This window comes from Xanthomonas euvesicatoria pv. euvesicatoria (genome assembly GCF_020880415.1).
Classification (GTDB): Bacteria; Pseudomonadota; Gammaproteobacteria; order Xanthomonadales; family Xanthomonadaceae; genus Xanthomonas; species Xanthomonas euvesicatoria.
This window is the reverse complement of the sequence record NZ_JAJIUJ010000089.1, coordinates 1-48708: the sequence shown is the minus strand read 5'-3', so window position 1 is coordinate 48708 and position 48708 is coordinate 1. Positions and strand designations below refer to the sequence as shown.

The window sequence follows — 48708 nt, the reverse complement described above, 5'->3', positions numbered from 1 at the left end:
CCTCAAAGCTAAGAATATCTTAGTATGCAAGGCAGGGTACATCCGCCATCCTTATGGCGGTCTCCATGGGGTGCGCGCGTGACTTTGTCCGTCGACTCAACACCGACCTTCGCTCGACGCCTCAAACAAGCCCGCCTGCACACGGGTTTGTCGCAGAAGGAGTTGGGCATCCGGGCCGGTCTGGATCCTCACGTGGCCAGCCCCCGAATCAACCAGTACGAGCGTGGCAAGCACGAGCCCATGCTGGAGATTGCTGAGCGGTTGGCCCAAGCGTTGGGGATCCCCGCTGCCTTCCTTTACACCGACGATGATCTGCTGGCCAAGTTGCTCCTGCGCTGGGGCTCGCTAAGCAAGCAGCAGAAGCGCGAGTTGGTGAAGCTGATCGAGGCCACGCCCGAGAAGTAAACCGAACAAGCGCTCGCCCTATGGGCAACTCTTCGCCTCAACCCGCCCTTTGGGCGCTTCTGGAGGGAGCTGCAGTGTCCGCGGCTAGTGCGACTGACAAGTCGCGACATCTCAGGCTTACTTGAGATTTTGTTCACGACCGATACACACGCGCCTTGTCTAAAGTGATATACCATGTCGCCCGTGTCAGCCTCCTCACTTCTACTGCGACTGTTCCTGATCGCCATGCTCGTGCTTAACGGCGCGTGGTCGGCGTTTGCGTCCGTCAGTATGAACCCGGTCATGGAAGAGCAGGCCAGCGAAGTGGCTGCCGCGGTGCAAGTCGACGAAGACTGCTTCGCCCATCACAGTGCTGAGCATCATCCCGATGCCACATCGATTGAAAAGGCTGGCACTGGGCATGGCGACCATGCCGGTCCCGACTGTTGCAAGTCTTCTGCGTGCCGGTGCGCCTGCGTACACGCTTGCGCGAGCGCACTTCCTGCGCGCCTGCATGTTTCGGTGCAACTGGCCTTGGGCCTGGATGTCATGCCGCTGCCCCTAGGGCATGCGGCACCTGCCTTGCCTCATCTGATCCGACCACCGATCGGCTAAGCGTCCCTAGGCGCCGCAATGGCGCCGTTGGTGTGGCTTGCATGCCTGTTTAGGCCAGCCGCCCGCTCTGTACCACCGCCCGCCGGTGGCAACACGACGCTTGGAGCATTTTCATGTCGCATGATGATTTTCGTGGTCCACGCGGTGGACCGCTGCTGCCTTCGCGGCGGCGATTTGTCCAAGGCTTGGCCTTGGGAGGCGCAGTCGCAGGATTAGGTTTCTGGCCCAAAGCCAGTTGGGCGCTCAAGGGGCCGGGACAACCCAACGTACTATCGGGCACTGAGTTTGACCTGACCATTGGCGAGACGCCGATGAACTTCACCGGCAAGACCCGCACCGCGATCACGGTCAACGGGTCCGTTCCGGCGCCGTTGCTGCGGTGGCGGGAAGGCACCACGGTCAACTTGCGCGTCTCTAATGCATTGCCCGCTAACTCCATCCATGGCGCGGACACCTCCATCCATTGGCACGGCATCATTTTGCCGGCCAACATGGACGGCGTGCCGGGTCTGAGCTTTGACGGTATCGGACGTGGTGAGACCTACCACTACCGGTTCACCCTGCATCAGGGCGGAACCTACTGGTACCACAGCCACTCAGGGTTCCAGGAACAAGCCGGGCTCTATGGCCCGATCGTCATCGACCCATTGGAGCCGGAGCCCTTCAGTTTCGATCGCGACTACGTCGTGATGCTGAGCGATTGGACAGACCTGGACCCGACGGCCCTGTTCGATCGTTTGAAGAAGATGCCGGGCCATGACAATTACTACAAGCGCACGGTCGGCGATTTTGCGCGCGATGTGAAGCGCAACGGCCTGTCGGCCACGTTGGAAGATCGCAAGATGTGGGGCGTGATGCGGATGACGCCCACGGACCTGTCCGACGTCAACGCCAACACCTACACCTACCTGATGAACGGCACGACCTCACTGGGCAACTGGACCGGTTTGTTCCGCAGTGGCGAGAAGGTGCGCCTGCGTTTCATCAATGGCTCTGCCATGACGTACTTCGATGTGCGTATTCCGGGGCTGAAGATGACCGTGGTGGCGGCAGATGGCTTGTATGTCCATCCGGTTTCCGTCGACGAGTTCCGCATCGCGGTAGCAGAAACCTTCGATGTGATCGTGGAGCCCTCCGGGCAGGACGCATTCACCATCTTTGCCCAAGACTCCGGTCGCACCGGCTACATCAGCGGCACGCTCGCTGTGCGCGAAGGATTACGCGCGCCCGTTCCGTCTGTGGATCCCCGGCCGCTGCTGACGATGGCAGACATGGGCATGGATCATGGGTCGATGGATATGTCTGGCGGCAGCAAGGGCATGGAAGGCGGCTGTGGTGCGGCCATGGGCATGCCTGGCATGACCCCACCTGTCAGCGGTAACGCGACCTCGGCCCATGCAGGCCATGCGATGCCCGCCGCCGGCGATGGTGCCATGGCAGGCATGCAGCACGGGGGCATGCAATCACACCCTGCTAGCGAGACCAACAATCCCCTGTTGGACAACCAAGCCATGAGCGTGAGTTCGCGCTTGGATGATCCGGGCAATGGCCTGCGCGATAACGGCCGTCATGTGCTGACGTATTCCATGCTCAAGAGCACCTTTGAAGACCCTGACGGACGCGACCCCGGTCGCGAGATCGAGCTGCATCTGACCGGACACATGGAGAAATTCTCCTGGGGCTTCAACGGTCAGAAGTTTTCCGATGTCGAGCCGCTGCGGCTGAACTACGGCGAGCGTATGCGCATCGTATTGGTTAACGACACGATGATGACCCATCCCATCCATTTGCACGGCATGTGGAGTGACGTGGAGGACGACAACGGCAACTTCATGGTGCGCAAGCACACGGTGGATATGCCGCCAGGTAGCCGACGCACGTATCGCGTGCGTGCCGATGCGTTGGGCAGCTGGGCGTTCCATTGCCACCTGCTTTATCACATGGAAGCCGGAATGATGCGCACGGTGAGGGTCGACGAATGAACATCAATAGACGCGATACCACCCTGACTGCGCTGACGGCTATCTCGCTGGCCCTGGCCAATGCGGCCAGCGCCCAATCTATGCAGCACGGCTCCATGCAGATGGAGCAGGGCGCGCAGACCCAGACTCAGGATCACTCTGCACATCAGGCGCCGACATCAAAACCTGCGCCAGCCCAAAAGCCTGCAACACCGGCCAAGACGAGCGAAGCGACGATCGATCATGCGGCGATGGGCCACGCCGAGCCGCAGGCTAACGCAGCCGAGCCTGCCATGCAGGGCATGGACCATTCGCAGATGGGGCACGGCTCGCCCGCGAGCACACCTGCGGCGCCCACAGCGCAGGCGCAGTCGATGCAGGGCATGGACCACAGTCAGATGGGACACGGGCCTGCAGCGCCAACGCAGCCGCGCACCCCGATTCCCGCGGTGACGGACGCGGATCGCAAGGCGGCCATCGCGCCGGAACACGCGCATCCGGTGCATGACAACTCGATCAAGAGCTACGTGCTGCTCAATCGCCTGGAAACCTGGGATGCCGATCCGGGCACCGGGCTGGGCTGGGAGGGCCAGGGCTGGATCGGTACGGACCTCAATCGCGTCTGGCTCCGCAGTGAAGGCGAACGCACGGATGGTCAGACCGAGTCGGCTGATCTGGAAGTGCTTTACGGCCGCAGTATCTCCACGTGGTGGGATGTGGTGGCCGGTGTGCGTCATGACTTCAAGCCTGGGGCATCGCAGAACTTCGCCGCTATCGGTGTACAGGGCTTGGCGCCGATGAAGTTCGAAGTGTCCGCCACAGCCTATCTCGGCGAAGGGGGCCAGACTGCCGCCAATGTCGAGGCCGAGTACGAATTGCTGCTAACCAACCGGCTGATCTTGCAGCCGCTGGTGGAAGTCACCGCCTATGGCAAGAACGATCCATTGCGCGGGATAGGTTCGGGTCTGAGTGCCGCTGAGGCGGGGCTACGACTTCGCTATGAGTTCACCCGAAAGTTCGCTCCCTACATCGGCGTGGTGTACGAGCGCGCGTTTGGCAATACCGCAGACATGCGACGCGAGCATGGCGAGTCCTTTGAAGACACGCGCTTGGTCATCGGCCTTCGTACCTGGTTCTAAGGGGAACTGACAATGAGATCCAACAAAAAGATGTGGGTATGGCTCGGTGCCGGCGTGGCATTGGTTGCGGTGGTCGCAACCGCCACGGTCTCTCTGGGCGTGTACAACGTGGCCGCCGACGATCCGCATAGTCGCCCGGTGTATGCGCTACTTGAAACGGCGCGCGAGCGTTCCATTGAGGTGCGCGCCGCCAAGCTTCAGCTACCCACGAACCTTGATGATCCTGAGCGTATCCGCCAGGGTGCGGGCAACTACAACGCCATGTGCGTGACCTGCCATCTTTCACCAGACGCGGCGGCCACCGAGATGAGCAAGGGCCTGTACCCCGCGCCACCGAACCTAAGCAAACAGCCGGTCGCTCCAGCTGAGGCGTTCTGGGTGATCAAGCACGGCATCAAGGCCAGCGGCATGCCCGCTTGGGGCGGCAGCATGGACGATGAGTTCATATGGAACATGTCGGCCTTCCTGCAGAAGTTGCCCACGCTGGACGCGACTGCGTACAAGGAACTTGTCGACAGCAGCGAGGGCCATTCGCATGGCGGCGGCGAGACGCAAGGCCACCATGACGACGAAAAGGCCGAGGATCACCCTGCCTTATTCGAGCCGGGCAACAACTCCATGCCGCATGCGCACCCGCCGGGCGTGGACGACGATCACCACGGCCCGACACCCAGCGACACGGAAGTCGGGTTGGTGAGCCACGGCCATCCCGACGGCAAGGTGGAGTCGCACCCTGCACCACACACGCCCGTGGCCGATGACGGCCATGCGCACCCCCATTGATCTCCTTGGAGCCCACGCAATGAACGCAACAGCAATCTCGTTCACCCTCGCACTGGCACTGGCCGTCGTGTCCCCCGCAATGGCGCAGGCGACACAGCCGCACGCACATCACCCCGCTGCCGCGGCATCTGCGGACGTCGACGTCCCAGTCACTGCAGAGGCCGCGGTCGCCGTAGCGGAGCGTTTCAACAGGGCCCTGTCTAGCGGCGATCTGGCCACGGTCGAAGCCCTGCTCGCTGCCGACGTTCTCATCCTCGAGTCCGGGGGCGCCGAACGCAGCCGCGAGGAATACATGGGCCATCACGCAGTCAGCGATGCGGCATTCCTCAAGGGCGCCCATCGCCAGCTGCTCCGTCAGCGCGCACGAGCCGCTGGCGAGTTCGCGTGGGTCGGAACCGAAAGCGAGTTGCATGCCCAGAAGGACGGCCAGCCACTGACCGTCCAGAGCGCCGAGACGATGGTGCTGAAGGAGACCGCGGACGGCTGGCGGATCGTCCACATCCACTGGTCCTCGCGGACCAAGCGCTGAGTCGAGAGATTGAAATGACTACGCTCACATTGCACCGTCTGACTTTTGTGGTCCTTGCCGTGGCTGGTCTGGGTGCTTGCACCCAGGATGCTTCATCCGCGCAACCCACAACCTCGCCCTCCGCACAGGTTGTCGTCCAATCAGCCGACGCGACTCCAGCAGCCCTGCCACGCATGACCGTCCACAAGACCCCGACCTGCGGGTGCTGCGGTGTCTGGATCGACCACGTGCAGAAGGCGGGATTCACCGTGGATGTGCACGACATGGATGACCTGGGTCTGGTCAAGGAGCGGTTGGGTGTCCCCTATGCAAAGGGCTCCTGCCACACGGCCGAGATCGGCGGATACGTCATCGAAGGCCACGTTCCGGCCGCGGACATCAAGCGTCTCCTCGAAGAAGAGCCGAACGCACGCGGCCTGGTCCTCCCAGGGATGCCGCTTGGTTCTCCGGGCATGGAGGTCCCGGAGGGACGCCAGCAGCCGTTCACGGTCGAGCTGATCCATCGCGACGGAACCACTGAACCGTTCGCACAGCACTGATCCGTCGCAGCAACAGGGGACGGTGTTGCGGGCGCGCCGATTCTCGCCCGCGAGGAAGAAGGAGAACTACATGACTCACCATTCCGCAGCACACCGGCCCCAGGCCATGAACGAGTGCATCGACAACTGCACGCAATGCCATGCGATCTGCCTGGAGACCATCAACTACTGCCTGACCAAAGGAGGTGTTCACGCGGCCCCGGAGCACATCGCCCTGTTGGCGACGTGTGCCGATACCTGCGCAACCAGTGCCGACGCGATGCTGCGTGGTGCCAGCGTTCACGACGTGGTTTGCGGTGCCTGCGCGGAGATCTGCCGCCAGTGCGCCGATGCATGCGACGCCATGAACGACCCTGAGATGACGCGCTGCGCCGAAGTTTGTCGCCGCTGCGCGGAAAGCTGCAGCGCCATGGCAGCGTAATGCGTCGAGGATCCCGCCTGAGCCGGTGGGATCCTCGTCTCGCGAAAGCGGAAGTATCAAGAAAATCCGATAAATCGTGGTTTCAGTGACAGTCCGACATCTAACGCTTGTCGCATCGAACACAGCGCGGCCCCTCCCGAACGGGCTTTGCATCACATTCCAATGAGGATTTATCCATATGAAGTCGTCCAACGTCATTCGCTCCTTCGCGCTCGTCCTCGCAATCGCGGCCGGGCAGTTTTCGCTGCAGGTCGCGCACGCCCACGCCGCGCTGCAGCAGTCCACACCGGCGGCAAATGCGGTGGTGGCCTCGCCAGGCCAGATCGATCTCGTGTTCAACGAGACATTGATTCCGCGGGCGTCGCGTCTCAAGTTGCTCATGAAGCACGGCAGTTCCACCATGCCGATCGAGAATTTCACGACCGAGATCGTCAACAACGGCAAGACCCTGCGTGCCAAGTTGCCTGGACCGCTGGCTCCGGGCGTCTATACCGTGGATTACCGCGCCGTCGGTGGTGACAACCACCCCATGCCGGGCAGCTTCAGCTTCACGGTGCGCTGAGGAGTCGCGAATGTTCGACCTGTCGGCTTATGCACTGAGATTCTTGGAATACCTTGTCATCATGGTTCTTTTCGGGGTTCCACTCTTCGGTTGGTACGGGTCGCGTCGATCGGCACTCGCCGACGCCTTGGCCGGGTGGTCACTCATGGGCGTTCTATTGGCGGGTGCCGTAGCCGGTCTCGTGCTCACCGGGCTCGATGTCGTCTTCAAGACCGCGGGCATCATGGGAATGCCGCTTGCCGAGGTTGATCGCGCATCGCTTGGCTGGTATCTGCTCGAGACGTCCGCGGGCCGGGCAGCCATGGCGAGAGGCGCGCTGCTGGTCGCCCTGATGTTCGTGCTCGGATGGCATCGTCGCCGCGGGAAGGTGGAGACCGCCTTCCCGCTGGGGGCGATGCTGGCGGGCGGCGCACTCGCTTCGCTGGCATGGAACGGCCACGCCGCCGCTGGCGAGGGCTTGGCAGGCGCGGTCCGGCTTGCTGCAGGCATCGTCCATCTTCTCGCGGCAGGCGGCTGGATCGCAGCGGTCCTGATGTTCCTTGCCATGCTGCTGCGCGGCAAAGAGACGAACGGCAGCGGGCGTCTGCGATCAACGCATGACTTTCTGCATGGTTTTTCGACGCTGGGAACGATCTTCGTTGGTGCGCTCATCGTGTCCGGCATCGCGCACTACGGGGATCTCACCGCGTGGTCGTTTTCGGCCCTGTTCCAGAGCACCTACGGGAAGTTGCTGCTTTTCAAACTGGCCCTGTTCGCTGGAATGCTGGGTTTGGGAGCGCTGCACCGATGGACGCTGGTGCCGCGCTTGGAACGAGCGCTGACCAGCGGAGATCCCGCGCAGGAGGTGCGGGCTTTGCGGCAGAGTGTTACGGCTGAGGCCGCGCTGGCCATCTTGATCCTGATTGTTGTTTCAGTGCTCGGGACGCTCAGCCCCGAATAGCTGTGTAACCCGCAATGGCACACTGCCTTGGCAGTCCATCCCCACTAAAGCGAGCATCGGCATGAACTCACCGTCGTCCCATGACCATCACCATTCTGCAGGCGCAGCCCCTGTCGAGGCTGCGGATGGACGGGTCATCACCAATCCCGTCCGCTATACGGACGACGCTCCCCAGCAAGTTGAAGTGACCGCCCCAGCAGCGGTGGCCCAACCCAGCGGTACCCACGCCACGGTCTACACCTGCCCGATGCATCCGCAGATTCGTCAGCCAGGTCCCGGCACCTGTCCGATCTGCGGCATGGCGCTGGAGCCGGAGATGCCCTCGCTGGAGGAGGACGACAATCCAGAGTTACGCGATTTCACCCGAAGGTTCTGGTGGACGTTGCCTTTGACGTTGATCGTCCTGGTCTTGGCCATGCTGGGACACCGTCTGCCCGGCTTGTCCACGCAGGCGCGCACCTGGATTGAGCTCGTGCTGAGCGCCCCGGTGGTGCTCTGGGCGGGGTGGCCTTTCTTTGAGCGCTGCCTACAGTCCATCGGCAATCGCAGCCCCAACATGTGGACGCTGATCGGCATCGGCGTGGCCGCCGCGTTTGGCTACAGCGTGGTGGCCACCGTGGCACCGGACCTGTTTCCGGACTCTTTCCGCGAGCATGGACGGGTAGGGGTCTACTTCGAGGCGGCAGCGGTCATCGTCTCGCTCACCCTGCTCGGACAGCTGCTGGAACTGCGGGCGCGTTCCAAAACCTCGGCGGCCATCAAGTCCCTGCTGGGATTGGCGCCCAAGACGGCTCGCCGCGTCAAACCCGATGGGGGCGAAGAGGACGTTGCGCTGGATCACGTGCACGTGGGTGATCTGCTTCGCGTACGACCGGGCGAGAAGGTGCCGGTCGATGGGGAAGTCATCGAAGGCCGCGCCAGTGTCGATGAGTCGATGCTGACCGGTGAACCCATTCCGGTGGAGAAGGCTGTCGGTGATCACGTTATAGGCGCCACGCTCAACGGGACGGGCGCCTTAGTCATCCGGGCGGACAAAGTCGGATCCGGGACGGTACTGGCGCAGATTGTGCAGTTGGTAGCCCAAGCCCAGCGCTCCCGCGCGCCGATGCAGCGTATGGCGGACAAGGTGGCGTACTGGTTTGTCCTGGCCGTGCTGGCCACGGCGGTGCTCACGTTCTTCGGATGGGGTCTGTTTGGACCCGAACCGTCCTGGACCTTTGCCGTCCTCAATGCCGTATCGGTTCTGATCATTGCTTGCCCGTGTGCCTTGGGTTTGGCTACCCCCATGTCGATCATGGTCGCCACTGGCCGCGCTGCGCAGGTCGGGGTCCTGTTCCGCGATGCTCAGGCGATCGAGCAGCTACGTCTGATCGACACGTTGATCGTGGACAAGACCGGTACGTTGACCGAGGGGCGTCCAGCCTTTCGCGACACGCTCTCCAACGCCGGCTTCGACGCCGATCAGATCCTTTGTTTGGCCGGCAGCTTGGAGCAGGGCAGTGAGCACCCCTTGGCCGAGGCCATCGTGGCTGAAGCCCAGCGACGTGGCTTGAACCTGGTGGCCGCCCAAGATTTTGATTCGCTCACCGGCCAAGGCGTCCGCGGGCGCGTGTCCGATCAGGATGTCGTGCTCGGCAACCAAAGCCTGATGGCGTCGGTTGGCGCCGATGTAGCACCTTTGCAAAGCAGCGCCGAGCGTCTTCGGAAAGAAGGCGCTAGCGTGATGTTCCTGGCGGTCAATGGTCGGTTGGCCGGCGCCATTGCGGTGGCTGATCCCATCAAAGCCACGACCTTGCCTGCCTTGAACCTGCTACGTGCCGATGGCCTGCACGTGGTGATGGCCTCCGGTGACGCACAGGCGACGGCCGAGGCCGTGGGGCGCACGCTGGGCATCGAGGATGTGCGTGGTGGCGTCAAGCCGCAGGACAAGGCCGACCTGGTCCAGCAACTCAAAGCCCAGGGTCGTCGCGTGGCCATGGCTGGCGATGGCATCAACGATGCGCCGGCCCTGGCGGCAGCCGATGTGGGCATCGCGATGGGGACGGGCACGGATGTGGCCATGTCCAGCGCCCAGCTCACCCTGGTCAAGGGTGATTTGAGGCGCATCGTGCAAGCCCGTGCCATCTCGTCTTTGACGGTGGCCAATATGAAGCAGAACCTGGGCTTCGCCTTCGTCTACAACGCCATCGGCGTGCCTATCGCCGCCGGCTTGCTGTATCCCAGCTTCGGCCTTTTGCTCAGTCCGATGATGGCGGCCCTGGCCATGAGCCTGAGCTCGGTTTCGGTGGTCACCAATGCCCTGCGTTTGTCCGGCTCCACCGTTGTTGCCACCCCCCACCCTGACCGCGCCGATGAGCCTGCGCGCGGCCATTCCTGTCACTGATGGCTCATATCCCACAAGGAGTACTGCAATGAAGCGTTATGCCTCCCTCTCGATGATGGCCTTGTTCCTGATGGCGGGCGCGGCCTTCGCCGGCGGCCAGACCACCACGCCCACCACCGACCACGGTCAGCACAAGCCGGCGGCGGCCGATGCCGATTTCACCAAGCTCGATGCCAACAAGGACGGCTCGCTGTCCAAGGAAGAACTGGCCAAGCACAAGCTGGCGCCGCACTTTGGCATGCTCGATAGCAACAAAGATGGCAAGCTGAGCCCGCAGGAATTCGCTGCCGGCAAGGGTATGTAAGTGTTCTCAGCCCGGGAGCTGTTCCAACAGTTCCCGGGTTCTTCCGCCGTTCTGCCATTCCCACGGAGATTGTTATGTCCTCTTCGCACGGTACGCACGAAAACGCGCAAGACCCGCAGTCCCAGCACGCAAAACCGCACGCCTCACACCAACCTGCCCACCAGGCACAACAAGGGCATCAAGGCCATTACGGCCGCCTGTTGTTGATGATGGGCCTGTCTTTCGTGGCCATGTACGCATTGATGTACGCAATGGTCGATCAGTGGGCTAACGTCTATAACAACGTGAACCAGTTCTACATGGCGGGCCTGATGGCCGCTCCCATGCTGCTGATCGAGCTGTGGCTAATGTCCAGCATGTACCCCGATCGCCGACGCAATCTGATTCTGGCTGGTCTGACGGTGGCGTTCATGCTGTTCTGCTGGTGGGGCATTCGCACTCAAGCAGCGGTCACTGACAAGCAGTTCATCCGTTCGATGATTCCCCACCACGCTGGCGCCATCCTGATGTGTGAGGAGAATCGTCTGAAGGATCCTGAGTTGGTGAAGCTCTGCCAGGACATTATTACCTCGCAGACACAGGAGATCGCGCAAATGAAGCAGTTGCTGGCTGAGCGTTCCCGTTAGCTCACTGCCTTTTGCCAGCCGATATCACTTCACTGAGCCTGCGCACTGACCATTCGGTGGATCAAACGCGCGGCCACACGTGCGGTGGCTTGATCCGGATCCAGGGGCGGACACAGTTCCGCCACGTCGACCACACGTACCTTGCCCGAGGCCATGACCAGATCCAGCAGGGCTTCCAGGACCTCCAGACTCACCCCGCGTGGGTTGGGGGCGCTCACGCCCGGGGCCACCACCATTGAGTACGCCGGCAAGATCACCAGCGGCTTGGGTAGCTACACCCAGTGGCGTGGCTTGGGCTCACTGCGTATGGGCAAGAACCGTTGGACCGGCGTCTATTCGGCGCAGTACATCGGCAGCGCGGACGACATCATCGCCGTGCCCGACACGACCGGCTCGCATGTGTCCAGCGTGGTGTACCACAGCCTGCAACTGAGCTACGGCATCAAGAAGAAATGGGATATCTCCGCCGGCGTTGAAAAAGTGCTCGATAAGAAGGCGCCGTTCGTGAAGAACAACCCCAACACCGACACCGACACCATGACGTACGACTTGCTGGGTCGTCGCTGGAATGTCCGCTTTGGTTACCACTGGTAAGCCACGATCACGAGGAGCTACACATCATGAGAAACACGCAACTATCCGCCACACTACTGCTGTTCGCTGTGGCCGGCAGTGCCGGTGCGCACGACCTGTTTGTCGCTTTCTCCAAGCCTGGCACCGCAGCGGGCGAGGCGAACACCGCCTTGGTGAACAACGGCACCTTCGATGAAAGTGCTGGCGCAGTCACCCGAGCGCGTCTACAGGACGTTTCGCTGAGCCAGGACGGTGCCAAGGCCGCCCCGGACCTGGCCAGTTGGAAAGAGATCGGCAAGCAAAGCCAGCTCACCGTCCATCCGGCGGGCGAGGGCACCTATCTGCTGGGTGTCTCGACGATGGCTTCCACCAGCACACGTACGGCCAGCGAGTTCGGCAAGTACCTGGAGCTGGAAGACTTGCCCGATACGCTGGCCACCTATGACGCAAGCAAGTTCCCCAAAGGGGTCACCTATAGCTATACCAAGCATGCCCGTGCCATTGGACAGGTGGGCACGAAACTGACCGACGACTTCGCTGCCTCGCTGGGCTATCCGTTGGAGATCCGCTTGACCCGCAATCCTGGAAGCGTGAAGGTCGGCGATCAGCTGTCGTTCCAAGTGCTGCAGCAGGGCACGCCAGTGCCCAACCTACGCGTGTACGTCGGTCATCGTGCTGATGCACCGGTCAAGGGCGGGCACGGTAGCGCTACGCTCCTGCGCACCGATGCCCAAGGCCAAGCCAGTTTCCAGGTGACCACCGCCAAGACCTGGTACATCCACACCAATCACATGGTGCCCTCTACACAAAAGGCTTTGGATTTTGTGTCGGATCGGGCGTCGCTGAGCTTTGAGATTTCCCCGCACGCCGGGCACTGACAAGTAGGCACGTAGGCGGTACTCTCCCCTTTGACGCCAGTCATGACTTCTTCCATGACTCGCGTCTTTTTGTGGGGACGGACCTCAGGTGCTCAGTCTGTCTCTCATTGGTCGCCCCGCGCCGCGCGCAATCCACGTCGCCGCACCAGATAGAACGCTGCGGGAATCACCACCATAGAGAGCACCGGTGCGGTGAGCATGCCACCCAGCATCGGCGCGGCGATACGTTGCATGACCTCCGAGCCGGCACCGGCACCAACGAACAGCGGAAACAACCCGGCCAGGATGACGGCTACCGTCATCGCCTTCGGGCGCACCCGCTGCACGGCACCTTCGTAGATAGCCTCTTGCAGGGTAGACACATCTTCCGGCGCACCGCTGGCCAAGCGCTGCTCCCAAGCATGACGCAGGTACAGCAACATGATGACGCCGAACTCAGCCGCAACGCCACCCAGGGCGATGAATCCGATCATGCTGGCTACCGAAATCGCATGGCCCAGCCCCCAGATCAACCAGAAACCGCCCACCAACGCCAAGGGCAAGCTGAGCAGGATGATGGATACATCGCTGAGCCGGCGAAACACCATCCAGATGACCAGGAAGATGATCGCCAACGCCGCGGGCACCACCCATTGCAGGCGTGCCAATGCCCGTTGCAGATACTCGTACTGCCCCGACCAGGCCAGACCATAGCCGGCAGGCAAACTCACCTGGGTCTGCATCGCGGCTTGCAGGTCCTGGACCACCGATCCTAAGTCGCGATCGGCCACATCGACGTAGATGTAGCCCACCAACCGGCCGTTATCGCTCTTGAGCATCGGCGGGCCTGGGCTGATTGACAGCTCCGCCACCTGGCTCAAGGTCAGTTGCACACCGCCTGGCGCGATCAGCGGCAGATCCTGCAAGGCCTGCAATGAGTCGCGCTGGCCACGGGGGTAGCGCAAGACGATGGGATAGCGTTCGCGCCCCTCGATCGTTTCCCCGATTGGATCGCCGCCAACGACCGTGGCAATCAGTTGCTGGAGTTGGCCTTGAGTGAATCCATAACGCGCAGCGATTTCCGGGCGCACCTGTACATCGACATAGCGCCCGCCGGTGACGCGTTCGGCCAGTGCCGAACTCACGCCGGGCACAGTCTTGGCCACCTGCTCGATCTGCTGGCTCAGGCGCTCGATCTGCTCCACATCTGGTCCGGAGACCTTGATCCCAATCGGGCTTTTGATGCCGGTGGCCAACATATCGATGCGATTGCGAATGGGCGGTACCCATAGATTGGTTAGACCGGGAATCTTGACCGCGGCGTCCAACTCTTGGCGTAGCTTCTGAAGGGTCATGCCCGGGCGCCATTGATCCCGCGGTTTGAAGGTCACGGTGGTCTCAAACATTTCCATAGGTGCCGGATCGGTCGCACTTTCGGCACGGCCGGCCTTGCCGAACACGTGCTCGACCTCCGGTACGGTTTTGATCATCCGTCCTGAGAGCTGAAGCAACTGGCGCGCCTTGTCGGCTGACAGGCCTGGCAACGCAGTGGGCATGTACAGCAGGCTGCCTTCTTCCAAGGGTGGCATGAATTCACTGCCCAACCGGCTAAAGGGGATCAAGGTGAGCACCAGCAGCAGGCCACTGAGCAGCAAGGTGACACCGGGATGTTTGAGGACCCACAACAGAATGGGCCGGTATCCGGCGATCAGGATGCGATTTATGGGGTTCTGTTGTTCCGGCCGGATGTGGCCGCGGATCAGGTAGCCCATCAGCACGGGGATCAAGGTCACCGACAACCCTGCTGCGGCGGCCATCGCGTAGGTCTTGGTGTAGGCCAAGGGCGAGAATAAACGCCCTTCCTGCGCCTGCAGGGCAAAAACCGGCACGAAGGATAGGGTGATGACCAGCAAGCTCGCGAACAGGGCCGGTCCGACCTCGGCCGCCGAGCGGGCCATCAACTGCCAGCGCTCCTCACCCTGGGGTTCCCGACCGTGCTCCTCCCGCCAGTGCTCCAGATGCTTGTGTGCATTTTCGATCATCACCACCGCTGCATCGACCATCGCACCAATGGCAATGGCGATGCCTCCTAACGACAGCAAGTTGGCGGAGATCCCCTGGGCGTGCATCACGATGAAGGCCGCTAGGATACCCAAGGGTAGGGTGATGACGGCCACCAACGCCGAGCGTAGGTGCCACAGGAACAGCAGGCATACCAGCGCTACGACCAGGAACTCTTCACCAAGCTTATGGGTGAGGTTGCGTACCGCATCCTGGATTAGCTCGGAGCGGTCGTACACCGGCACCACTTCCACGCCTTCGGGCAAGCTGGATTGCAACGCCTGCAGTCGCGCTTTGACGTTCCGAATGGCCCCCAAGGCATCCTTGCCGGTCCGCAGGACGATCACGCCGCCGGCCACCTCACCTTGACCATCCAACTCTGCGATACCACGACGGAAGACCGGCCCGCGACTGATCGTGGCCACCTCGCCGAGCAAGACGGGGATGCCGTCGTTGCCGGTTACCGGCACCTGTTCGAACGCCTCCTGTGTGCGCAGGTAGCCTTCGCTACGCACCATCAGTTCGGCTTCGCCTTGTTCGATCACGGAGCCCCCGGTAGCGCCGTTGGCCGCATCCACCGCCTCGATGAGCTCGGCCACCGTCAGTCCACGGGCCGCCAACGCCTGCGGATCCGGCTGGATCTGCCAGGCGCGCACCGCACCGCCCACACTGGCTACTTCAGCCACGTCCGGCACGGTTTTTAGCTCATAACGAAGAAACCAGTCCTGCAACGCACGCAGCTGCCCCACATCACGTTGACCGGTCCGATCCACCAAGGCGTACTGGTAGATCCAGCCCAGCCCTGTCGCATCAGGACCCAGCGCCGGATTCACATTCGGCGGAAGTCGATCGCGCACCTGGCTCAAGTACTCGAGCACTCGAGAGCGAGCCCAGTACAGATCAGTGGCATCGTCAAACAGGATGTAGACGAACGAATCACCGAAGAAGGAGAAGCCGCGTACCGCTTTCACGCCCGGCACGGACAACATCGTGGTGGCCAACGGGTAGGTGACTTGGTCTTCGATGATACGCGGGGTTTGCCCAGCCCATTGCGTGCGGATGATGACTTGGGTATCCGACAGGTCCGGCAGCGCATCCAGCGGCGTGTTCTTTATCGACCAGATGCCGACCACCGCCAGCAGCGCGGCGGCAACCAGCACCAGCACGCGATTGGCGATGCAAGCATGGATCAGGCGCGCGATCATGGCGTGCCCTCCATCGCTTCGGACATGACGGCGCTTGCCTGGCAATCAGCGGCTGCGGCGGAGCCGAACTTGGGTACCAACTGCATATCCATGAACGGTGACTTGCCCGGCTTGTCGAAATGCTTCTCCGGCACCATCGGGTCATACCAGTACTGCACCGGGCAGCGTGGCGGCGTGGAGGTGGAGGTCTCTGGCGCGACAGGCGCTGGCTGTCTGGACGGTGACGGCACGACAGTGCGTGCGTCGTGCCCGGCGTCATGGCGCTCGTGTACACCTGATGCGCTGGCAGGGCTTGTAGGTTGTGCAGCGCCCAGGCGGTCCAACGCACCGGAGAGATTGGCTTCAGAGTCGAGCAGGAACTGACCCGAGACCACCACGCGTTCACCACCGGCCAAGCCTGCCACGATCTGCGTGCGCCCTTGCACGCTACGTCCGGCACTCACCCGCACTGGCCGGAAGCTCCCGTCCGGATCCTGCACGATGACCCGGCTGTCCCGCCCGGTGGCAATCAGCGCCTCCGTGGGAACGACTGGCAAGGCCTGCTCGGCATCGGGCTGCACCAGAACCTCGGCGAACATGCCCGGCACCAGCCGACGCTGCGGGTTGCGCAGCACAATTCGCGCCCGCTGCGTGCGACTAGCCATGTCGACCTGGGGAAGCAACGCCTGGATCTGTCCGCCAAAGCGCTCTGCCGGCCATGCATTGACCGTGGCCTGCACTGAGGTCCCCAGCCGCAAGGTGCCCAGCGCTGCCTGGGGCACCGAGGCCTCCAGCCACAGCGTGTCCAGCCCATTGATCTTGAACAGTGGCGTACCGGGCATCACCGTCTGCCCCTCGCGTGCCAGGATCTCGGTCACGACACCACTGTGGTCTGCGCCAAGCACGACGCCACTGCGGGCCGAGGCGCCAGAAGGGACGCCCAACGAACGCAACCGTTGTTGCGCCGCACCCTGTAGCTCACGCGCGCCCGCGGACTGAGCTTGGCTCAGGGCATGTGCTTCGGCGATGGCAGCGTTCCATGCCGGGGCCTGCACGGTGGCCAGCGCTTGACCACGACGAACCTCGGTAAACGGCGCCTTTACCTGCACGTGAGTGATCAAGCCCTCCATGCGCGCACTGACCACGGTTTCCTGGGTCAGATCCCACGTCAGCGTGCCCGGCACGCGTACGGCAGTCCCTAGTGACTCTACCGTCACTTCTTGCGTACGTATGCCCACGTTCTGCTGCAGGCGCGGATCGATCTGCGTTCCGCCCGCCATGGCCTCATCTGCGTACTTGGGCAGCAACTCCATATCCATGAACGGAGATTTGCCCGGCTTGTCGAATCGCTGCTCCGGCGCCATGGGGTCGTACCAGTACAGCACCTTGCGTGCTTGATCTGCGCCGCTCGTGCCGGTGGGCGGGGTGGTATCAGAGGTTCGAGTCATCCGGGCGTAGCCGCCGGCAAAGCCGAGCGCCAGCAACCCGAGGGCCACGGCGAGCTGTGTGAGACGCGTCTTGGTCGGGCTCATGGCGTGTTCTCCTCATGGGGCAGCAGATAGGCCAGTGCCGCCCAGGCACGGCCCTGTTCGCCCAGCAGACGGGCGTTCTCCAGTTGCAATTCGATCTCATCGCGCCGCGCTTCCAGCCACGGCTGCAGGTCGGCACCGGCGCCGTAGGCGGCCAACGCCGTGCGTGCGCGATCGCGCGCCAAAGGCAGGCTCTGCGTATTCTGACGCTCCAACTGGCCGGTTAACCCGCGCCATCGCGCCATCGCGCGTTGCACCGACTCGGCTTGGATGCGCCGGGCCTCATCGCGCTCTGCGGACACCGCCTCCAGCTCGGCCCGCCGTGCCGCGATGCCTCGTGCTTGGCGGTTCTTCCGGAACAGCGGCAGGCCCACGCCCACTTCCACCATGAGCATGTCGCTGCGCGCCATGCCGTCGGGTGCGCGCTCGCGACGTCCGTAGGTGAGCTCCACACTCCAATCCGGGCGGGTTTCGGCCACGGCCGCATCCACCTGGGCCTGGGCTAAGCTCTGGCGTGCCTCCCAGCCCAGTAGTGGCGTGTGCTGGTCCAGTTTGGCCAGCAGTTGGGTGGGCTCCAATGGCAACTGCGAAAAATCCGGTGCCGTACCACCGGCCAAGATCGCCTCTGGTGCAATACCCAACCACCGCGCCAGGCCGGCCTGCGCCGCGGCGTGCTCCGCATGTATCTGCTCCAGGCGATTGTCCAACTGCAGTAGGGAGGCCTGGGCGGCAAGCACGTCGCTGGCCCCGGCCGTGCCACCTGCCAAGCGAGCACGCGCCGCACGCTCGGCTATGCGCGCCGGCTCGCGCAAACCTTCCAACGCATCTACGGCTTGCTGCGTACTCCACAGCTCGATCCAGGCCTGCGCGGCCGCTTGGGCCACCATCTGCTGTTCGGCCATCGACAGTGAGCGCGCTTGCGCCAGCGTCGCTTGCGCCAGCGCATGCTCGGCACGTCTTTTCGCACGCGCAGGAAACTCCTGCATCAAACCGACTTGCTGGGTGGTCATCTCATCGGCCCGCAGGCTGAAGGCATCGGGTCCGCTGACGGGCCAGTTCGCCAGCCCCACGATCAAACGTGGGTCGGGCAGCGCGCCAGCACGCGCGGCTTCTTCGGTACTGGTATCGATCTGGGATCGGCGCACCTGCAGGGTTGGGGCGTTAGCAAGCGCCCGTTGTAGGGCTTCTGTGTAGCTGATCGGGATAGCGGGCGATGCCGCCACCACAGGACCACTGAGCGCCAGGGCAAACACGAACCCACACGCCATCCTGCGCCTTGCACGCAAGAAGAAAGACATCTCCATAAGACCTCCGGACAAACGACAACGAGCGCGCTGCAACGCATGCAGCACGAGCACGGGTCAATCCAGGAGGGGCTTAAATCAGCAGGCTACAGAAGCGCTGCAGGGGAGGCGGATCGGACACGCACACCGGAACATCCCGATAGAACTGCGCGTGTACCGGTGGCAACAGAGCCTGCACCAGCGCGAAGGCGACCAGCGCCGGCTGGTAAGGCACTTGAGGGGCCTTCGCATCGGCCGTGGCGATGTGATCGCGCTGGCAATGCTGGTCGCACAACGCCGGAGCATCGGGATCCGGGGCGGACATCTCTTCGCAACCGACCATCAGGATCGCTTGTCCAACTTCCACCGATTCCAGCGGACAGGCGTAGGCCACCAACGCCAGTTGCTGCAGCAGCAGCGCCCACAGTCCCAGCCATGCCAGTCGGGCACGAGAACGGGGTCGCCGCCATCGCCTCAGCAGCTTCACCATGACAGCTCCCGCACGCCCGAAGCAGCGCCTGCGGACGCTGGGCAGATCAGGGCAGGGGACGTGCGAGCTCTCATGATGGCCAGTCTAGCCCTCTTGGGGCCGACTGGCATTGATCAGGATCAAGCTCTCGCGCGGACTCAGCGGTGGCATCGGCCGCAGCAGGAGGATGCGGCCGGGGCGGCCGGCGTACCAGCCTCAGAAAGGAGCACGGCGGCGATCACATAGCCTTGCCGCTGGATGGCCTCAACCGCCTGTTCTACGGCAAGCAGGCCCTCGACCTTGACCACGCCACTGCCCAGATCGACGACCACCTGGGCGTGGGGGTCAAGGGCCTGAATGGCTTGGGTGACCGTTCGGACACAGTGACCACAGGTCATACCTTCAACAACGAGATTCATGGACAACCCTCCAAAAGCATCGGCGGTTTGCCGACGGTGTCACGATGAGCCTTCCCACGGTGGGAAGGTCAAACGACAGGCAAGTTGAGTGGTGATCCGTCCCGCGTTGTTGACCTTCCCATCATGGGAAGGCTCAGGCTACCTGCTCGTTCCTATTGGCCCTCACTCCATGGACATAACGCTCACTTATGCGAATTAAGTTATTGATTATATTACATTAATACAGGAATCGCAAGGTCTGTAGTTGCACCGTGCCCTGGCCGGCCACAAACGCGATAAGCTAAGCATTCCTTAGTGCTAGTCATTCTTGATGTCATGACGATGCCATCTGAGCGCACCCGCAATGTGCTGCAGGCGGGCGCGTTCCTCAGGCAGCTAGCGGCCAGCCAAGCCGTGCCTAAAGAGGTGCGGCAAGAGGCATATCGACTGCTGCGGCACTATCCAACCGTCAGCGACATCGAGGCGATTGCTGAGCACGAAGAGCGGCTGCGAGCGCTGACCCAGTCGGCCTTCGTACGACCCTACCTGAGCAGCGAGATCGAGGCGGATTGGTTCTCCGGGTACCCGCTTGGCCCTCATCGCATCTGACCATGAAGCAACCGAGCAGGCCGCGTGGAAGAGGGACTACGTCTGCGGAGACAGCGCTGGAGGCTTCCTTTGAACGGGCCCGCGACAGTGCAGCCGAGGAACGCGCATTCTTCAAGCGACTGATGGATGCGATCGTGTACGTGCATGCGCCCATCTCGGACGACGCGCAGACACTGCGGCTGGTCCAGTTCCGCCATCCTGACGGTTTCGATGCGATCCCTTTCTTTACCTCGCTCGACAAGGCGCAGGCGGCCAGCTCGTCTGCTGTCAGAATTCTGGGAGTTTCAGGCCGTGAGCTGCTAACCGGTACTCGCGGCGCGACGTTGATGCTCAATCCCAACTACGGCGGCGTTGTACTGTACCCGGAAGAGGTTGCGACATTGTTGGATACGGGCTTTCTGGCCAGGGTGGAACGTCTGGCGCCGGCGGAGTTCGCGGTGAGACCTGCCCAGGCCGCGCCGGCTTGGCTCGCTCCGGCCATCAGCGGCAGCCTTGAGCACGCCGACTTCGTCTCGTCGGCCTATCTCCTGGAAACTCACTCGTCAGGGGGCGTCGAACAGCCTCCCGGTCTGTTGATCTGGCTGGTGGTGGACCTGGCTTTCGCCGAGCGGGCGGCTCGTCTGGTGACCACCGCCATACAGCCCTTATGCTCAGATTTGGACGTCATCATCGACTTGGCGGTCCACGACGTATCGCTGCCTTTGCCGGCGGGCTTGGATGATCCCCAGATCCTGCCCATATTTTTTCACGAGAATCAAGCCAACTTGAGCACAGCTCATCGGCCTATGAGCCCTGAAGATAAGCTACTAGCACTCCTTCCGGGATTGACCGAGGAAGAGAAGGAACGGCGGACCCGCGAGGGTATGGCCGACGTCGACGCTGGACGTACGATCCCGCACGAGGAACTACTGCAATGGATCAGGCGACGGTCAGAGCCTTCTTGAAGGTTTCCGTTGGGTCAGGAGCGTGGAAACTCTTGAATCCAATATTCAAGAAGGGCACGCGTGCCTGAGCAGTACTCCAGGAATGCCTGTGTCACGCGGCTTCTGGTTCAATCAAGCCTAGGTCTGTAATCCACGAACTGCCTGACGTCGAGGGGTGTTTCCTCGTTGAATCATGGTGTTAGAGACGATTCGGCTGTTTTTCTCACGAATCCCTGCCGACCTTCTTGCTCAAAAGGACCGAACTCACGCAGCACAGCCAGAATCTCGGCCAAGTGGTCCACAGGCTGGCCGCTCGGGAGGAACTGCCATGTCGGGTAGCGGTAACTGGGCGACGGATTGGTGACGTAGACCCCCAGCAACTTGCCAGCGCGGCGCAACTGGCTGACCAAGCGGCCACCGTTCGGAGCATGAGAGCCAAGCCCCTGACTGACCTGTGCTGCAGTGAGCCATTGCTCAGCAAGTGTTTGGCGCGCGTCAGCCGCATCTCGGAGGATCCGTTGAGCGGGCGTAAAGGTGTCGAAGTGCATTCAGCCGCCTCGCACTATGGAGACCACACAGAACACGAGTCTAGCAAGTCGGAAGATTGTGGGCGATCTGTGGGGAAAACGTCCCAAGCCTCACGAATAGGGCACGCCCGCGGAGGGGAGCGGCATGCTCCCCATTTGGAATTCAAGCCTGGTCGTCAACTGGCGCAGTTGGCCCGTTGTTTTTAACAGCCTGAATTCCTGCCTCGCGGGCCTGGGTGGAAGAGTAGGTCTCACTGGTACCAATGCGCTCGCCATTAGCGGCCTTGAGGTTGAACATAGGCTGGCCGTTTGCCGCGTTCTTGCGCTCATAGCGCGAATCTTCAGGAGAGTTCGCCTTGACTGAAGCAATTCCAGTCAGTGCCCCTTGCTTGGAGGCATACAATTCACTGGTGAGGATGATCTCGTTGTTGCCGGCCTTAAGGACAAAGCGGTACTGCGTTCCCGAACGACTCAGAACATATCGAGCTGCCATGCAAGTTCCCCTAGCTGCGCCTGGATTGGCCAAGCGAATCTGTCAGAGGAAATCCTGAGTGTCTATCAGGGAAAGCCGCATCTCGACGAAAGATCGGCAGCATCCGGCAAAAACCGAAGCCATATAGACATTTACATCGCCCTGACAAACATAAGATGCGTTATGCGAGGTAACGCATTGATTTTATTGTGTTTTTTGAGTACGTCCCGATAGTACACCGAGTCGTCAACCTCATCAATACCTGGCGCAGCCCAGGACGCACGTAGCGCGAACGGCATGGGCATCATCACCAGCGCGGCCGGGCCACGCCTAGTGGCCGGCTGAAAGGCGAGCTAAAAGCGTGGGGGAAACGTCCCGAATTGCCTGGTCAAGGTTCAGCGCAAGGATCAGGGTTCACCAGCGGCCATCATCGCTAGAAGAGGAGAACTCTTGCTTGGCCACGGCCAGGACCAGATCCGGATCCAGAGCAAGTACCTCTGATGGCTTCGCGCCGGACAATAGAGCATGCGGAGCGACCAGCCACTCGATTTCCTCCCACCCAGACGTAGGTTCGCCGCTTGAAACGCCATATGGCCCACGCAGTAGCGCCAACACTGCAGAGAGGCCAGCCCAAGGTGTCCCAGCAGGGTCGAGCTGCCACTGTGGAAAGAGATAGAGCTTCCGTTCTGCGATCCACACGCCCAAAACGCTGTCAGATTGAAGGCATTGCTTCAGGGTCCGGCCTTGGAGGGCATCCGGGCTCAGCAACGCTTCGAAAGTGTCCGCATCGAGCCAATCTGTCGCGACATCCACCCTGGCTTGAGCAGACGCGGTCGTTTCCGATGGTGGATCCCAGTGCATAGGACGCCTGCTGCAGAAGCTGCTTGCCGCAAGAATGCCACGGCTCGCCACTCAGGTAACCTGTGGGGGAAACGTCTCAACCCATCTGACCAGTCAGGCCGAGGGCTGCCCACAAGCGCAGCTAGCCGTCGGCAGCGCGTGTTACGGTGCAGTACCGATACATCTGATCCACCATTGGGCGAGGTGACGACCATGAATCTGATGACTGCCATGCTCCGCGGATTCGTCCAGGGCGCGAGGGAAACCCCGGCCGGGTTCTTCTCTCCGATAACTGGCCTGTGGCGGATCATGTCTACTCAGACAGATCGGGCCATCGGCAGGCACCGGCGGAAAGCGCTTCGATGAGGACGGACAGGCCTTCGATGAAGTAAGAGGCTCCTTAAACTGCGAGCTCAACTGGTCCTGTAACGGTAGATGTGTGCAACGGGCCAATCTACAGCCAGAAATCTCTGCATGGATTCACGGCGAGCCAGTATTGTCTGCCTGAAGGGGCAGAATCTCTGCCTGATCAGGGCAGAATTGTCTGTCGACGAACAATGTGCAGCGCGCCCGCGACATCCTCCGGGCCGAAGGTAAGAACCCCTCGGTGGACGCCGTCCGCGTGGCGCTGGGCAACACTGGGTCCAAAACCACCATCCATCGCTACCTGAAGGAGCTGGAAGAGGAGGAAGGGCAAGGCCTACGCGCCAAGATCGCTGTCAGCGATGCCCTGCAGGACCTGGTCGCGCGGCTGGCCGAGCGACTGCACGGCGAGGCCGAGGCGCTGATCGCCCAAGCGCAAGAGCGCTTCCAGGCCGAGCTGCAAGCGGGCACCCAAGCCTTGGAACAGGCCCGGCAAGAGGCCGGAAGCCTCAGTGCGCAGCTTCAGCGCACCGAGGCGGCGCTGCAGACAGAGCGCGAGGCCGGCGAAGCGGCTAGGCGCGACTTGGCCAGCCGTACCACTGAACTGGCCCAGCTAGAGGAGCGCATCGCGGGCCTCACAGCGCGACTGACCGAGCACGAAAGCCATGCGCGCTCCCTGGAACAGAAGCACGAGCATGCCAGGGAAGCCCTTGAGCACTACCGCACCTCGGTCAAAGACCAGCGCGAGCAGGAGCAACGCCGGCATGAGCACCAGGTGCAGGAACTGCAGGTCGCCCTGCGCCAAGCCAACGAAGTGTTGACCACCAAAAACCACGACCTGGTGCAGCTCAACAGGGAAAACGGCCAATGGCTGGAACGCCACACTCGGCTGGAAAGGGAGTTAGCGCAGTTGCGCCAGACCATCCAGACACAACAAGGCGAGCTCGATACGCTGCGCCTCACAGCGGCCGAACACCAGGCGCTGCAGGTGCGCTGGAGCCAAGATACCCAGAGTTTGGAAGCAGTACGACAGGAGCTCACCCAAGCTCGGACCGAATTGACCCAGGAGCGCGAACGACGCGAGCACGCCGAGGCGGGGACCCTGCGCGCCACGGTGCGTCTGAGCACCTTGGAGCCGCTTTTGGCCCAGCTACAGCCGGCCAGTACCGGCGGTAAAGGCTCGAAGCGGATCTCATCGGAAGAGACGCCGGAGCCATAACCTAGGTTGAGAACACTAGGCGCAACGATCGCAAGGAGCTTTGCTATGACCGTGGTAACGACCACACCCCCGGAAATCACCCGTGCAGTGCGGCGCCTGACCGATTCCGTCGTGCGCGGCGCAGAGCCCGTCTATCTGCCTGTGCAGCCGGAAGCCGATGCGATCGTGCATGAGTGCTTTCCCAACGTGCAAGCGAAGATCACGCGGGACGGCGGCCAGATGCGGTGCGGTTGGCAGCTGTGGGAATGGCCGCACGTGCTGGTGGAGGCAGAATTCCATGCCGTGTGGGTCAGCCCCGAGGGTGAAATGGTCGACATCACGCCAAAGCCTGAAGGTGAGACACGCATTCTCTTTGTGCCCGATCCGCGCAGACGCTACGAGGGCTTGGCCATCGACAACGTCCGCATGCCGTTACGCGATGACATGCTCATCAAGCACTTCATCCAGATGTCTGAAGCGATAGTCCGGGTGATGAACCGCGGCGAGCGAGCATCCCAATATGGAGAGGTGAGCGTTCCCGCCAATGAAATCCAGCCCCTTCTACAGGCCAGGGATTTCTTGGGCCAGTCACTCGGTGCGGGACTGCGTGAACATACGCCGTGCCTGTGTGGCAGCGGCAGCAAGTACAAGCGCTGCCATGGCGCGCAAGTAGAAGCATTCTTCCGTCATTGACGGTGGTGCCCCCGGTCGGAATCGAACCGACGTGTACGCGCTTATCTGGCGCGTGCTCTCACCGGGGTATAAGGCCGGCGCTCTGACCAACATGAGCAACAGGGGCGTGATCGATCAATGCGATCACGCCGGTATTCGGTGGCCGAGCTGGCAGATGTGACTCATGGCGCAAGCATACCCAATTCGCTCAATGCATCAAAGCCAGCAGAGCTTCTATACCCTGAGTCGCCGGTACGACTTGGCCCATGCTGGCGGCGGCAGGCGATCGGTAGCGACCAGCCACGCCATCCGCAACGCCTGCGCATCCGCCAGCGCGTGATGGCGCTTGGCGTTTTGCTCCGGATGTGCGGCGAACCAATCTTCTACCAGCATTCCCGTGAGGCCGTCCTTCAGCATGCGCGTCAGGATGGGGGTGGGAATTGGGCCGCAGGCTGCAGCCTGCTCGTCAGGCAGTTCAAAGCCATCCAAGGCGTACTGCAAGAGGTGCAAGTCGTTTGGGTAGTCCGCCATCACCGCTGGCGTCGCAACCGACCCCAGAAAGGCACGAAGCGCCGTGGTCAAAGCCGCATCCGACATGGCCGCATTTCCGCGGGTCAGCAGCGGGTATACGGCCTGGCGAACAAAGTCGGTCGGCGTTTCGGAAAGATCGGCACGTTCGGCGTAAAAGTCCTGCTCCCCATCCTCCCGGACCAGCGCGAGGCTGACCAACTCAGCGCCCAATACATCGGACCACTCGGTATCAAGAAAGTAATATGTCACCGCCATCACTCCATGGTGCCACAACACCATGCGATAAATAACCCGTTGCATGGTGCAACGTGAAATCTGGGGAAGGAGGTAGTCCCGTCGTCACAAAACGGCTCTCCGACCTCGTCGCCGTTGGGCGCAGCGGCCCAATATGCAGGGATAGTGGGTTTGTTAGCTGTTGCCGAGGTTGTCACTTCCCGCCCTGGGCAGGGTGCTTTCATCCATCTTGGGGCGTTTGCCGATGGGTAACGCTCCGCTGACCATGTATACGACGTCCTCGGCTATGTTGGTTGCGTGGTCACCAACCCGCTCGATATTTTTGACGACGAACAGCAGGTGAGCTAAGTCAAATGCGGAGGCGCGGTCGTCGGCCATGCATTGGACGATATCCTTGAACAAGATCGTGTGCATCGCGTCAATTACTGCATCTTCCTCCCAAACGCGATAAGCCGAATGAATGTCCATCGTGGCAAAGGACTCCCGCGCTGATTTCAGCTGCAATAGCGTGAGCTCGGCCATACGCTGCATAGGCTCCGCAAGCTCTGCTGGTATCGGAGCCTCGCTCATTGCCATCGAGCGTTTGGCAATGTTGTAAGCAAGATCGCCCACGCGCTCCAGGTTTGAACTAATTCGGATTGCCGCCATCACATGGCGAAGGTCGATCGCTAGCGGCTGTCTACGCGCGATCATGCTCACAGCGTCGCTATCAATCTGCGCCGCAAGCCGGTTCAGTCGCTCCTCACGCTCTGCCACTTCCTTGGCCATTTGCTCGTTGCCACGCCGTAGCGACCAGACGGCATCCGTAAGCTGCTGTTCGGCAAGGATGCCGAGCTCAAGGATGTGTGAAGTAAGCCCCCGCAGCTCGACATCGAAAGACTGGACAATATGGTCGGTCATGACCTTTGCTCCTCAGCCGAAACGGCCGGTGATGTACTCGTGGGTCTTCTGCTCTTTCGGATTGGTAAAAAACTCCGCCGTAGGGCCACTCTCAATGAGCTGTCCCATGTGCATGAATGCCGTCCTGTCCGAGATCCGCGCAGCCTGCTGCATGTTGTGGGTAACAATGACGATGGTGTACTGCGCACGCAACTCGTCGATCAGCTCTTCAATCCGCGCAGTTGCAATGGGATCGAGTGCAGATGTGGGTTCATCAAAGAGAATTATCTCGGGGTTGGGCGCCAGCGCCCTGGCTATGCACAGACGCTGCTGCTGACCGCCGGACAACTCGAATGCTGACTTACCAAGCCTGTCCTTCACCTCATCCCAGAGGGCCGCTCCGCGCAATGCGCGTTCGACATGCTCAGTGACAACTGATTTGTTGCGCACACCGCGAATCATGATCCCTGAGGCCACGTTGTCAAAGATCGATTTCGGGAACGGATTTGGCTTCTGAAAAACCATGCCAATGCGCAGCCTCACGCGCATCGGGTCCACATCCGGCCCTACGATATTCAGGTTCTCCGGCATGAGGGTAATCGCGCCGGAGTACCGGTTATTCGGATACAGGTCATGCATCCGGTTGAAGCAGCGCAGTAGCGTACTTTTGCCGCAGCCCGAGGGGCCGATCAGCGCAGTGACCTGGTTGCTGCCGATCGACAGGTTGATGTCCTTCAGCGCGTGGAACTTGTCATAATGGAAGTCAAGCCCACGGACCTCAGCACGCACCGTCGCATCGTGGGCGGGGGTTGAGGTGCGTTCGGCCACGGGAACCGGAATTGAGATGGTCGAGTGATTCATGTTTTCTCCGTGGATCACCGCAAGCGGCGGCGAAGGCGGTAACGCAGCCAGATTGCAAAGCCGTTCATCAGCAGGGTCATGCCCAGCAGCACCAGCCCGGCGGCGGCTGCATTCACGTGAAAGCCAGCCTGCGGTCGCGACACCCAGTTGAACATCTGGATGGGCATCACGGTGAAGGGGGAGCTGAGCCATTCAAAACTGATGAAGGGAGCAGATGCCTGGATTGGTGACGGCGGCAGGAAGGCAATGAAGGTCAGTGCGCCGATGGTGATGATCGGCGCGGTTTCGCCAATGGCCCGCGACATGCCCACGATGGCGCCAGTCAGGATTCCCGGACGCGCGGCCGGAAGCAGAAAGATGCTGACGGTCTGCCACTGATCTGCCCCCAGCCCGAAAGCAGCCTCGCGGATGTCTTGAGGAATGGCACGCAGTGACTCGCGGGTCGCGACAATGATGATGGGCAGGATCAGCAGAGCAAGCGTCATGCCCGCGACCAGGATCGTTTGGCCGAGCCCGAACATCTGGACGAAGAGCCCCAGTGCCAGCAGTCCGAAGATGATCGAAGGAACGCCAGCAAGGTTGGTGACATTGACCTCAATAAAGTCGGTGACCCAGTGCTTCGGGGCGTATTCCTCAAGATAGACGCCTGCGGCGACCCCCACCGGCACGGCAAGGACCCCGGTCACCAGCATGACAAGGCAAGTACCGATCCACGCCGAGAGAATACCGGCAGACTCAGGTCGGCGAGAGGGGAAGTTGGTGAAAAAGTCTGGAGTGAGTCTGGCCGCGCCGTCGACTACGAAGTCGGCTACAAGCGCCATCAGAATGGTCAGGGTCAGGAACAGTACCAGCAGCCCGAGCACGGTGAAGCACAAGTCTGAAACTCTTGCTCGCCGTGTAATTGCAGCATCGTCAAGGCCCATGGGCTCGATGTGGTCGCGCATCAGTAGGCCTCCCGGTAGCGCTTGCGGAGCCAGAAGGCGAAGAGGTTGAAACTGAACGTAAGTGCGAAAAGCGTCAATCCGGCGGCGAAGATGGTCTGATAGGCAATCGACTCATGTGGAAGATCGCCCATGCTCAACTGCACGATGTATGAGGTGATAGTTGCTGCACCCTCGAGCGGATTGGTCGCGATCCTGGCCTGCTGGCCGGCAGCGATAGCCACTACCATAGTCTCGCCGACCGCCCGCGACATTCCGAGCAAGTAAGCGGCGGTGACGCCCGAGAGCGCAGCTGGCGTCACCACCTTCAGTCCGGTCTGCAGGCGGGTGAATCCCAGTGCGTATGCCCCCTCACGCAGCGAATCAGGCACGGCGCGCATGGCATCTTCGCTCATGGATACGATGTAGGGCAAGATCATGATGCCGATGACCACCCCAGACACGAGCAGGTTGAAGCGCGCCAGACCCGGGATGAAGGATTGAAAGATGGGCGTCAAGAACAGCAGAGCGAAGTACCCGAAAGCGACCGTTGGTACGCCTGCAATGAGCTCAAGGAACGGCTTTACCGCTTCACGGAGCCTGGGCTTGGCGAACTCGCTGAGATACAACGCGAGAATCGTGCCGGCAGGCACGGCAACAACCAGGGCAATGGCCGTGGTCATCAGCGTACCCGACAGTAGTGTCATGATCCCGAAGTGCTTCTCTTCGAAGACGGGCGTCCAATGCGTATCGGTCAGGAAGTCCACGATGGACACCTGAGTGAAGAACTTCAAGCTCTCACTGAGAAGGACGTAGAGGATGCCGAAGGTGACCAGAACTGATAGCGCCGCTGCGACGAACAGTACCAGGCGAATGCCTGTGTCGATGGCATGGCGGCGGCGCAGAAATGCGTCGCTTGGCTGAAGCGGGACAGGACCCACATCGAGGAAGGAACCACTACTTTTCATCAGACGGCCTCAGCCAGCGCGCACATCGCTGTGCGCGCCGACCATGATTGTCAGTAAACCAGCTTCTCTTTCAGCAGCTCGTCGATGGAAACGCCAATCTTCGAGCCAGTGAAGCCGGTGCCAATCTCCCGCTTTGCAAAGCGCTCGCGCATTGCGGCCAATGCGTTCTCCGGCAGCGGTACATAGCCCACCTCCTGCACCAATCCTTCGGAGTGCTTGGAGTCCAGATAGAACTCGACAAAGCGCGCGACCTCGGGCTTGGTTTCGGCGGCCTTCTTGCTTACGTAGATGAAGATCGGGCGCGACAGAGGCTGATACTGGCCGGAGCGCGCGGTTTCGACGCTGGGCGCGACCGCCTGGGCGGCGGCGTTGGTCTTGATGCCTACTGCCTTGAGCTTGTCGGCGTTCTCTTCGTAATAGGCCAAACCGAAGAACCCCAGTGCATTGGCATCACCCGAGACTCCCTGCACCAGCACGTTGTCGTCCTCCGAGGCCGTGTAGTCGCCGCGACTGGAGTGCTCCTTGCCAACGATTGCAGCGGTGAAATAGTCGTAGGTGCCCGAATCGGTGCCCGCACCGTAGAGGACCAGCGGCTTGTCCGGGAAGCTCGGACGAATCTGGTTCCAGTTGGTGATCTTGCCCTGTGCTTCAGGGACCCACATGGCCTTCAGTTCGTCGACGGTGAGGTCATTGGCCCAGGTGTTCTGTGGGTTGACCACAACTGTCAGAGCGTCCATCGCGACTGGAAGCTCGATGTACTCTACGCCAGCGGCCTTGCAGGCTTCCTTCTCCTCACCCTTGATCGGGCGCGACGCATTGGAGATGTCGGTTTCGCCGCGGCAGAACTTCTTGAAGCCGCCACCGGTTCCTGACATGCCGACCGTTACTTTGATGCCGGCATTTTCTTTCTGGAACTCTTCAGCCATCGCTTCGGTGACGGGAAAAACGGTCGACGAGCCGTCCGTGCTCACCATGCCGGTGATCTCGCCGGCTTTTGCAGGTGCCCCGGCACTGTCCTGGCCAGTGGTAGCAGGTGTTCCAGACGGCGAGCAGGCGAGGATGCTGAGCGTTGCGGCGGCAAGCAAAGTGAGGCGCAGGTACATGTAAGTCTCCGAGGTTCAGATGAGCATGGGTGCGATGGTTAGGTACCCCCCGACTCCCCAGCCGGGCGGTACACGACTATTTGAGCGGCCGCGGTGGGGCAGGGACCTCCGCCACGCAATCGCAGGCGGGATCGGTGGGATGAGGCTGCAGACAGAGCTCGGAACGACCGCCGCAGCAATCGTCCAGCAGGAAGGCCAGCAAACCATGCATGCCGTCCAGGCAGGCGCGATAGCGCACGAAGCGGCCTTCGCGGGTGCCGCAGATCAATCCGCCTCGGCTCAGCACGGCCAGATGGTTGGACAAGGTGTTGTGCCGCATTCCCATCATGTCGGTCAGGACACCGGCGGTCAGTCCTTCCGGCTCGTGGTTCACCAGCGTGCGGAAGATCACAAGACGTGCGCCGTTGCTCAGTGCCGACAGTGCATCCAGCGCATGGTCGATCGACATCGATGCGCTGAGTGAGCGCCGTTCGAAGTAATCAAAATCCAAGACGCGTTGGGGCTGGGCCATCACGGTGCTCCGATTGCACAAGATGTCGACATGTCGAGATATATCGACATGACGAAATGGTGGGCCCTCTATGTGACACCGTGATGACACACACCTATTCAGTTATCGATCAACGTCGCTCACAAAAAATCCCGCGGGAGCGGGACGTTGAGGGGAGCAAGCTGGCACGGTTGGCAACAGGGGTCAGCTACCTGTCCTGGTGGTCTGCGCAATAGGCAGTGACCTGCCTCACCGCCTCGCGGGCGTAACGCGTGACCCCAATCAGCGTGGCAGAGGCCATGCCGTTCCAATCCCCGTATCCCAACAACCAAACCGAGGGCACCGCCAACGCGCGCAGGCCGCTGCCGTCGACCTCCACCTGGCCCTGCGGGGTTACAAGGTCCAGGCCCTTCAGGTGCGACAACGCCGGGCGGAAGCCGGTGCACCAGATCACTGCATCGAACGCCCGCTCGGTGCCGTCGGCCCATTGCATGCCGGTGGGGGAGAAGCGGGCCGGCGGTGGGACTGCGGCGAGCACCCCGCGCGCCCGCGCGTCGAGCACCGGCGGCACCATGACGATGTCGCCGAAACCGCCTGGTGGCAGGTCAGGCTCCCGGCCTTCCTGCTGCGCCTTCCATCGCTCAGTCGCGCGTTCGAACAGCACGCGGCCGTCGACGTCATCGGCCAGGAACGCCGGTTCGTGCTGTGTGATCCAGGTGGTTTCCGCCACCGTCGATACTTCGGCCAGAATCTGCGCACCGGAATTGCCACCACCGATGATGGCCACCCGCATTCCGGCGAACGGCGCAGGGGTGCTGTAGTGAGCGGAGTGCAGCTGGATCCCCGCAAATGACTCCAACCCTTGGTACTCAGGCGTGTAGGCTTCCCCCCATGTTCCGGTGGCGCTGATCACCGCCCGCGCCAACCATTGCCGACCGTCCCTGGCCACCACCCGCAGACGCTCGCCAAAGTGGCTGACTCGTTGCACGCGGATAGGGCGAAGAACGGGCAGCGCATATTTTTGTTCGTACTGCGCCAGATAAGCGAGCACTTCGGCACGCGCAGGGTAGGGGCCTTGGCTGGCGGGCATGGGCCATCCGGGAATGGAGCTCCAGCCCGCCGGGGAAAACAGATGCAGCGAGTGCCAGGCATGCTGCCATGCGCCGCCGGGCGACGCTTCCGCATCGAGAATTACATAGGACAGCCCGCTGCGGCGCAGGAAATAGCCGGCAGAAAGACCCGATTGGCCACCTCCGATTACCACCACATCGACGCTGTCCATCTGTGCTCCCTCGCGCCGCCTCACTCAGGCGGCATTCTTTCTCTGCTGTTGATCGGAGATCTTGAGTGCATCCAGGTAGCGCTCCGCATCCAGTGCAGCCATGCAGCCGAAGCCGGCCGAGGTGATGGCCTGGCGGTAGTGCTGGTCGGCCACGTCGCCAGCGGCGAACACACCTTCCACCGAGGTCTGGGTGGCGTTGCCGCCCAGGCCCGAGCGGATGTCCAGGTAGCCGTTGTTCATGGTCAGCTGGCCGTCGAACAGGCTGGTGTTGGGGTGGTGGCCGATGGCCACGAAGAAGCCGTGTGCCTCGATGTCGCGGGTGCTGCCGTCCAGGGTGGACTTGACCCGCACGCCGGTGACGCCGGCTTCATTGCCCAGCACTTCGTCCACCTGGTGGTGCCACACGGTTTCGATCTTGCCGTGGGCGACCTTGGCGAACAGCTTATCCTGCATGATCTTTTCCGCCTTCAGGGTGTCGCGGCGGTGGACCAGGTAGACCTTGCGGGCGATGTTGGACAGGTACAGGGCCTCTTCCACGGCGGTGTTGCCGCCGCCCACCACGACCACGTCCTGGTCACGGTAGAAGAAGCCGTCGCAGGTGGCGCAGGCGGAGACGCCGCGGCCCTTGAATTCCTCTTCGGTCGGAATGCCCAGGTACTTGGCGGTGGCGCCGGTGGCAATGATCAGCGCGTCGCAGGTGTACTCGGCGCTGTCGCCGATCAGCTTGAACGGGCGCTGGGTCACATCCGCGGTGTGGATGTGGTCGAAGATCACTTCGGTCTCGAAGCGCTCAGCGTGGGCCTGCATGCGCGCCATCAGGTCCGGGCCCATCAGGCCGTGGGCGTCGCCCGGCCAGTTGTCCACTCCGGTGGTGGTCATGAGCTGGCCGCCCTGCTGAAGACCGGTGATCACCACCGGGTTCAGGTTGGCGCGGGCGGCGTAGACCGCTGCCGTCCAGCCGGCCGGGCCGGAACCGAGGATCAACAGCGGGATGTGTCGGGTCGTGCTCATAACTCAATGACTCCGTGCGTCGGCAGGAAAGTAGCGCTTGCCCAGCCGCAGGGCGACATGGACCAACAGGATCAGCACCGGCACCTCCACCAGCGGTCCGATGACCGCAGCGAAGGCGACCGGCGAAGCCAGACCAAAGGCGGCGATGGCGACGGCGATGGCCAGCTCGAAGTTGTTGCCAGCAGCAGTGAAGGCGATCGCGGTCGTGCGCGGGTAGTCCTTCGCAATGAACTTGCCCATGAAGAAGCTCAGCACGAACTGAATGATGAAATAGAGCGTCAGCGGGATCGCGATGCGCACTGCATCCATCGGGATGCGCAGCACATCGCCCCCCTTCAGGCTGAACATGGCAACGATCGTGAACAGCAACGCCGCCAGCGTGATCGGACTGATCGCTGGCAGGAACTTCTCTTCATACCAACGCACGCCTTTGCGCGCCTTGAGCCAGCGGCTGGTGAGGAACCCTGCGAGGAAGGGGATGCCCAGATAAATCAGCACCGCCTCGGCAATGGTCCAGAAGCTGACGTCGATCACGCTGCCCTGCAGGCCGAACACCGGCGGCAGCCACGACAGGAAGAACCACGCGTACACACTGAACAACGCGATCTGGAAGATCGAGTTGAAGGCCACCAGCCCGGCCACATACTGCCCATCACCGCGGGCGAGCTGATTCCAGACCAGCACCATAGCGATACAGCGTGCCAGGCCAATCAGGATCAGGCCAGTCATGTACTCAGGGTAGTCGCGCAGGAACAGCACCGCCAGGCCGAACATCAGGAACGGACCGATGATCCAGTTCTGCACCAGCGAGAGCATCAGCACGCGCTTGTCGGCAAACACCTTGGGCAGCTCTTCGTACTTCACCTTGGCCAGCGGCGGATACATCATCAGGATCAGGCCAATGGCGATCGGGATGTTGGTCGATCCAATCGACAGGCTGTGAAGCGCGCTGGGGACGCCTTCGAACATCGCGCCCAAGCCGACGCCAAGGGCCATCGCCAAGAAAATCCAGAGCGTAAGGTACCGGTCCAGGAAGGACAGGCGGGGGGAATCAGTAGTCATGGCAGGTCTCGGAAAAGCGGTTAGTCGATCTGCGCGATCGGGTCGAGGCGAGCCTTCAGCGCTGCGCGGTCGTCCCAGGCGCTGTCAGGAATCTCCAGGAAGGCCTGCAGGCGTCGCTTGATGGTCTGATGGGCACGGTCAAAGGCTTCTGCCTTCTGCGCATCCGAACCTTCCACGCCGGCCGGGTCGAACAGGCCCCAATGCACGCGAACGAAGTCACCAAACACCACCGGGCACGCCTCGGCGGCCGCGCTGTCACACACGGTGACGATCAGATCCATGGCAGCGGCATCGGGTTCGGCAAATTCGTCCCAGGACTTGCTGCGCATGCCCTCGACCGGGAAGCCTTCGCGCTCCAGCTGGGCAATGGCAAAGGGATTGACGCGACCGGCCGGCTGGCTGCCCGCACTGAAGGAGAGATAGCGCCCTTCGCCCCATTTTTTAAGGGTCGATTCGGCAAGCACGCTGCGGGCGGAGTTGCCAGTACACAAGAACAGAACACGACGGGTCATTTGAGCGATCTCTAGGAGGGGGGGAGGTCAGCAGCCAGCAGGACGTTCGCAGGCCTGTTCGTCGGCGCAGCAGTTTTCGGTCAGGTAGGCAACCAGCGAGCTCATCGCCTCGAACTCGGCGCGGTAGCAGATGGTGCGACCGCGCTGCTCGGCGGTGATCAGGCCAGCGGCCAGCAACTCCTTCAGATGGAAGGAGAGGGTGGCACCGGGAAGGGAGAGGGACTGGGCGATATCGCCGGCCAGCTTGCCGCCACTTCCGGCTTGGACCAGCAGGCGGAAGATGGAAAGCCGGGTGGCGTGACCCAGGGCGGCCAGGGCGTGAGTTGCGTTTTTATGTTCCATGATTCTAGAATAGTCGAATCGAATAGGCAGGACAACCCCCCATGCAACACCTTCCCAATGTCGTCCCGGGCGCCTTGAACCCTCCGGTGGCCGAAAAGCTGAGCGAGCCCAATGCCGCGCCGCACCGGCCCCGCATCCTGATCTTGTACGGCTCCCTGCGCCCGCAGTCGTTCAGCCGCAAGCTGGCGTTGGAGGCGCAGCGGTTGCTGGAACATCTGGGCGCGGAGACCCGACTTTTTGATCCGCATGAGCTGCCGATGCTCGATTCGGTGCCCGCCTCCCACCCCAAGGTGCAGGAGCTGCGTCAGGCCTCTTTGTGGTCCGAAGGGCACGTGTGGGTCAGCCCGGAACGCCACGGCACCCTGACGGCCGTGTTCAAGAACCAGATTGACTGGCTGCCGCTGGAAGAGGGGAGCATACGCCCGACCCAAGGTCGCACCCTGGCCGTGATGCAGGTCTGTGGCGGCTCCCAGTCCTTCAACGTGGTCAATGCGTTGCGCGTACTCGGCCGCTGGATGCGGATGGTGACGATTCCGAACCAGTCCTCGGTGGCCAAGGCCTGGCAGGAGTTCGATGACGAGGGGCGCATGAAACCGTCGGCCTACTACGATCGCGTCGTGGATGTGATGGAAGAACTGGTCAAGTTCACCCTGCTGGTGCGTGGCCGCAGTGACTACCTGGTTGATCGCTACAGCGAACGGAAGGGGGCTGTCGAAGCGGCTGCCCTGACCGCCGCGGCCGGCGTCGTCGAGACTGCATTGAATGAAAAGGAGAACGCATGAACGCTGTCATCTATCACAACCCCAAGTGCGGCACCTCGCGAAACACCTTGGCGTTGATTCGCCACGCCGGCATTGAGCCGGAAGTGATTGAGTACCTGGTCGACCCACCCAGCCGAGCGCGCCTTGTCGAGCTGATTGCCGCCGCCGGATTGGATGTTCGCGCTGCGATCCGCCAGAAGGGCACACCCTATCTGGAACTGGGGTTGGACGATCCCACCTTGAGTGAGGACGCACTGCTGGATGCCATGCTGGCCAATCCAATCCTCATCAATCGCCCCTTCGTCCAGACCAGAATGGGCACGCGCCTGTGCCGGCCCTCCGAGGTGGTTCTGGACATCCTGCCAGCGGTGCACGAGCCCTTCACCAAGGAAGATGGCGAAGTGGTGATCGATCAGGACGGCAAGCGCGTCCGCTGATTTGCTAATCGCTAGGGAGAGCTCGATAGCATGCAAGGCGCGTCAAAGCAGCCGCAAAAGCTGACCCTGCTGATCCTTGCGCTAGGGGTTGGCCAGATCATTGCGTGGGCCAGCAGCTATTACCTGTTGGCCGTTCTGGCCCTTCCCATGTCCAGAAGCACTGGCTGGTCGCTCGGGCTGCTGGTGGGAGGCCTCTCCGCTGGGCTGGTCACCGCCGGACTACTGGCTCCCCTGGCCGGTCGGACCATCGACAGGCGGGGAGGGCGGACCGTACTGGCGGCCAGCTCCGTAGTGTTTGCCATGGGGCTGGCAGTGCTGGCCACGTCGCACTCCCCAACTACCTATTACCTTGGCTGGGTGGTACTGGGCGTTGCCATGTCTGCGGGCCTGTATGACGCTGCGTTCTCGACACTGGGACAGCTGCTCGGTGCAAACGCGAAGCGATCCATTGCCGGCCTGACCTTGGTGGCCGGCTTTGCAAGCACGCTCGGCTGGCCAGCGCTGACCTACCTTGACGAGGCCATGGGATGGCGCGGCGCGTTGTGGGTAGCTGCCGCATTCAACCTGCTGGTCGCATTGCCCATCCATTTGCTCGCCATTCCGAAGCATCAGCCCCGCATTGGCGCAAGTCCGCATGCCTCAGCGGCCGCTGCCGCCCACATCAGCACTGCAGCACCCGCTTCACCTGCAGCACCGCCTGCACACTGGCTTGTGCTCATTGGCCTGTTGCTGACCTGCCAAGCCGCGATCATGGCGACCTTGTCGGTGCATCTGATTGCACTGCTCGGTGCCATCGGGCTGGCACCGTCGGTGGCGTTGCTTGCTGGCATGGTGATCGGCCCCGCCCAGGTCATCGCTCGTTTGCTGGAGATGTACTTCGGACAAGGCGTGCATCCGACCTGGTCTGCGCGCATGGGAATTGCAGCGACATTGGCTGCGCTCTTGCTGCTACTTACCGCAGACCCATGGGTCGCGATCATTGCATTCGTCATTTACGGTGCCGGCAACGGGATACTCACGGTAGCCCGCGGCACCCTGCCGCTAGCGCTGATCGGATCGGCGGACTACGGCAAGACCATGGGCCAACTTGCCCGACCCATGCTGCTGGCCCAGGCGGCGGCCCCGCCGCTGGCAGCCATTACATTGGAGCGAGCAGGCCCTGTCTGGCTGATCTGCCTATTGGCACTGCTTGCCACCGTTTCCTTGATCGGAAGCTGTTGGTTGCCTGCAAAGGCGCAGCGCGTGCACCCTTGAATGTGCATGCGTGTGCATATATGCTTCGCGCATGAGCAAAGGCACCCCCAAGGCGAACGCCATTGAGCAAGCAGTAAGCGTGCTGGCGGACCCCATTTTTCGGGCGCTCGCTGAGCCGTCGCGCTTGGCCGTGCTCAAGCGTGTGCTTCAGGTGGAACGTGCAGATATCGCGGAGATCGCCGCCGGCCTTCCACAAGAGCGATCCGTGGTCTCACGTCATCTGCAGGGACTCCACGATGCCGGGATCCTGCGCGCAGAGCGGGTGAGCCGTCAGGTCTACTACCAGGTCGATGGCCCGGCGATGGTTGCACGCCTGGAGCAGATCCTGCTGCAGGTCAGGGCGCTGGCCCCTTATTGCTGCCCCGGTGATTTGAAGTAATACCGCAGGCAATCCTTGATCCATCAACGCACCCCATATATATGCATATAGGCGCATACACGCATGAATAAATTGAATGTCGACGTCGTTGTGATCGGGGCAGGGCAGGCAGGCTTGGCGATGTCCTACCGGCTCAAGAACGCAGGCGTGTCGCACGTGGTTCTCGAACGACAACCGGCCGCTGGTGGCAGCTGGCCGTCGTACTACGACAGCCTGACCCTGTTCTCCCCGGCGGGATATTCCTCGCTGCCTGGCCTCGAGTTTCCCGGAGGAGCCAAGCGCTACCCCAAGCGCGACGAGGTCACAGCGTACCTGCGCCAGTATGCGTCTACCTTCGACCTGCCAGTGCGCGCCAACAGCGAGGTTGTCGAAGTCATCGCCGGAGCAAACCAGCATCGCGTCACACTTGCTGATGGAGCAGTCATTACCGCCCAGGCAGTGGTGGTGGCCACCGGTGGCTTCAATACTCCGTATCTGCCGGAGATCCCTGGAAGGCAGCTGTACCAAGGGACGATTGTGCACAGTTCGGCCTACCGCGCACCCGCCGGTTTTGAGGGAAAGCGCGTCGTCGTCGTCGGCGCGGCCAACTCAGCGGTACAGATCGCGCACGAACTGCACTCCACTGCCAACGTCGTGCTGGCAACCCGCGAGCCAGTGAAGTTCATGCCACAACGGTTCCTCGGCTTCGATTTTCATGACTGGCTCAAGTGGACCGGTCTGGGCAATTCGCGTTGGCTGAGCGATCAGAGCACCCCCGTTCTGGATGATGGTCGTTATCGACACGCGCTGCGTACGGGTGCCATCTCCCGTCGAGAGATGTTCACTGCGTTTACCACTGATGGGGTGGTGTGGCCGAATGCAGAAATACAGGGAGTCGACGCTGTGATCTTCGCAACAGGCTTCCGGCAGAACACCTCATTTCTGCAACGGGAAGCCATGGGCCCGGACGGGCGAGCGCTACACAGCAAAGGCGTCTCCACCACAATCAAAGGACTCTACTACCTCGGGCTGCCGCTACAGCGTAATTTTGCCTCTGCCACGCTTCGCGGGGTGGGAAGTGACTCCGTCGGCATACTCTCCTCTATCGTGAGCCACTTGCGGTCCGCATAGGCCCTGGCTGTTCGCATGGCTCAAGCGCGGCTTCCACTCACCACCTTGCGTCCGCACTCCAGGACGAGAAATCCTGCCGCGCAGCTTCAAGTACCAGAGTCGGCGCTAAGATAAGCATCTGTGATGGCGAGCTCCCATGCAGGCGCGCATGCGGAGCAATCAGCCACTCAAGCTCCTCCCAACCTGACGTCCGCTCGCCGCCCGAAACGCCATATTCGCCACGCAGAAGCGCCAGCACTGCGGAAAGGGCGATAGATGGTCTCCCAGCCGAATCGAGCTGCCATTGTGGGAACAGAAACGCATTACTTTCGGGGACCCACACGGCGAAGACGACGCCAGACTGCAGGCACTGTTCCAGCGAGCGCCCTTGTCGGGCATCCAGGTCCAGGAGTGATTCGAACGTCGCGGCGTCGAGCCACTCTGCCACAGCCTCCGCTCTTGCTTGAGCAGCCGCTGGGGTTTCCGGCGGAAGATCATTGCGCATTGTCTGCCTGCTGCATGAGCTACTGGTGTAAGAGTGCCACGGTCTCCACGTTCTAACGTGTGGGGGAAATGTCTCAATTCGCTAAGCTGGAGAAGGGAAATGGCGGCTGCCTGGTACGCCGATGACCCAGGGTCTCGATGCGTGCGGATGAATGGGCAAAGGCACTTGAAGGGAGCCTCAATCGGCGCACAATGAGGCTCGGACGCCAGCTTCTGGAAGACGACAATGCCCACCCCAATCACGCAAGAGGAAGCTTTCTTGGCGCTCACGTCTCTACTCGAGAAGGGGCAGGTGACTACTCAACGCAATCTTCGACAAGAACTCGGTGGGCGTGGCTCGGGCCCCACGCTAAAGAAGCACATTGAGGCATTTTACGCCCAGTTTGGCCCTCTGATGGAAACGTCAGCGAGCACTGATCCTCAAGGTGCCGATGAGCGTCTATCGCACCGGCCAGAGGATTTGGGTACGCCGATCTTGGCGACAGTGACAATCCCGGCGGATAGTCCGTGGCGGCAGCTTATTGATCTCCTCGCTGCTTGGGAATCAGACTTGCTGCGCCGAGAGAAGATCCTATCCGGGCGTGAGGTCGAATTGAGAAGTCAGGGCACAAAAGTACAGATTTAGTTGCGCCGCCAGCGAAAACGCAGTCGCGCTGAAAAAAGTACAAATTTACTTGGCGCAAAAGTACAAATTTAGTTGTCCCGTCAACTGTTGCGGTCAAAAGGAGCTAAAAGCGGTCTTCCATGCAACACTAAGGGAAGTACCACTTTTTCGCATAACATTAATTATGTAAAATTAAGCTATCGGATTAGGTGTTTCGATAGCTCGGGTGAATGGAGATTCCGGCGATGAATGGCACGTTGACACTTTCTCTCGAGCAATGCCAAGAACTGCTGCAGGACATCCGAGAAAAGCGCCGGCATCGTCTCACCGGCAGCGAGTACAAGGCGATCATTCAGGCGGTCGACAATCATCGCGTGGATCGCGAGGCGTCGCAGCTCGCTCGACAGGTAGCAGCGCAGCTTGCTCAACACGAAGGGCCGGAGAGCAAGCCTCCATTCGAAGACCCGACGATGAACCGCGTGTTCTTAGTCGAATGCCAGCCGGCAACGCCGCCTGAAGACGATCCGCGGATGCAGGAGCACGTCGTCGGCAGGACTGTTTTTCGTTCGCGCGAGTACGACCACGTTGCGCGAGCGAACGCGCCGAACGATCAGGAAACTCGCACACAACGCAAGACCGCGCCGCGGCCGGCATGAAGGACGAATAAAGCGAATGAAAAGGCCGGGAAATACGGTGGATTGCTGTGGGTGAAGGTGTGGCGGCCCGAACGTATGCGGGTTGCAGTACAATCGGATCTGCGCGGAGTTCGCACGGAAGGGGGAGAGGTGGATCCATCGGGCTTCATGCATCAGTACTACGACTGGAATGCGTTCGAGCGGTTCATCAAGGAGCTTCATGCCGCTCTAGCTGCGGCTGAACTGCGGCATGTGCAGTTTACTGCAACCGCCATTCCACTGATCGACGAGTTAGAGCCGGATCTCAAGTTGCACATCCATCTTCGTCCCGAGAAGGCACTGGATCCTCAATTCGATCTGTTCTCAACCCGCACGGGGGAACGCGGCGCGAGCTTGGTCGGCCTGCTGGGCGAGGCGCATCGCTTGCTTCTGTCATTTGTCAGCCAGCTCAAGCAGGCACGCGACTGGTCACATAGGGATTCAGCCGACATACGTGTAAAAATGACTCACAGAGTCTGACTTCGCCTTTTAAATCATGGGGTTGACGGATAAAAACGCCAGCTGCCACTCGCAATATCGCCTGATGTCATGTCATGTGATCCCACCGAGCCGGCTGCCGGGCATCGGGCGCTCAGCTTCCCCTGGCAAGGTATTCGTCGCACTCGACGACGATCTGCGCTACCGCCGAGTCAGCAGCATCCGGTCGGGCTAGCAACACCGCCCTGATCTCAGCGATCTGGGAGCTGCTGGGAATGAGTTCGCTCGGGCTTTCCCACATCCAGTCAATCAACACCGGATACAACCACTCTGGCGCTTCCCGGCCACTTCTCGTCCCGTGGGAACGTACATGCCGGAGTGGTTATCCCGGCTTAGCCCGCCATTCGCGCCCTCTCCAGTCCCTCGCGCAGTATGATTCCTTTGTAGCAGCCAATGCGGTTCTGCACGGGGAAAGGATGACAGGGGGAGCCATGCTCAAAAGCATCGAAGCAACTGGCCATGCAGGCGTGTTGGACGGCTATAGCGGCAGAACGTCGCAGGCGCCGGAGTTCGGCGAGTGGAACCTGATATACGGGTGGAATGCTTCCGGCAAGACGACCCTCTCCCGGGTTATTGCACTGTTGGAGCCGAACAGATCATCGCGTTTACCAAGTGGTGCCTACGCCCGTTTTACCGTCGACGGCGGCTCGCTGGATACGAGGAAAGAGGCCGATCGAGGCGTTCTGCACGTTCGCGTGTTCAACCGCGACTTTGTAGACGACAACCTGAGCGACCATACGTCCGCGCCGGCTCTTTTCATCATCGGTAGCGCCAACATCCGCTTGGTCAGCCGGATCACGCAGCTCGGCCGGCGCCACGCCAAGGTCGCGGAGCTGTACCGCGCCGCTCAGCGGCAGAAGGAAGACGCCGCCAAGGCACGCGACCGCCAAGCCACTGATTTGGCGACTGCGTGCGGCACCGCGCTGGGCATACGCGCTTTTCGCGCCCCCGACCTGCGATCGCTCGCGGGCCACATTGTCGGCAACGAACGCGATCATTTGTTGAATGCGGGAGCGCTCGAAGATGCAGTCAGTACGGCGCGCGACCGCGACGAGTACACGCCGGTGCCCAGCCCGTTGTGGCAGCCGCCTGGCCGCCTGCCCGAAGCCGCCGACATCGCGGTACTGTTGCGCGCGACACCAAAGCAGCAAGCGCTGCAACGCCTGATCGAGAATCGTGCACTCAGTGATTGGGTCCGCGCCGGTCTTCGCTTTCATGAGCACGGGACGCAATGCGCCTTCTGCGGTCATGATGCAGGTGAGGCGCTAAATGACTACACCAAACACTTTTCCGACGAGTACCAGCAGCAGCATGCCGCGATCTCGGCCGCGATCCTGCGCCTCGATCAGGCGGAGCCGCGACCTTCCGTACCGCACGAGAAGGAATGGATGCCCGGAGTGCGTGACCGGGTGAAGGCGGTGCTCGCCGAATTGGAGCAATGGAACGAATCCGAGCTTCAGATCAGGCGCGTATGGCGCGACCAGCTGCAGCAAAAGCTGGCCAGCATGGACAGCTCGATCGAGCCGCTGCCCGCTTCAGACCGACTGGGCCCCATCGCTGCCATTGCAACCCAACTGAATGCCTTGGTCCAGGGGTTCGGGGAGCAATGGAACAGGGAAGTCAGTTAAGCCGGTATCAATGAAATGTCGGAGCGCTGGTAGCACAGCAATGCTTGTACTTCCGCCCACTGCCACATGGGCACTGATCATTTCTCCCAATCTTAGGACCTTGTCTGCGTAAAGGCCCTTGGGTTGCCAATTGGCGATGTGAGGCAAAGTAGCGATAGATGTGCGTCAGTCCGGCAATCAGGGACTGAAGCAACTCATCGCGTTTGTCCGGCGCAATCTCTGGCGGGCGCATGGCGGGATCAGGATCATGTTCATGGGTCAAGATCATGATTGGCAGCATGGGCCCGCCAAATTCTTCGCTGCCGATCAACTCTTGCCAACTATTGGGCCGTAATTGAATGCCGCGCATGAAACCACGTGCCCAGTCGTTACCGTGTACGGCCCCATCCGCATCTTCGAGTAGCACGGGAAGGTAGACATCGTCTTTCTCCAGAGTGCGGAACAATTCTGATGCAATCGTGTTCCAGTGCCGCATGACCAAGCCAAGAATTTCGGCGGCTTGGTCATTGCTGTCGAAGCAATGGTCTTCCCCGAATACTTGTGGCAAGTATTCGCTGGGCAAAACCGTTTCTGGACCACAAATGAGTGCGGCAAAGAACCCATCGAGCATTTCGAGATTCATTGCAGGTGCGCCGACTCCTTCGAGAAAGTCGCCCAGCCGATCAAGCTGGGCATCGTTCAACGGTTGTTGCGTCATTTGTTGCATGGTGAATTTCCAAGGTTTTTAAGGATCATTCGGTTTGGTCAACGGTCTCAGCTCGCCGCGCGCGACAGCTTCCGGCACCGAGAACGAATAGCGTCCGAGCATGTTGATGTGCTCGTGGCCGAACGGCGACAGCCGTGCCTCGTCTTCTGGCTTCACGGGGTAGCCTTCGCTGCGCAACTGCGTCAGCACCGCATCCATGTACAGCGTGTTCCAAAGCACGATCATGTTCACGACCAGGCCGAGCGCGCTCAACTGGTCTTCCTGCCCTTCGCGGTAGCGCTGGAACAGCTCGCCGCGCTTGCCGTGGAAAACCTCGCGCGCCAGGCTGTGGCGGCCTTCACCGAGATTCAGTTGCAGCAGCGTGGCGCGACGGCGGGCTTCGTCGTCGATGAAATTCAACGTGTGGATGGTCTTGTCGATACGGCCGATTTCGGCGATGGCTTGCGCCAGGCTGGTGGGCCGTTCATCGACCTGTAAGGTGCGCATGATGCCCATCGCCGGAACCAGACCGAGCTTGAGCGAGCCGACCAGACGCAGCACATCATCCCAATGCGGGGTGATACGGTCGAGATTCACACGCTGCCGGGCCAGCGCATTGAGGTCGCCATAGTCGGCGTCGGGATCGACGCGCCAGAAACGGGTACCGCCAACATCGGCCAGGCGCGGGCAGAATCGATAGTTGGAGAGGCGGAACAAACCGAACACCAAATCGCTGTACGCGCCGGTGTCGGTCATGATCTGGGTCGGCTGCAACTCCGTTTGCTGCTCCAGCACAACCGCTAGCAAAATCAAACTGTCGCGCAGCGTGCCAGGCACAGTGATCGCGTTCAGTCCGGTGCGCTGATCGGAAAGCAAGTTGTACCAAGTGACGCCGCGCCCGCGATTGAAATACTTTGGGTTCGGTCCAGCGTGGATCGTGCGCACCGGCACCACGAATCGCATGCCGTCGGCCGAAGCCACATCGCCACCTCCCCAGGTTCGCGCCAGTGCGATACGACTTTGCGCGGCCACCAGCACGGCATTGCAGGCTGTCAGCGTGTCGTCACGCACATAGTTCTGATCGACCCACATCAGCCGGTCGCGCTTGAGCGCCGGAGTGTCTGGCCGCACCAGTGGTTCCGGGCCGGTGTTGCAGGCTTCGGCCATCAGCACCGCGCACAGGCTGGTGGTCAGGTCGGCCGCGCGCGCGGTGCGTTCAGTCAGGTGCGTGAACGCTTCCATGCAGCCAGTACGACCGGCGACTTCCAGCAGGATTTCCGGAAGATCGACGCGCGGCATGCGCGCCTTGATTTCGTTGCGCAGCGCGATCAATGAAGGCGGCTCCTCCAATGCTTCAAGCGGACTGAGCACCAGTTCCGTCTTGTCGCCAACGTTCTCGAAGCGCACTGCGTCGTTCTGGGGCAGGCGCGCGGCGACGCGGCGGTAGGTTTCGTCCAGCTCGCGCGTCAGCTCGGACAACGTGGCCTCGGGCTGCGCCGACAGGCTCAGCGAGCGGCAGACGATAGGCCGCGAGGCCTCCCATTCAGCTCCGGCCAGCAGCCCGGCGCGTGGATCGGCGTAGCGCCAACTCGGGCTGATGAACACGTCGCGGCGGCGAATCGCACTGCGCAGCTTGTCGAGCGCGCAGAACGAATAGGCTGTGGCATTGATGCGGCCATCATCCTGAACGACATGGCGTTGCCACGCCTTGCCGACGATGGCCGTGGGCGGATCATGGTCGGGCTTCTCATGCAGCCATTGCAACGCCTGCGCCAAAGGTTGCGCGGCCGGATTGGCGTCAAAGCGGATGACGCGCAGCAACGCCGGCAGGAAGCGCGAGACGGTGGCCTTGCGGGCTTCCAGTTCGGTGTAGAACACATCGTTGGGCGGGCGCACCAGACCGCGCACTTCATTGAGCGCCTGGGCCAGTTCATCGTGGCCGATGGCGGCATAGACGCGCTCGCGCAGTTCGCCGTCCGGCAGGGCCGGATCGAGCAGCATCCGGCATGCCTCGGCCAGCGTCGAGGCGGCCCGATCCAGATCCTTGAGGGAGCGCTGCCTGACCTTACGATCTTCTTTCTCAGCCTTGGTGAACAGCTCGCGCAGCAGCAGGTCGAGCACATCGATGGCATCGTCTTGCGCGCTGGCTTCCAGGCAGTGGACGAAGGCCACTAGCGTGGCGATGCGTCGCACCTCCGGCAATCGAGCCACGGCGGATACCTTGGCAGTACTGGCGAAGCGGGCCAGCGCTGCGATGCGGCTCGGCGGCACATGGGTGCCTGGCAGCTTAATGCCCAAGCCACGCACGGTTTCGATTCGCAGCAAGGCCGCAACGAGCGCCGGAGCGCTGACGCGTACCGGCCCCTTGCGCAATCGATCCAGCCAAGACTGCCGGCTGCCTTCGACAAGCTTGAGCAAGTCATCGAGGCGTTGTCGCTGCTCGGGTGTCACGCCGTGCACCAGTAGTCGCCACAGACGCGACTCCATGCGTGAGCGTATCTCGGCGATAAAGCGCTCCAGCAAGGTGACGCCGGGTAGCAGCACCTTGTGGCCGACCAGCCAGCCGTTGGCGTAGTCGAACAGCGCACTCGGGCGGTCAGTGCCCGTCCAGCACAACGCGCACAACCAGCGGCCAAGGCGGAACTGGACGCCGGTACCCGTGAACTCGCGGTAGCCATAGCGGGTGCGAATCTCGCTCGTGTGCTGCCAGCGCTGCCGAGTTGTCCGGTAGTCAATGACGCAATCGGAAGGGTCGGCGATGCCAAGTTGCGACGACAGCGTATGCAGCACCGGGCTTGGCACGGCGGTAGGGTCTTCCAGAAAGGTGCCGAGAAACCGCGCCGTGGTCAGTTGCAGCGCATAACCGAGGCGACTGCTGTCGCGTCGCTTGGTGGCGATCCACTCGCGGTCATCGTCGTCCAGGTGGAAATAGCGCGCCAGCTCTTCGCTGGAAAGCGTGTCTGGATAGCGGCCGTAGCGTTCCCGTTGTGTGGTGGACAGGAAGCTGACCGGCATGGCGTCAAAGCGCCTCGGCGCAGAAGGTGACTGGCGTGACGATGCGCGTGCGGCCAATGCTACCGCGTTGCAGCAGCCCAGCGCGGCGGTCGCCAGTCACAAGGTAATCGGCCTCGCTGGCCAGTGCCATCGCCAGCAGGAACGCATCGTTCGGATCATTGACCTCGATGCGATCAGGCAGAGGCGGCAATACATGCAGCACAACGGCGCGCTGCATGTTGTTGATCATCGTGCCGACGCGATGCGCGGGCAGGATTGCCTTGATCTTCGGGTAACGGCTCACGCGGCGCAGTTCATCAAGCTGCGCCGTCCCTGTCACCAGTTCAAAGCGTGCTGCAAGCCAACCGCGATAGATGATGTCGGGTGGGCTGTGCGACGAGATCAGCGCGGCCAGCAATACGTTGGTGTCGAGGACGACCCGCATTAATGCTCACGCGCCCATTGCACCGCCTCATCAATGAGGTCGTTCAGTTCTGTCTCACCCATACCCACCGTAGCGGCTTTGGCTTGTTCCACAGCCCGCTCGAAGAGGTAGGCGCGCACCGCATCCTCGATGAAGCGTGACAGGTCGCCCTTGCGACCGCCGCCTTGCGCGGCGATGAACATGCGGACGGACTGATCCACGTCCGGCGATACGGCGATGTTCCAGCGCACGGTATTCATGAAGCTCTCTCCAATCAGAGTTTATGCACATCGGTGTTTATACACTCTTTAAGCGGTTTTTTTTTGCAACGGTTCAATAAAACGATCGTTTTTATGAACTCTGATGGGGCGATCGGCGCGAGGTGTCCGTAAGCCAACAAGCAGTCTGTAATAGTGGTTTGTACAATCAAAGTTTGATATTATTAAAACTTAACGAGTAAAGCAAAATATTACGATGAAAATCGGCTATGCGCGCGTATCCACGCGCGAACAGAACCCAGCCTTGCAGGTGGACTCCCTCAAGGCGGCCGGCTGCGAGCGCATTTATCAGGACGTTGCGAGCGGCGCGAAGACCGCGCGCCCAGCGCTCGATGAACTGCTGGGCCAGTTGCGTGGCGGCGACGTGCTGGTGATCTGGAAACTCGACCGCATGGGACGCTCACTCAAGCACCTGGTTGAGTTGGTGGGTAGCCTGATGGAACGCAAGGTCGGGCTGCTCAGCCTGAATGACCCCATCGACACCACCAGCGCCCAAGGGCGGTTCGTGTTCAACCTGTTCGCCACGCTGGCCGAGTTCGAGCGCGAGCTAATTCGCGAGCGCACCCAGGCCGGGCTGACGGCCGCGCGGGCGCGTGGCAGGGTCGGTGGGCGACCCAAGGGCCTGTCGCCGCAGGCCGAAGCGACAGCGCTGGCGGCCGAGACCCTATACCGCGAGCGCAAGCTGTCGGTCGCTGCCATTGCGCAGAAACTGCACTTGTCCAAGAGCACGCTGTACAGCTACCTGCGGCATCGCGGCGTAGAGATCGGCCCGTACAAACAATCGGCGCAGTCGCCGATAAACGTCTCCGTGGTCGAGAGCGGAAACGCTGACCAGCCGAAGGTCGCCACCATCCTGCTGACCTTGCGCATCGAGAACAATAGCAAGTTCGTGCGCGGAAAGAAGCGCTCGATCGAGCATGTCGAGTTTTTTGATCTTGCCCAATACGATGCCACGCGGCGGCCGAACGGGGAATATGAACTGAAGGTGCCCTATGACACGGATGAAGAGCTGGATGAAGCCGTGAACGATTTGCTAACCGACATCGCCTGCGGTGCGGATGACCGCCACTGTTTCTCAGAGAGCCACGCCCGCATGGAAGGTACAGACCGGCACTGGTGAAGGCTTAACTGACTTCCCTGTTCCATTGCTCCCCGAACCC

General features: G+C 61.6%; 54 protein-coding genes and 1 tRNA gene. 29 read left to right on the top strand and 26 right to left on the bottom strand.

Annotated elements, in window-relative coordinates:
* Positions 1–24 precede the first annotated feature (24 nt).
* The 13 genes from LN450_RS14910 (at position 25) to LN450_RS14850 (ending at position 11186) form a co-directional block, all read left to right on the top strand.
* On the top strand, positions 25–405 hold the full coding sequence (locus tag LN450_RS14910) for a helix-turn-helix domain-containing protein (protein ID WP_228892871.1): 381 nt from the start codon (positions 25–27) through the stop codon (positions 403–405).
* A gap of 174 nt (positions 406–579) precedes the next feature.
* Positions 580–999, top strand: coding sequence for a transcriptional regulator CopL (gene copL / locus LN450_RS14905; RefSeq protein ID WP_012480218.1), 420 nt, complete (start codon positions 580–582; stop codon positions 997–999).
* Positions 1000–1112: 113 nt separating this feature from the next.
* Positions 1113–2981, top strand: coding sequence for a copper resistance system multicopper oxidase (locus LN450_RS14900; RefSeq protein ID WP_012480217.1), 1869 nt, complete (start codon positions 1113–1115; stop codon positions 2979–2981).
* On the top strand, positions 2978–4099 hold the full coding sequence (locus LN450_RS14895; protein WP_074038363.1) for a copper resistance protein B: 1122 nt from the start codon (positions 2978–2980) through the stop codon (positions 4097–4099). The genes LN450_RS14900 and LN450_RS14895 overlap by 4 nt, the downstream gene beginning before the upstream one ends.
* 54 nt (positions 4100–4153) lie before the next feature.
* Positions 4154–4882 (top strand): c-type cytochrome, encoded by a 729-nt coding sequence (locus LN450_RS14890; RefSeq protein WP_228892868.1) that lies wholly within the window; start codon positions 4154–4156, stop codon positions 4880–4882.
* A gap of 19 nt (positions 4883–4901) precedes the next feature.
* Positions 4902–5411, top strand: coding sequence for a nuclear transport factor 2 family protein (locus tag LN450_RS14885; protein ID WP_012480215.1), 510 nt, complete (start codon positions 4902–4904; stop codon positions 5409–5411).
* 14 nt (positions 5412–5425) lie between these two features.
* A complete protein-coding gene (locus LN450_RS14880) occupies positions 5426–5950 on the top strand; it encodes a DUF411 domain-containing protein (protein ID WP_241685094.1) in 525 nt (174 codons plus the stop codon).
* A gap of 70 nt (positions 5951–6020) precedes the next feature.
* Complete coding sequence (locus tag LN450_RS14875; protein ID WP_012480213.1) at positions 6021–6371, top strand: four-helix bundle copper-binding protein; 351 nt, start codon at positions 6021–6023, stop codon at positions 6369–6371.
* 178 nt (positions 6372–6549) lie between these two features.
* Positions 6550–6933, top strand: a complete 384-nt coding sequence (copC, locus tag LN450_RS14870; protein WP_074038361.1) for a copper homeostasis periplasmic binding protein CopC — start codon at positions 6550–6552, stop codon at positions 6931–6933.
* 10 nt (positions 6934–6943) lie between these two features.
* Positions 6944–7873, top strand: a complete 930-nt coding sequence (gene copD, locus LN450_RS14865; protein WP_017354978.1) for a copper homeostasis membrane protein CopD — start codon at positions 6944–6946, stop codon at positions 7871–7873.
* A 247-nt stretch (positions 7874–8120) separates the two neighbouring features.
* On the top strand, positions 8121–10256 hold the full coding sequence (locus tag LN450_RS14860; RefSeq protein WP_024957401.1) for a copper-transporting P-type ATPase: 2136 nt from the start codon (positions 8121–8123) through the stop codon (positions 10254–10256).
* A gap of 28 nt (positions 10257–10284) precedes the next feature.
* Positions 10285–10560 (top strand): hypothetical protein, encoded by a 276-nt coding sequence (locus tag LN450_RS14855; protein WP_005413412.1) that lies wholly within the window; start codon positions 10285–10287, stop codon positions 10558–10560.
* A gap of 74 nt (positions 10561–10634) precedes the next feature.
* A complete protein-coding gene (locus LN450_RS14850) occupies positions 10635–11186 on the top strand; it encodes a DUF305 domain-containing protein (protein ID WP_005995733.1) in 552 nt (183 codons plus the stop codon).
* Positions 11187–11215: 29 nt separating this feature from the next.
* On the opposite strand, the gene LN450_RS14845 is transcribed toward LN450_RS14850, so the two are convergent.
* A complete protein-coding gene (locus LN450_RS14845) occupies positions 11216–11404 on the bottom strand; it encodes an arginase family protein (protein ID WP_187756563.1) in 189 nt (62 codons plus the stop codon).
* 46 nt (positions 11405–11450) lie between these two features.
* Here LN450_RS14845 and LN450_RS14840 point away from each other — a divergent pair, with 46 nt between their 5' ends.
* A complete protein-coding gene (locus LN450_RS14840) occupies positions 11451–11780 on the top strand; it encodes a TonB-dependent receptor (protein WP_228892866.1) in 330 nt (109 codons plus the stop codon).
* A gap of 26 nt (positions 11781–11806) precedes the next feature.
* Positions 11807–12637 (top strand): DUF4198 domain-containing protein, encoded by an 831-nt coding sequence (locus LN450_RS14835; RefSeq protein ID WP_026070028.1) that lies wholly within the window; start codon positions 11807–11809, stop codon positions 12635–12637.
* Between the two features lie 104 nt (positions 12638–12741).
* Here LN450_RS14835 and LN450_RS14830 read toward each other — a convergent pair whose 3' ends face one another.
* From LN450_RS14830 to LN450_RS14805, 5 genes are all read right to left on the bottom strand, one after another.
* On the bottom strand, positions 12742–15882 hold the full coding sequence (locus LN450_RS14830; RefSeq protein WP_019184719.1) for an efflux RND transporter permease subunit: 3141 nt from the start codon (positions 15880–15882) through the stop codon (positions 12742–12744).
* Positions 15879–17393, bottom strand: coding sequence for an efflux RND transporter periplasmic adaptor subunit (locus LN450_RS23195; protein ID WP_019184718.1), 1515 nt, complete (start codon positions 17391–17393; stop codon positions 15879–15881). The genes LN450_RS14830 and LN450_RS23195 overlap by 4 nt, the downstream gene beginning before the upstream one ends.
* Entirely contained in the window at positions 17390–18535 is a 1146-nt protein-coding gene (locus tag LN450_RS14815; protein ID WP_019184717.1) for a TolC family protein, read from the bottom strand. The genes LN450_RS23195 and LN450_RS14815 overlap by 4 nt, the downstream gene beginning before the upstream one ends.
* A 232-nt stretch (positions 18536–18767) precedes the next feature.
* Positions 18768–19163, bottom strand: coding sequence for a hypothetical protein (locus LN450_RS14810; protein WP_019184716.1), 396 nt, complete (start codon positions 19161–19163; stop codon positions 18768–18770).
* Positions 19164–19300: 137 nt separating this feature from the next.
* Complete coding sequence (locus LN450_RS14805; RefSeq protein ID WP_074038359.1) at positions 19301–19561, bottom strand: heavy-metal-associated domain-containing protein; 261 nt, start codon at positions 19559–19561, stop codon at positions 19301–19303.
* Positions 19562–19855: 294 nt separating this feature from the next.
* On the opposite strand from LN450_RS14805, the gene LN450_RS14800 reads away from it, so the two are divergent.
* Positions 19856–20149: a BPSL0761 family protein gene (locus LN450_RS14800; RefSeq protein ID WP_223224794.1), complete on the top strand. Its 294-nt coding sequence runs from the start codon at positions 19856–19858 to the stop codon at positions 20147–20149.
* Positions 20150–20151: 2 nt separating this feature from the next.
* Positions 20152–21093, top strand: a complete 942-nt coding sequence (locus LN450_RS14795; protein WP_049401588.1) for an SseB family protein — start codon at positions 20152–20154, stop codon at positions 21091–21093.
* Between the two features lie 170 nt (positions 21094–21263).
* On the opposite strand, the gene LN450_RS14790 is transcribed toward LN450_RS14795, so the two are convergent.
* Both LN450_RS14790 and LN450_RS14785 read right to left on the bottom strand, forming a co-directional pair.
* Positions 21264–21620, bottom strand: coding sequence for a hypothetical protein (locus LN450_RS14790; RefSeq protein WP_129111535.1), 357 nt, complete (start codon positions 21618–21620; stop codon positions 21264–21266).
* A gap of 142 nt (positions 21621–21762) precedes the next feature.
* Positions 21763–22092 carry a YegP family protein gene (locus LN450_RS14785; protein ID WP_074038356.1) on the bottom strand — a complete coding sequence of 110 codons (330 nt, stop codon included), beginning with the start codon at positions 22090–22092 and terminating at the stop codon, positions 21763–21765.
* Positions 22093–23470: 1378 nt separating this feature from the next.
* Here LN450_RS14785 and LN450_RS14780 point away from each other — a divergent pair.
* Together LN450_RS14780 and LN450_RS14775 are read left to right on the top strand one after the other, a co-directional pair.
* A complete protein-coding gene (locus LN450_RS14780; protein WP_019184712.1) occupies positions 23471–24493 on the top strand; it encodes a DNA-binding protein in 1023 nt (340 codons plus the stop codon).
* 45 nt (positions 24494–24538) lie between these two features.
* A complete protein-coding gene (locus tag LN450_RS14775) occupies positions 24539–25165 on the top strand; it encodes an SEC-C domain-containing protein (protein WP_019184711.1) in 627 nt (208 codons plus the stop codon).
* A 3-nt stretch (positions 25166–25168) separates the two neighbouring features.
* Here the strand turns inward: LN450_RS14775 and LN450_RS14770 are convergent.
* The 13 genes from LN450_RS14770 to LN450_RS14710 form a co-directional block, all read right to left on the bottom strand.
* Positions 25169–25271: transfer RNA gene (locus tag LN450_RS14770), tRNA-Ile, on the bottom strand.
* A gap of 107 nt (positions 25272–25378) precedes the next feature.
* On the bottom strand, positions 25379–25975 hold the full coding sequence (locus tag LN450_RS14765; protein ID WP_228892862.1) for a 3'-5' exoribonuclease: 597 nt from the start codon (positions 25973–25975) through the stop codon (positions 25379–25381).
* Between the two features lie 108 nt (positions 25976–26083).
* Positions 26084–26809 (bottom strand): phosphate signaling complex protein PhoU, encoded by a 726-nt coding sequence (gene phoU / locus LN450_RS14760; protein ID WP_019184709.1) that lies wholly within the window; start codon positions 26807–26809, stop codon positions 26084–26086.
* A 12-nt stretch (positions 26810–26821) separates the two neighbouring features.
* A complete protein-coding gene (pstB, locus tag LN450_RS14755) occupies positions 26822–27649 on the bottom strand; it encodes a phosphate ABC transporter ATP-binding protein PstB (protein WP_074038423.1) in 828 nt (275 codons plus the stop codon).
* Between the two features lie 14 nt (positions 27650–27663).
* On the bottom strand, positions 27664–28593 hold the full coding sequence (pstA, locus tag LN450_RS14750; protein ID WP_082332067.1) for a phosphate ABC transporter permease PstA: 930 nt from the start codon (positions 28591–28593) through the stop codon (positions 27664–27666).
* On the bottom strand, positions 28593–29537 hold the full coding sequence (gene pstC / locus LN450_RS14745) for a phosphate ABC transporter permease subunit PstC (protein ID WP_187299806.1): 945 nt from the start codon (positions 29535–29537) through the stop codon (positions 28593–28595). Before pstC ends, pstA begins: the two co-directional genes overlap by 1 nt.
* A 50-nt stretch (positions 29538–29587) precedes the next feature.
* A complete protein-coding gene (locus LN450_RS14740; RefSeq protein WP_037553611.1) occupies positions 29588–30640 on the bottom strand; it encodes a PstS family phosphate ABC transporter substrate-binding protein in 1053 nt (350 codons plus the stop codon).
* 76 nt (positions 30641–30716) lie between these two features.
* Positions 30717–31151, bottom strand: a complete 435-nt coding sequence (locus LN450_RS14735) for an ArsR/SmtB family transcription factor (RefSeq protein WP_019184704.1) — start codon at positions 31149–31151, stop codon at positions 30717–30719.
* 187 nt (positions 31152–31338) lie between these two features.
* The gene (locus LN450_RS14730; RefSeq protein WP_026070021.1) at positions 31339–32412 is read right to left on the bottom strand and encodes an ArsO family NAD(P)H-dependent flavin-containing monooxygenase; all 1074 of its coding nucleotides are present in this window, start codon (positions 32410–32412) and stop codon (positions 31339–31341) included.
* Between the two features lie 24 nt (positions 32413–32436).
* Complete coding sequence (trxB, locus tag LN450_RS14725) at positions 32437–33423, bottom strand: thioredoxin-disulfide reductase (protein WP_074038350.1); 987 nt, start codon at positions 33421–33423, stop codon at positions 32437–32439.
* A 3-nt stretch (positions 33424–33426) separates the two neighbouring features.
* On the bottom strand, positions 33427–34485 hold the full coding sequence (gene arsB, locus LN450_RS14720) for an ACR3 family arsenite efflux transporter (protein WP_012480203.1): 1059 nt from the start codon (positions 34483–34485) through the stop codon (positions 33427–33429).
* A gap of 20 nt (positions 34486–34505) precedes the next feature.
* Complete coding sequence (locus LN450_RS14715; RefSeq protein ID WP_074038347.1) at positions 34506–34997, bottom strand: arsenate reductase ArsC; 492 nt, start codon at positions 34995–34997, stop codon at positions 34506–34508.
* 27 nt (positions 34998–35024) lie between these two features.
* Positions 35025–35339 (bottom strand): ArsR/SmtB family transcription factor, encoded by a 315-nt coding sequence (locus LN450_RS14710; protein WP_012480201.1) that lies wholly within the window; start codon positions 35337–35339, stop codon positions 35025–35027.
* A gap of 41 nt (positions 35340–35380) precedes the next feature.
* On the opposite strand from LN450_RS14710, the gene arsH reads away from it, so the two are divergent.
* The 5 genes from arsH to LN450_RS14685 all read left to right on the top strand — a co-directional run bounded on the left by arsH (position 35381) and on the right by LN450_RS14685 (position 39280).
* Positions 35381–36121: an arsenical resistance protein ArsH gene (arsH, locus tag LN450_RS14705; protein ID WP_074038344.1), complete on the top strand. Its 741-nt coding sequence runs from the start codon at positions 35381–35383 to the stop codon at positions 36119–36121.
* Positions 36118–36537, top strand: a complete 420-nt coding sequence (gene arsC, locus LN450_RS14700) for an arsenate reductase (glutaredoxin) (RefSeq protein WP_074038341.1) — start codon at positions 36118–36120, stop codon at positions 36535–36537. Before arsH ends, arsC begins: the two co-directional genes overlap by 4 nt.
* A 30-nt stretch (positions 36538–36567) precedes the next feature.
* Positions 36568–37791: an MFS transporter gene (locus tag LN450_RS14695; RefSeq protein WP_074038338.1), complete on the top strand. Its 1224-nt coding sequence runs from the start codon at positions 36568–36570 to the stop codon at positions 37789–37791.
* 31 nt (positions 37792–37822) lie between these two features.
* On the top strand, positions 37823–38170 hold the full coding sequence (locus LN450_RS14690; protein ID WP_019186249.1) for an ArsR/SmtB family transcription factor: 348 nt from the start codon (positions 37823–37825) through the stop codon (positions 38168–38170).
* A 63-nt stretch (positions 38171–38233) separates the two neighbouring features.
* Positions 38234–39280 carry a flavin-containing monooxygenase gene (locus tag LN450_RS14685; RefSeq protein WP_074038336.1) on the top strand — a complete coding sequence of 349 codons (1047 nt, stop codon included), beginning with the start codon at positions 38234–38236 and terminating at the stop codon, positions 39278–39280.
* A 37-nt stretch (positions 39281–39317) separates the two neighbouring features.
* On the opposite strand, the gene LN450_RS14680 is transcribed toward LN450_RS14685, so the two are convergent.
* On the bottom strand, positions 39318–39764 hold the full coding sequence (locus LN450_RS14680; protein ID WP_074038333.1) for a hypothetical protein: 447 nt from the start codon (positions 39762–39764) through the stop codon (positions 39318–39320).
* 225 nt (positions 39765–39989) lie between these two features.
* Here LN450_RS14680 and LN450_RS23355 point away from each other — a divergent pair, with 225 nt between their 5' ends.
* From LN450_RS23355 to LN450_RS14665, 4 genes are all read left to right on the top strand, one after another.
* Positions 39990–40388, top strand: coding sequence for a DNA-binding protein (locus tag LN450_RS23355; protein ID WP_074038331.1), 399 nt, complete (start codon positions 39990–39992; stop codon positions 40386–40388).
* Between the two features lie 224 nt (positions 40389–40612).
* Entirely contained in the window at positions 40613–41023 is a 411-nt protein-coding gene (locus LN450_RS14675) for a hypothetical protein (protein ID WP_005933817.1), read from the top strand.
* A 51-nt stretch (positions 41024–41074) separates the two neighbouring features.
* Positions 41075–41521 carry a hypothetical protein gene (locus LN450_RS14670; protein ID WP_129111534.1) on the top strand — a complete coding sequence of 149 codons (447 nt, stop codon included), beginning with the start codon at positions 41075–41077 and terminating at the stop codon, positions 41519–41521.
* A 449-nt stretch (positions 41522–41970) separates the two neighbouring features.
* On the top strand, positions 41971–43167 hold the full coding sequence (locus tag LN450_RS14665) for an AAA family ATPase (protein ID WP_074038329.1): 1197 nt from the start codon (positions 41971–41973) through the stop codon (positions 43165–43167).
* A gap of 7 nt (positions 43168–43174) precedes the next feature.
* On the opposite strand, the gene LN450_RS14660 is transcribed toward LN450_RS14665, so the two are convergent.
* Genes LN450_RS14660 through LN450_RS14645 form a run of 4 tightly spaced genes read right to left on the bottom strand, consistent with a single transcriptional unit; the run spans position 43175 to position 47530 of the window.
* On the bottom strand, positions 43175–43873 hold the full coding sequence (locus LN450_RS14660) for a YecA/YgfB family protein (RefSeq protein ID WP_005918428.1): 699 nt from the start codon (positions 43871–43873) through the stop codon (positions 43175–43177).
* 18 nt (positions 43874–43891) lie between these two features.
* Positions 43892–46867, bottom strand: coding sequence for a Tn3-like element ISXc4 family transposase (locus LN450_RS14655; protein WP_011345576.1), 2976 nt, complete (start codon positions 46865–46867; stop codon positions 43892–43894).
* A gap of 4 nt (positions 46868–46871) precedes the next feature.
* Positions 46872–47291, bottom strand: a complete 420-nt coding sequence (locus LN450_RS14650) for a putative toxin-antitoxin system toxin component, PIN family (RefSeq protein ID WP_003491210.1) — start codon at positions 47289–47291, stop codon at positions 46872–46874.
* On the bottom strand, positions 47291–47530 hold the full coding sequence (locus LN450_RS14645; RefSeq protein ID WP_003491212.1) for a ribbon-helix-helix domain-containing protein: 240 nt from the start codon (positions 47528–47530) through the stop codon (positions 47291–47293). Before LN450_RS14645 ends, LN450_RS14650 begins: the two co-directional genes overlap by 1 nt.
* A gap of 214 nt (positions 47531–47744) precedes the next feature.
* Between LN450_RS14645 and LN450_RS14640 the strand changes: the two genes are divergently transcribed.
* Complete coding sequence (locus tag LN450_RS14640) at positions 47745–48668, top strand: recombinase family protein (protein WP_003491216.1); 924 nt, start codon at positions 47745–47747, stop codon at positions 48666–48668.
* Positions 48669–48708: the final 40 nt, after the last annotated feature.

Coding starts and splice junctions, on each gene's coding strand:
- LN450_RS14910 (WP_228892871.1), top strand. CDS start 25: ATGCAAGGCAGGGTACATCCGCCATCCTTATGGCGGTCTCCATGGGGT.
- copL (WP_012480218.1), top strand. CDS start 580: ATGTCGCCCGTGTCAGCCTCCTCACTTCTACTGCGACTGTTCCTGATC.
- LN450_RS14900 (WP_012480217.1), top strand. CDS start 1,113: ATGTCGCATGATGATTTTCGTGGTCCACGCGGTGGACCGCTGCTGCCT.
- LN450_RS14895 (WP_074038363.1), top strand. CDS start 2,978: ATGAACATCAATAGACGCGATACCACCCTGACTGCGCTGACGGCTATC.
- LN450_RS14885 (WP_012480215.1), top strand. CDS start 4,902: ATGAACGCAACAGCAATCTCGTTCACCCTCGCACTGGCACTGGCCGTC.
- LN450_RS14880 (WP_241685094.1), top strand. CDS start 5,426: ATGACTACGCTCACATTGCACCGTCTGACTTTTGTGGTCCTTGCCGTG.
- LN450_RS14875 (WP_012480213.1), top strand. CDS start 6,021: ATGACTCACCATTCCGCAGCACACCGGCCCCAGGCCATGAACGAGTGC.
- copC (WP_074038361.1), top strand. CDS start 6,550: ATGAAGTCGTCCAACGTCATTCGCTCCTTCGCGCTCGTCCTCGCAATC.
- copD (WP_017354978.1), top strand. CDS start 6,944: ATGTTCGACCTGTCGGCTTATGCACTGAGATTCTTGGAATACCTTGTC.
- LN450_RS14860 (WP_024957401.1), top strand. CDS start 8,121: ATGCATCCGCAGATTCGTCAGCCAGGTCCCGGCACCTGTCCGATCTGC.
- LN450_RS14855 (WP_005413412.1), top strand. CDS start 10,285: ATGAAGCGTTATGCCTCCCTCTCGATGATGGCCTTGTTCCTGATGGCG.
- LN450_RS14850 (WP_005995733.1), top strand. CDS start 10,635: ATGTCCTCTTCGCACGGTACGCACGAAAACGCGCAAGACCCGCAGTCC.
- LN450_RS14835 (WP_026070028.1), top strand. CDS start 11,807: ATGAGAAACACGCAACTATCCGCCACACTACTGCTGTTCGCTGTGGCC.
- LN450_RS14830 (WP_019184719.1), bottom strand. CDS start 15,882: ATGATCGCGCGCCTGATCCATGCTTGCATCGCCAATCGCGTGCTGGTG.
- LN450_RS23195 (WP_019184718.1), bottom strand. CDS start 17,393: ATGAGCCCGACCAAGACGCGTCTCACACAGCTCGCCGTGGCCCTCGGG.
- LN450_RS14810 (WP_019184716.1), bottom strand. CDS start 19,163: ATGGTGAAGCTGCTGAGGCGATGGCGGCGACCCCGTTCTCGTGCCCGA.
- LN450_RS14805 (WP_074038359.1), bottom strand. CDS start 19,561: ATGAATCTCGTTGTTGAAGGTATGACCTGTGGTCACTGTGTCCGAACG.
- LN450_RS14795 (WP_049401588.1), top strand. CDS start 20,152: ATGAAGCAACCGAGCAGGCCGCGTGGAAGAGGGACTACGTCTGCGGAG.
- LN450_RS14790 (WP_129111535.1), bottom strand. CDS start 21,620: ATGCACTTCGACACCTTTACGCCCGCTCAACGGATCCTCCGAGATGCG.
- LN450_RS14785 (WP_074038356.1), bottom strand. CDS start 22,092: ATGGCAGCTCGATATGTTCTGAGTCGTTCGGGAACGCAGTACCGCTTT.
- LN450_RS14775 (WP_019184711.1), top strand. CDS start 24,539: ATGACCGTGGTAACGACCACACCCCCGGAAATCACCCGTGCAGTGCGG.
- LN450_RS14765 (WP_228892862.1), bottom strand. CDS start 25,975: ATGCAACGGGTTATTTATCGCATGGTGTTGTGGCACCATGGAGTGATG.
- phoU (WP_019184709.1), bottom strand. CDS start 26,809: ATGACCGACCATATTGTCCAGTCTTTCGATGTCGAGCTGCGGGGGCTT.
- pstB (WP_074038423.1), bottom strand. CDS start 27,649: ATGAATCACTCGACCATCTCAATTCCGGTTCCCGTGGCCGAACGCACC.
- pstA (WP_082332067.1), bottom strand. CDS start 28,593: ATGCGCGACCACATCGAGCCCATGGGCCTTGACGATGCTGCAATTACA.
- pstC (WP_187299806.1), bottom strand. CDS start 29,537: ATGAAAAGTAGTGGTTCCTTCCTCGATGTGGGTCCTGTCCCGCTTCAG.
- LN450_RS14740 (WP_037553611.1), bottom strand. CDS start 30,640: ATGTACCTGCGCCTCACTTTGCTTGCCGCCGCAACGCTCAGCATCCTC.
- LN450_RS14735 (WP_019184704.1), bottom strand. CDS start 31,151: ATGGCCCAGCCCCAACGCGTCTTGGATTTTGATTACTTCGAACGGCGC.
- LN450_RS14730 (WP_026070021.1), bottom strand. CDS start 32,412: ATGGACAGCGTCGATGTGGTGGTAATCGGAGGTGGCCAATCGGGTCTT.
- trxB (WP_074038350.1), bottom strand. CDS start 33,423: ATGAGCACGACCCGACACATCCCGCTGTTGATCCTCGGTTCCGGCCCG.
- arsB (WP_012480203.1), bottom strand. CDS start 34,485: ATGACTACTGATTCCCCCCGCCTGTCCTTCCTGGACCGGTACCTTACG.
- LN450_RS14715 (WP_074038347.1), bottom strand. CDS start 34,997: ATGACCCGTCGTGTTCTGTTCTTGTGTACTGGCAACTCCGCCCGCAGC.
- LN450_RS14710 (WP_012480201.1), bottom strand. CDS start 35,339: ATGGAACATAAAAACGCAACTCACGCCCTGGCCGCCCTGGGTCACGCC.
- arsH (WP_074038344.1), top strand. CDS start 35,381: ATGCAACACCTTCCCAATGTCGTCCCGGGCGCCTTGAACCCTCCGGTG.
- arsC (WP_074038341.1), top strand. CDS start 36,118: ATGAACGCTGTCATCTATCACAACCCCAAGTGCGGCACCTCGCGAAAC.
- LN450_RS14695 (WP_074038338.1), top strand. CDS start 36,568: ATGCAAGGCGCGTCAAAGCAGCCGCAAAAGCTGACCCTGCTGATCCTT.
- LN450_RS14690 (WP_019186249.1), top strand. CDS start 37,823: ATGAGCAAAGGCACCCCCAAGGCGAACGCCATTGAGCAAGCAGTAAGC.
- LN450_RS14685 (WP_074038336.1), top strand. CDS start 38,234: ATGAATAAATTGAATGTCGACGTCGTTGTGATCGGGGCAGGGCAGGCA.
- LN450_RS14680 (WP_074038333.1), bottom strand. CDS start 39,764: ATGCGCAATGATCTTCCGCCGGAAACCCCAGCGGCTGCTCAAGCAAGA.
- LN450_RS23355 (WP_074038331.1), top strand. CDS start 39,990: ATGCCCACCCCAATCACGCAAGAGGAAGCTTTCTTGGCGCTCACGTCT.
- LN450_RS14675 (WP_005933817.1), top strand. CDS start 40,613: ATGAATGGCACGTTGACACTTTCTCTCGAGCAATGCCAAGAACTGCTG.
- LN450_RS14665 (WP_074038329.1), top strand. CDS start 41,971: ATGCTCAAAAGCATCGAAGCAACTGGCCATGCAGGCGTGTTGGACGGC.
- LN450_RS14660 (WP_005918428.1), bottom strand. CDS start 43,873: ATGCAACAAATGACGCAACAACCGTTGAACGATGCCCAGCTTGATCGG.
- LN450_RS14655 (WP_011345576.1), bottom strand. CDS start 46,867: ATGCCGGTCAGCTTCCTGTCCACCACACAACGGGAACGCTACGGCCGC.
- LN450_RS14650 (WP_003491210.1), bottom strand. CDS start 47,291: ATGCGGGTCGTCCTCGACACCAACGTATTGCTGGCCGCGCTGATCTCG.
- LN450_RS14645 (WP_003491212.1), bottom strand. CDS start 47,530: ATGAATACCGTGCGCTGGAACATCGCCGTATCGCCGGACGTGGATCAG.
- LN450_RS14640 (WP_003491216.1), top strand. CDS start 47,745: ATGAAAATCGGCTATGCGCGCGTATCCACGCGCGAACAGAACCCAGCC.